The 57671-nt window shown below is 63.5% G+C and carries 52 protein-coding genes (1 of these 52 running past the window's edge); 38 read left to right on the top strand and 14 right to left on the bottom strand.

Features of this window, described 5'->3' with window-relative positions:
- Positions 1–52 carry the end of a VPLPA-CTERM sorting domain-containing protein gene (locus tag R3X27_RS20025; RefSeq protein ID WP_317710665.1) on the top strand. 737 nt of this gene lie to the left of the window's left edge, so only the last 52 of its 789 coding nucleotides appear in the window; its start codon lies beyond the left edge, outside the window; its stop codon occupies positions 50–52.
- A 594-nt stretch (positions 53–646) separates the two neighbouring features.
- Here R3X27_RS20025 and R3X27_RS20020 read toward each other — a convergent pair.
- The 3 genes from R3X27_RS20020 to R3X27_RS20010 form a co-directional block, all read right to left on the bottom strand.
- Complete coding sequence (locus R3X27_RS20020; RefSeq protein WP_317710664.1) at positions 647–3016, bottom strand: methyl-accepting chemotaxis protein; 2370 nt, start codon at positions 3014–3016, stop codon at positions 647–649.
- A gap of 112 nt (positions 3017–3128) precedes the next feature.
- Positions 3129–5117, bottom strand: a complete 1989-nt coding sequence (locus R3X27_RS20015; protein WP_317710663.1) for a tetratricopeptide repeat protein — start codon at positions 5115–5117, stop codon at positions 3129–3131.
- A gap of 112 nt (positions 5118–5229) precedes the next feature.
- On the bottom strand, positions 5230–5940 hold the full coding sequence (locus R3X27_RS20010; protein WP_317710662.1) for a Crp/Fnr family transcriptional regulator: 711 nt from the start codon (positions 5938–5940) through the stop codon (positions 5230–5232).
- A gap of 204 nt (positions 5941–6144) precedes the next feature.
- Between R3X27_RS20010 and R3X27_RS20005 the strand changes: the two genes are divergently transcribed.
- The 10 genes from R3X27_RS20005 (at position 6145) to R3X27_RS19960 (ending at position 20294) form a co-directional block, all read left to right on the top strand.
- Entirely contained in the window at positions 6145–7737 is a 1593-nt protein-coding gene (locus R3X27_RS20005; RefSeq protein ID WP_317710661.1) for an arylsulfatase, read from the top strand.
- Between the two features lie 120 nt (positions 7738–7857).
- Positions 7858–8823 (top strand): HAD family hydrolase, encoded by a 966-nt coding sequence (locus tag R3X27_RS20000; RefSeq protein ID WP_317710683.1) that lies wholly within the window; start codon positions 7858–7860, stop codon positions 8821–8823.
- Positions 8824–8950: 127 nt separating this feature from the next.
- A complete protein-coding gene (locus tag R3X27_RS19995) occupies positions 8951–9928 on the top strand; it encodes a MoxR family ATPase (RefSeq protein ID WP_317710660.1) in 978 nt (325 codons plus the stop codon).
- 7 nt (positions 9929–9935) lie between these two features.
- The gene (locus R3X27_RS19990) at positions 9936–10880 is read left to right on the top strand and encodes a DUF58 domain-containing protein (protein WP_317710659.1); all 945 of its coding nucleotides are present in this window, start codon (positions 9936–9938) and stop codon (positions 10878–10880) included.
- Complete coding sequence (locus R3X27_RS19985; RefSeq protein ID WP_317710658.1) at positions 10877–11359, top strand: DUF4381 domain-containing protein; 483 nt, start codon at positions 10877–10879, stop codon at positions 11357–11359. Before R3X27_RS19990 ends, R3X27_RS19985 begins: the two co-directional genes overlap by 4 nt.
- On the top strand, positions 11356–12351 hold the full coding sequence (locus tag R3X27_RS19980; RefSeq protein ID WP_317710657.1) for a VWA domain-containing protein: 996 nt from the start codon (positions 11356–11358) through the stop codon (positions 12349–12351). Before R3X27_RS19985 ends, R3X27_RS19980 begins: the two co-directional genes overlap by 4 nt.
- Complete coding sequence (locus tag R3X27_RS19975) at positions 12351–13883, top strand: VWA domain-containing protein (protein ID WP_317710656.1); 1533 nt, start codon at positions 12351–12353, stop codon at positions 13881–13883. Before R3X27_RS19980 ends, R3X27_RS19975 begins: the two co-directional genes overlap by 1 nt.
- Positions 13880–15142, top strand: coding sequence for a hypothetical protein (locus R3X27_RS19970; protein WP_317710655.1), 1263 nt, complete (start codon positions 13880–13882; stop codon positions 15140–15142). Before R3X27_RS19975 ends, R3X27_RS19970 begins: the two co-directional genes overlap by 4 nt.
- An 80-nt stretch (positions 15143–15222) precedes the next feature.
- Entirely contained in the window at positions 15223–15720 is a 498-nt protein-coding gene (gene tsaA, locus R3X27_RS19965; protein WP_317710654.1) for a tRNA (N6-threonylcarbamoyladenosine(37)-N6)-methyltransferase TrmO, read from the top strand.
- Between the two features lie 860 nt (positions 15721–16580).
- Entirely contained in the window at positions 16581–20294 is a 3714-nt protein-coding gene (locus R3X27_RS19960) for a Hint domain-containing protein (protein ID WP_317710653.1), read from the top strand.
- A 1008-nt stretch (positions 20295–21302) separates the two neighbouring features.
- Here R3X27_RS19960 and R3X27_RS19955 read toward each other — a convergent pair.
- Complete coding sequence (locus R3X27_RS19955; RefSeq protein WP_317710652.1) at positions 21303–23723, bottom strand: FAD-dependent oxidoreductase; 2421 nt, start codon at positions 23721–23723, stop codon at positions 21303–21305.
- 153 nt (positions 23724–23876) lie between these two features.
- Positions 23877–25388 (bottom strand): class I adenylate-forming enzyme family protein, encoded by a 1512-nt coding sequence (locus R3X27_RS19950; RefSeq protein ID WP_317710651.1) that lies wholly within the window; start codon positions 25386–25388, stop codon positions 23877–23879.
- A 171-nt stretch (positions 25389–25559) separates the two neighbouring features.
- On the opposite strand from R3X27_RS19950, the gene R3X27_RS19945 reads away from it, so the two are divergent.
- Positions 25560–26198, top strand: a complete 639-nt coding sequence (locus tag R3X27_RS19945) for an XRE family transcriptional regulator (protein ID WP_317710650.1) — start codon at positions 25560–25562, stop codon at positions 26196–26198.
- 23 nt (positions 26199–26221) lie between these two features.
- On the opposite strand, the gene R3X27_RS19940 is transcribed toward R3X27_RS19945, so the two are convergent.
- Positions 26222–26455, bottom strand: a complete 234-nt coding sequence (locus R3X27_RS19940) for a hypothetical protein (RefSeq protein ID WP_317710649.1) — start codon at positions 26453–26455, stop codon at positions 26222–26224.
- A gap of 586 nt (positions 26456–27041) precedes the next feature.
- Positions 27042–27338, bottom strand: coding sequence for a DUF6477 family protein (locus tag R3X27_RS19935; protein WP_317710648.1), 297 nt, complete (start codon positions 27336–27338; stop codon positions 27042–27044).
- Between the two features lie 245 nt (positions 27339–27583).
- Between R3X27_RS19935 and R3X27_RS19930 the strand changes: the two genes are divergently transcribed.
- The 4 genes from R3X27_RS19930 to R3X27_RS19915 all read left to right on the top strand — a co-directional run bounded on the left by R3X27_RS19930 (position 27584) and on the right by R3X27_RS19915 (position 31344).
- Positions 27584–28693 carry a DUF6456 domain-containing protein gene (locus tag R3X27_RS19930; protein WP_317710647.1) on the top strand — a complete coding sequence of 370 codons (1110 nt, stop codon included), beginning with the start codon at positions 27584–27586 and terminating at the stop codon, positions 28691–28693.
- Between the two features lie 196 nt (positions 28694–28889).
- On the top strand, positions 28890–29522 hold the full coding sequence (locus R3X27_RS19925; RefSeq protein ID WP_317710646.1) for an MliC family protein: 633 nt from the start codon (positions 28890–28892) through the stop codon (positions 29520–29522).
- A 244-nt stretch (positions 29523–29766) separates the two neighbouring features.
- Positions 29767–30717: a lipoyl synthase gene (gene lipA / locus R3X27_RS19920; protein WP_317710645.1), complete on the top strand. Its 951-nt coding sequence runs from the start codon at positions 29767–29769 to the stop codon at positions 30715–30717.
- A 75-nt stretch (positions 30718–30792) separates the two neighbouring features.
- Positions 30793–31344: a hypothetical protein gene (locus R3X27_RS19915; protein ID WP_317710644.1), complete on the top strand. Its 552-nt coding sequence runs from the start codon at positions 30793–30795 to the stop codon at positions 31342–31344.
- A gap of 12 nt (positions 31345–31356) precedes the next feature.
- Here the strand turns inward: R3X27_RS19915 and R3X27_RS19910 are convergent, their stop codons facing one another.
- The 3 genes from R3X27_RS19910 to hpt all read right to left on the bottom strand — a co-directional run bounded on the left by R3X27_RS19910 (position 31357) and on the right by hpt (position 33136).
- Positions 31357–32244 (bottom strand): cytochrome c, encoded by an 888-nt coding sequence (locus tag R3X27_RS19910; protein WP_317710643.1) that lies wholly within the window; start codon positions 32242–32244, stop codon positions 31357–31359.
- Between the two features lie 127 nt (positions 32245–32371).
- A complete protein-coding gene (locus R3X27_RS19905) occupies positions 32372–32563 on the bottom strand; it encodes a hypothetical protein (protein ID WP_317710642.1) in 192 nt (63 codons plus the stop codon).
- A gap of 12 nt (positions 32564–32575) precedes the next feature.
- The gene (gene hpt / locus R3X27_RS19900; RefSeq protein WP_317710641.1) at positions 32576–33136 is read right to left on the bottom strand and encodes a hypoxanthine phosphoribosyltransferase; all 561 of its coding nucleotides are present in this window, start codon (positions 33134–33136) and stop codon (positions 32576–32578) included.
- An 82-nt stretch (positions 33137–33218) separates the two neighbouring features.
- Here hpt and R3X27_RS19895 point away from each other — a divergent pair, with 82 nt between their 5' ends.
- On the top strand, positions 33219–33662 hold the full coding sequence (locus tag R3X27_RS19895; RefSeq protein ID WP_317710640.1) for a type II toxin-antitoxin system RatA family toxin: 444 nt from the start codon (positions 33219–33221) through the stop codon (positions 33660–33662).
- A 258-nt stretch (positions 33663–33920) separates the two neighbouring features.
- On the opposite strand, the gene tkt is transcribed toward R3X27_RS19895, so the two are convergent.
- Positions 33921–35936: a transketolase gene (gene tkt, locus R3X27_RS19890; RefSeq protein WP_317710639.1), complete on the bottom strand. Its 2016-nt coding sequence runs from the start codon at positions 35934–35936 to the stop codon at positions 33921–33923.
- A 336-nt stretch (positions 35937–36272) separates the two neighbouring features.
- Here tkt and R3X27_RS19885 point away from each other — a divergent pair, with 336 nt between their 5' ends.
- Positions 36273–36686 (top strand): hypothetical protein, encoded by a 414-nt coding sequence (locus tag R3X27_RS19885; protein ID WP_317710638.1) that lies wholly within the window; start codon positions 36273–36275, stop codon positions 36684–36686.
- Entirely contained in the window at positions 36679–37074 is a 396-nt protein-coding gene (locus R3X27_RS19880; protein ID WP_317710637.1) for a cell division protein ZapA, read from the top strand. Before R3X27_RS19885 ends, R3X27_RS19880 begins: the two co-directional genes overlap by 8 nt.
- 190 nt (positions 37075–37264) lie before the next feature.
- Here R3X27_RS19880 and R3X27_RS19875 read toward each other — a convergent pair whose 3' ends face one another.
- From R3X27_RS19875 to R3X27_RS19865, 3 genes are all read right to left on the bottom strand, one after another.
- Entirely contained in the window at positions 37265–37630 is a 366-nt protein-coding gene (locus R3X27_RS19875) for a VOC family protein (RefSeq protein ID WP_317710636.1), read from the bottom strand.
- 199 nt (positions 37631–37829) lie between these two features.
- A complete protein-coding gene (gene grxD, locus R3X27_RS19870; RefSeq protein WP_317710635.1) occupies positions 37830–38192 on the bottom strand; it encodes a Grx4 family monothiol glutaredoxin in 363 nt (120 codons plus the stop codon).
- A gap of 218 nt (positions 38193–38410) precedes the next feature.
- Positions 38411–38653 carry a BolA family transcriptional regulator gene (locus R3X27_RS19865; RefSeq protein WP_317710634.1) on the bottom strand — a complete coding sequence of 81 codons (243 nt, stop codon included), beginning with the start codon at positions 38651–38653 and terminating at the stop codon, positions 38411–38413.
- Between the two features lie 247 nt (positions 38654–38900).
- Between R3X27_RS19865 and R3X27_RS19860 the strand changes: the two genes are divergently transcribed.
- The 19 genes from R3X27_RS19860 to rpsI all read left to right on the top strand — a co-directional run bounded on the left by R3X27_RS19860 (position 38901) and on the right by rpsI (position 57374).
- Complete coding sequence (locus R3X27_RS19860; RefSeq protein ID WP_317710633.1) at positions 38901–39233, top strand: TraR/DksA family transcriptional regulator; 333 nt, start codon at positions 38901–38903, stop codon at positions 39231–39233.
- Positions 39234–39428: 195 nt separating this feature from the next.
- Positions 39429–39755 (top strand): arsenate reductase family protein, encoded by a 327-nt coding sequence (locus R3X27_RS19855; RefSeq protein ID WP_317710632.1) that lies wholly within the window; start codon positions 39429–39431, stop codon positions 39753–39755.
- 133 nt (positions 39756–39888) lie between these two features.
- Positions 39889–40215 (top strand): preprotein translocase subunit YajC, encoded by a 327-nt coding sequence (gene yajC / locus R3X27_RS19850; protein ID WP_317710631.1) that lies wholly within the window; start codon positions 39889–39891, stop codon positions 40213–40215.
- Between the two features lie 34 nt (positions 40216–40249).
- Positions 40250–41911, top strand: coding sequence for a protein translocase subunit SecD (gene secD, locus R3X27_RS19845; RefSeq protein ID WP_317710630.1), 1662 nt, complete (start codon positions 40250–40252; stop codon positions 41909–41911).
- A gap of 1 nt (position 41912) precedes the next feature.
- Entirely contained in the window at positions 41913–42881 is a 969-nt protein-coding gene (gene secF / locus R3X27_RS19840) for a protein translocase subunit SecF (RefSeq protein WP_317710629.1), read from the top strand.
- Positions 42868–43626 (top strand): sulfite exporter TauE/SafE family protein, encoded by a 759-nt coding sequence (locus R3X27_RS19835; RefSeq protein WP_317710628.1) that lies wholly within the window; start codon positions 42868–42870, stop codon positions 43624–43626. The genes secF and R3X27_RS19835 overlap by 14 nt, the downstream gene beginning before the upstream one ends.
- An 8-nt stretch (positions 43627–43634) precedes the next feature.
- Positions 43635–43988 carry an Mth938-like domain-containing protein gene (locus R3X27_RS19830; protein ID WP_317710627.1) on the top strand — a complete coding sequence of 118 codons (354 nt, stop codon included), beginning with the start codon at positions 43635–43637 and terminating at the stop codon, positions 43986–43988.
- Positions 43989–44112: 124 nt separating this feature from the next.
- Positions 44113–44733 (top strand): heme ABC exporter ATP-binding protein CcmA, encoded by a 621-nt coding sequence (gene ccmA / locus R3X27_RS19825; protein WP_317710626.1) that lies wholly within the window; start codon positions 44113–44115, stop codon positions 44731–44733.
- Positions 44730–45386, top strand: coding sequence for a heme exporter protein CcmB (ccmB, locus tag R3X27_RS19820; RefSeq protein ID WP_317710625.1), 657 nt, complete (start codon positions 44730–44732; stop codon positions 45384–45386). The genes ccmA and ccmB overlap by 4 nt, the downstream gene beginning before the upstream one ends.
- Positions 45387–45442: 56 nt before the next feature.
- A complete protein-coding gene (gene ccmC / locus R3X27_RS19815) occupies positions 45443–46216 on the top strand; it encodes a heme ABC transporter permease CcmC (protein WP_317710624.1) in 774 nt (257 codons plus the stop codon).
- Positions 46213–46395 (top strand): heme exporter protein CcmD, encoded by a 183-nt coding sequence (gene ccmD, locus R3X27_RS19810; RefSeq protein WP_317710623.1) that lies wholly within the window; start codon positions 46213–46215, stop codon positions 46393–46395. Before ccmC ends, ccmD begins: the two co-directional genes overlap by 4 nt.
- Positions 46388–46942 carry a DsbE family thiol:disulfide interchange protein gene (locus tag R3X27_RS19805; RefSeq protein ID WP_317710622.1) on the top strand — a complete coding sequence of 185 codons (555 nt, stop codon included), beginning with the start codon at positions 46388–46390 and terminating at the stop codon, positions 46940–46942. The genes ccmD and R3X27_RS19805 overlap by 8 nt, the downstream gene beginning before the upstream one ends.
- 194 nt (positions 46943–47136) lie before the next feature.
- Positions 47137–48894, top strand: a complete 1758-nt coding sequence (locus R3X27_RS19800) for an ATP-binding protein (protein WP_317710621.1) — start codon at positions 47137–47139, stop codon at positions 48892–48894.
- 31 nt (positions 48895–48925) lie between these two features.
- Positions 48926–50257, top strand: coding sequence for a sigma-54 dependent transcriptional regulator (locus R3X27_RS19795; protein ID WP_317710620.1), 1332 nt, complete (start codon positions 48926–48928; stop codon positions 50255–50257).
- The gene (locus R3X27_RS19790; protein ID WP_317710619.1) at positions 50229–50927 is read left to right on the top strand and encodes an HAD family phosphatase; all 699 of its coding nucleotides are present in this window, start codon (positions 50229–50231) and stop codon (positions 50925–50927) included. The genes R3X27_RS19795 and R3X27_RS19790 overlap by 29 nt, the downstream gene beginning before the upstream one ends.
- A 597-nt stretch (positions 50928–51524) precedes the next feature.
- Positions 51525–54974, top strand: coding sequence for an Rne/Rng family ribonuclease (locus tag R3X27_RS19785; protein ID WP_317710618.1), 3450 nt, complete (start codon positions 51525–51527; stop codon positions 54972–54974).
- A 77-nt stretch (positions 54975–55051) separates the two neighbouring features.
- The gene (locus R3X27_RS19780) at positions 55052–56272 is read left to right on the top strand and encodes a hypothetical protein (RefSeq protein WP_317710617.1); all 1221 of its coding nucleotides are present in this window, start codon (positions 55052–55054) and stop codon (positions 56270–56272) included.
- A 149-nt stretch (positions 56273–56421) separates the two neighbouring features.
- Entirely contained in the window at positions 56422–56880 is a 459-nt protein-coding gene (gene rplM, locus R3X27_RS19775) for a 50S ribosomal protein L13 (RefSeq protein WP_317710616.1), read from the top strand.
- Positions 56881–56885: 5 nt separating this feature from the next.
- Positions 56886–57374: a 30S ribosomal protein S9 gene (gene rpsI, locus R3X27_RS19770; RefSeq protein ID WP_317710615.1), complete on the top strand. Its 489-nt coding sequence runs from the start codon at positions 56886–56888 to the stop codon at positions 57372–57374.
- The last annotated feature ends 297 nt before the right edge of the window (positions 57375–57671 follow it).

The following is a 57671-nucleotide window of genomic DNA, read 5'->3' as shown; positions in this document are numbered from 1 at the left end:
TCTGGGTGGGCTCGGCACGCTTGCAAGCCGCCGTCGTCGGCGTCACGCCTGATCTAATCTCGGAATCTGGAGCGTGGGGGGAGCCGAGGTCCCCCTGCCTCTGGATGTAGCGATCAGGGGCGTGAGGTTTTTGCGCCCTCCACTGTCGCAGTCTCGTCAGAATCGTTGAAGAACTCTGGTGTCGATATCGTTCATGTGTCGTTCGGGGGCGGTTGCCCTGAAACGTTCGGCGAAAACCTTGTACACCGCCTCTCAGCTTTTGCACGATCTTCCAGCTTTGACATGATGTCGAATGTGAAAGCCGGTCCGTTCCTTTCTGAGAGGTCCGCTAATCGCGCAGACTGTGTTTTCGAGTGCTGGCAGACCTGTTCTCTTTCCGCACCCCATCGTTCTTGCGAACCGAGATACAGATTTCGGCGTCTCTGCCAGTGGTGGGCAGCATAGACCTGCGGGTGTCCCAGGCAACAATCATATTCCGTGAGGGCCGGTCAGGGGAAACGAGGAGAGTTGCTACCAAACCGATCAAAGCTTCACTGCGTTCGTCTTTCTTGCCTTGGACAGCAGTCTCATTCGCTGAGGGTCGATTAGCCTTAATCCAGCACACCCGGGATCCTACCGGCGTCAGCCGGTAGGTCCCAACCGTGACTTAGGCTGCGAACTCCGCATCGCTTACAGGGAGCGTGGGGCGGTCTTCCAGCGCAGTGGTGTTGTCGGTTCTGAACGTGCTCAGAGAGGCGCTCAGGTTGCGCGCGTCGGCCTGCAGAACGCTGCTTGCGGCGGTCACTTCCTCGGAAACAGAGGCATTGGCTTGTGTGCTGGAATCCAGGGTCGTGACCGCTGTGTTGATTTCGGCAATGCCGGTCGATTGCTGGTCCATCGATTCCGTGACGCTTCCCATCTGATCGCTGACCCGGTTTACCGCTGTGACGATCTTGTCCAGCGTGGACTGGGTCTTGCCAACACTTGTGGACCCGATTTCGACTTTTTCGCGGGCGATCGAGATCACTTGCGTGATCTCCGCGACGGCTTCCGTTGACCTCTGCGCGAGAGACCGGACCTCCGAGGCGACGACGGCAAAGCCGCGTCCTGCTTCGCCTGCCCGAGCAGATTCGACCCCGGCATTCAGCGCCAGAAGATTGATCTGGAAAGCGATGTCTTCGATTATACCGGCGATGGAATCCATGCGTTTGGATGCATCGGTGATTTCCGAGAGCGCGTTGACTGCATCCCGGCTGATTTCGGCGCCCTGACGGGCGGCGGCAGCGGCGGAATCGGCTTCGTTATTCGCTTGAGCAATGGTGTCAGCGACCTGCTTGACGCCAGCAGACATCTGTTCGAGGGCCGCAGAGGTTTCTTCAAGCGATGCGGCGTTCTGTTCCGTTCGGCGCGACATGTCCTGTGCCGCCGCCTGCAACTCCGCTGATTTGCTGTCGACGCTGGCCCCGCGCTCGGCCAACTCGCCGATAAGGTCGCTCATCGTCTCGATTGTACGGTTCACATCTGATTGCAACTGCGCGAAGGCACCACGGAACGTGCCCGACATCCGACCGGTCAGGTCGCCGGTGGACATGTGTTGAAGGATGCGCGCCGTTTCGGAAACGCCTGCCTCGACATTTTCGAGCATGATATTGATCGATTGTGCCATCTGACGGAACCCCTCATTCGAGGTCGTCAGGGCGATGCGGGGGGAAAAATCTCCCTCGGCTGCCTTTTCGATGACGGCATCGACAGTTTCGCGGAACCGTTCGAGTTCCTCGAACTGGCGCCGTTCTTCCTCGGCGCGTTGCTTGGCCTCCTCGGCCGCCTTGCGGTCGCGTTCCGCCTGTTCAGCCTGAAGGTGGCGCTCGCGCTTGTCCGCCTCTTCCTTTTCCTGTTCGAGTTGCCGTGCTTCGTATGCGTTGTCCCGGAAGACAACAAGAGCGCGCGCCATCTCTCCGAGTTCGTTCTGTTTGTCCTGTCCGGTCACCTCGATCTCAAGGTTGCCCTGGGCCAGTTCGCTCATGGTTTGAACGGAATCGTTGATCTTGCGCGACAAGGCCCGCCCGATACGCCAGGACAGAAAGATTGCGATCAGAACGGAAATGATTCCAAGGATTTCGACGGCAAGGGAGGCTGTATTGATAACAGTGCCTCCTTCCGGACCCAGTGTATTCTGGCGACCGATCACGTCCTGCTGGAAGCCGGAAAGCAGCCCCTCGATATGCGGACCAAGAGTGTCCATCTCCACATAGGCGATGTTGCGCTGTTCGATCGCCAGTCTGACCCGATCCGCCGCGGCGCGATATCGGAAGATCTCCATCAAGGCCTCACCCGCGAGCGTTTTTGTGTCCGGATCGCTCAGGGTCTCCAGCATCTCGTCTTTTGCGGCCATTGCGGCGTCGATATGACCGAGGGCTTCCTCGAAGGCCGCGATGTCATTTCTCAGCAGGAACCGTTCGAGATAGAACTGCCCGAGTAGAAAGCTTTGCTGGACCAAGGATGCCGCATACACGGTTGCCCCGCTGTCGGACCTGCTTGACGCGGCCAGCACGTCCGAGAGCTTCTTGCGCGCCGAGGGACCGATTTCGGAAATGTCCTTGACCAGAGCGTTGCGGCGATCCTGCAGAAAAGCGGCGGTTTCGAAATTCGACCGGTAGTTCTCAAGATCCTCAGCGATCTTGCCGAACAACTCCACCAACACAGGTTGTTCCGCGTAGCTCACCTGGTTTTCTTCGCTGTGTTCGAGCAACTCCGCCGTAATCTCGAAGATTTGCGCCTCGATCTCCTTGGATCCGGTATCGCGATACTGGAAAACCAGGCGTCGTACATGTGCGAGGTCGTTGCCAATATCGGTTGCGGACAGGCTTTGGTGCGCAGCCGCGCGGTATTCGGTGAAGATTCCACCAATCTGGTTCGTCAGAACCACCGCGATCACGGCAATGGCCAGCAAGAGAAGACCGACGCTTCCCATGGCCATGTTGATCTGCTTGCGGATGCTCCAGTGGCTCCAGTCGAGACGATGTTTGGACGACGGCATTGGCGTTTCCGTTCCTTCAGGGTCTTGTTGATTGCGTCATACAGACCATCAAAACCCTAACGTTCCGGTAATCCGGGGCCGATCCTTGGCGAAAGTTCTGCTGACCTTTTGGTCAGGGGAGCTGATCGAGCAGGTCCTGGAGTTCGCCCGCTTCCGGATTCGCTCCGATGGCAGCCTGCAGCACTTCGCGTGCGGCCTCGGGGCGGCCGGCGGCGGCTTCGAGGCGTGCGAGCATCGACCAGGCCTGGGTCATCTGCGGATCGATCCGAACGGCCTCGCGGAAGGAGGCAAGGGCTCCGTCCAGGTTGCGCGTGGTCAGGGCGATGCCGCCGAGGACGAGCTGTGTTTCGGGGAAATCCGTCGTTACAGCAAGGGTTTGCTGCCATTCGACCATGGCGGAAGAGAGCGCGTTGCGATGCGGCTCGGACAAGCTCTCGACGGGCGCGGCGAGCATTTCCCGCGCGGCGGCATTGCGCACGACCCGGCGGCTGTCGGTCAATAGCGGCAGCAGTCGCTGGACCATGGTTGAGGGTTCTGTCTGGCGCTGCAGCGGGGCGGCATTCGCGCGTACCAGCGGATCGGGGTCGGCGAGGAGCGGTGCCAACCGGTCAGCGTGCGCGGGCTCTGCCAGCGGCGCGAGCATCTCCAAAGCGGTGGCACGGATAATGCCGGGTTGGTTGGAGAGCGCAATCTCGACCAGTTCGTCGCGCGCGGCGGGGTCGCCTGTGCCGATGGCCGCGAAGGCGGTGGCGAAATGCGCGCCGCGATAGGCGGACTCAGGGAATCGTTTCTCCAGCTCCGCCTGGGCCCAGAACGGGCCCTCGGCGGCGTGGCAATCGGTGCAGGCATTGGGCGCGCCGGTGGCCACTGTGAGGTCGGGGCGGGGGACGCGGAAGGAGTGGTCGTGCCGGCCATCCACGCCCATATAGACGCGCTCGATCATGTGGCAGGAGACGCATTGGGCGCCCTCGCTGCCGTCTTCGTGGAAATGGTGCTCGGGGCTGTCATACTCGGCAAGGCGGAGCGTCGGGAAATCCGGATTGCCGGCAGGGGAATGGCAACTCAGGCAGATGCCGTTGCCTTCGTTGTAATGGGTGGCGCTGTGGACATCGTGGCAATCCGAGCAGGTCACGCCCTTTTCATACATTTTCGATTGCAGGAAGGAGCCGTAGACATAAACCTCGTCGAGGATCTGGCCGTCGGGGTGGTAGAGCGCCGGGCGCAGGGTCGAGAGGCGATAGGCGTCGTGGAACGCGGTGCCGGGCAGGGGGGAGCCGCCCTCCAGCGGGCCGCGCCGGGCGTGGCAGGCGGCGCATTGCTGGATCTCGGTCTCCACATCGCCGTCGGCGAAATCGATGGTCAGTCCGGTTTCGCTCAATCCTTGCGGCGGCCAATCCGCGCCGGCTCTCTCTTCCTCGGCCCAGTCGATATGGGTCGAGCCGGGGCCGTGGCAGGCCTCGCAGCCGACACCGATCTCGGAATAGGTCGAGTTGTAGCGTTGTTCGGCGGGATCAAAATTGCGCTGATAGTCGGTGGCGTGGCACTCGGCGCAGCGATTGTTCCAGGTCTTGTAAGGGCCGGACCAGTGGAAGGCGTCGGAGGCCGGCAGGTGCTGCTCGGCATACATGTGGAACCACTCGTCCTGCTCGGTATCCCACGGGATGTCGAATGTCTGGAAGCGGCCGGGCTCGGTCTCGACGAAATACTGCTGTAGCGGCTCGATGCCGATCACGCCGGCAACTGGCCAGCGTGTCATGGCGCCGTCCGGCCCGTCGCTCTCGATAAAGAGCGTCTCACCTTCGCGGGTGAAGCGCGAGGTGATCCCGCGATGGCTGAAAGCGGTGTCGTCGAAATCCGCCAGCACGCCTTCGCTGGTCTCGGTCCAGGCGAGGTCGTGATGCGAGCCGGTCCAGTCCTCCCACTCCCCCTCGTGACACTCCACGCAAGCCTCGCTGCCAACATAGTCGGGCCGGTCAGGCGCGTCTTCGGCCCGGCCCGGCGCGCCGGCCAGCAGCGTCGCGAGCAAGGCGCTCGCCGGAAGGGCAAAGCCGAGGCGGCCTGTGGCCGTGAGGGCGAGGCGCGCCATTGCGAAACCGGCCATGGAGAATCTCCTGTTGCTTGCGGTCAAGCTAGCCTTGCCGACGCGGAAGTTGCCAGCGCGGAATGCGGAGGAGCGGCAGTTTCGTCCGGGCAGGCCGATCCGGTGTCGGGGATCAGCCGCTGGCAATCTCGAAGAGGCGTGCGCGGTCCAGCAGCCGCAACCGGCCATACCCGACCTCGATCGCCCCGCTCTCCGAGAGGTGCCGCAGGCAGCGCTGCACCGTGGGCAACGAGACGGCCGTGTGCTCGGCCAACTCCTCCTGCGCCAGCTCAATCCAGCCGTCCGTGTGGCTGGCGCCCTCGGCAATGTGCAGCAATCTCAGAGCGATACGGCAATTCGAACGGGTAACTGACAGATTCGCCAGCAGGCGTAGGGCGGTCTGCATGTTCTGGTGGGTCAGCGCGTAGAAATCGCGCATGATCTCCGGCCGGGACAGCACCAGCTTGCGAAGATGTGCGCGCGGCAGGAAGAGCGCGGTCACAGGGCCTCGGGCCACAACGCCGACCAGCCGGACCTGTTCGGAGAACAGTGCGAGATCCCCGATCCAGAAACCGGATTCGGCGCGATGCGTGGCGATCACCTCGCCATTCTCGCCCGGGATCAGGATCTGGACCACGCCGGAGACAAGCCCGTACAGGCCATTGGGCGGATCTCCCAGCCCGTAAAGCGTCTCGCCCGCGGCGAACTCGAGCAGCCGGCCACCGTCGATCAGGGCGGCCCGAAGATCGGCGCGTCTTTCGGCCAGCCAGCCCCGGGCTTCGAGGACAGCGCGCGCGTGGTCCAAAGCGTTACGTGAAGGGAGATGGTTCAGAGAAGCTGTCATTTGATGGGATGGTCCAATGCGGGTCGTACTAGAAATGTCGAGCGATCGAACCATAGTATCGCAATACGGACGTGTCGATGTTGCAAGCTCGGCAGGTTCGCTTCATGGTTGTGTTGTTCGGGCGGTTTCCTAAGGGGCGCCCGTGCGCGGTTCATAAAAAGTTCGAGGTGGATCACCTGAATCCATCCTTACAGGGAGATAAAAATGCGTTTTGAGATATCGATGCGGGCCCTTGCCGGCGCATCCCTTCTGGGATTGGCGCTGAGTGGGGTCGGGGCCTGGGCGCAGGACGCCGAGAAGCCCAATATCCTGATCATCTGGGGTGACGATGTCGGTCGGTCCAACATTTCCGCCTACACGATGGGAATGATGGGCTACCGCACGCCGAATATCGACCGGATCGCCGATGAAGGCATGATCTTCACCGATTATTATGGCGAGCAGAGCTGCACGGCAGGCCGCTCCTCCTATATCATGGGCCAGTCGGTGTTCCGCACCGGCCTCAGCAAGGTCGGCCTTCCGGGCGCTGAGCTGGGCATGCGGGAAGAAGACCCGACCATTGCCGGCCTGCTCAAGGCCGAAGGCTACATGACCGGCCAGTTCGGCAAGAACCACCTTGGCGACAAGGACGAGCACCTGCCGACCAATCACGGCTTCGACGAGTTCTTCGGCAATCTCTATCACCTCAATGCCGAGGAAGAGCCGGAGAACGAGGATTATCCGGGCGACATGGTGATGGCCGATGGCTCCACCTTCCGCGACAAGTTCGGTCCGCGCGGCGTGATCAAGTCCTCCGCTGATGGCGCGATCGAGGATACCGGCCCGCTGACGAAGAAGCGCATGGAGACGGTCGACGAGGAGAGCCTCGCCGGTGCGATCGACTTCATGAAGCGCGCGAACGAGCAGGGCAAGCCCTTCTATGTCTGGTGGAACGGCACTCGTATGCACTTCCGGACCCATGTGAAGGACGACATGCGCGCGCAGGCAAACGAGATCGCCGGTGGCCCGGTGGACGAGTACACCGCCGGCATGATCGAGCATGACCTGCATGTGGGCGAGCTGCTCGCCGTGCTGGACGAGCTCGGCATCGCCGACAACACCATCGTGCATTACTCGACCGATAACGGCCCGCATTACAACACCTGGCCGGACGCCGCCTCGACCCCGTTCTTCGGAGAAAAGAACACCAATTACGAAGGTGGCTGGCGCGTTCCGTCGATGGTCCGTTGGCCCGGCAAGATCGCTGAAGGCTCTGTCTCGAACGAGATCATGCACCACATGGACTGGCTGCCGACGCTTCTGGCCGCGGCTGGCAATCCTGACATCAAGGAAGAACTCAAGGCGGGCGGCGTTCAGGCCATCGGTCGCGAGTACAAGGTGCATCTGGACGGCTACAACTTCCTGCCGGTTCTGACTGGGGAGACCGAAGATGGCCCGCGTCACGAGATCTTCTACTTCTCGGATGATGGTGACCTGACGGCGCTGCGCTATGATGACTGGAAGTTCATCTTCATGGAGCAGAAGGAATACAAGACCCTTCGCGCCTGGATCGAGCCTTTCACGCCGCTGCGTCTTCCGCTGATCTTCAACCTGCGCCGCGATCCCTATGAGCGTGCCTATCAGACCTCCAACACCTACTATGACTGGCTGCTGGACCGCGCCTATTTCCTGGTGCCTGCCCAGAGCTATGTTGCGAGCTTCCTCGCCACCTTCGAGGAATTCCCGCCGCGCCAGAAGGCTGCGTCCTTCTCGCTTGATCAGGTGATGGAGAAGATGAGCGCGCCGGTCGGCGACTGATACGTCCTTACAAGGAACCGGAGGGGGCGCCCGTCGAGGGTGCCCCTTCATTCCCGCCCGCTCCGAGCATTTCGCGTGCTCCGCGCGGGCAATCCGATTTCCCAAGACAGAGAATAGATGATGAAACCCCTTTTCGCCGCTCTCACCGTCGCGCTTGCCGGCTCGTCCGTCTGGGCCGACCCGCTGCCGTCCTGGAACGCGGGAGAGACCAAATCTGCCATCATCGCCTTCGTCGACAGCGTGACCGACTCCGCTTCCGAAGCCTACGTCACCCCGGCGGACCGGATCGCCGTCTTCGACAATGACGGCACGCTCTGGGCCGAACAGCCGGCCTATTTCCAACTCTACTTCGCCATCGACATGGTCAGGAAGATGGACCCGGCCGCGCTGACCTCTGATGCGTTGAAAGCTGCGGCCGCCGGCGATGTCGAAGCGCTTCTGGCCACCGGCAAGGAAGGCCTGCTCGAAGTGCTCGCCGCGGCGCATAGCGGCATGAGTGTGTCCGACTTCCAGGCCTCCGTTTCGGACTGGATGGAGGAGGCGCGTCATCCCACGACCGGCAAGCCGTATGATGCGATGATCTATCAGCCGATGCTGGAGCTGCTGGTCTACCTGCGCGACGAAGGCTTCGACACCTATATCGTGTCCGGCGGCGGGATCGACTTCATCCGCGTGCTTGCCCCCGATGCGTATGGGATCGACGAAGCGCAGGTCGTGGGCTCCTCGCTGGTGACAGACTATGTCGTGGGCGAGGCGGGGCCGGTGCTGATGAAGCAGCCGGACCTTTTCTTCAACGATGACAAGGCTGGCAAGCCGGTTGCCATCAACCACCATATCGGCAAGCGCCCGATCTTTGCGGGGGGCAACTCGGACGGCGATTTCGAGATGCTGGAATGGACCACCTCCGGCGAGACGCCGGGCTTTGGCCTCTATGTCCATCACACGGACGGGGAGCGCGAATGGGCCTATGACCGCGAGGGGCATATCGGCGTTCTGAATCGCGGGTTGGACGAGGGTTCCGAAAGAGGGTGGCATTTTGCGGACATGGCACAGGATTGGGCGGTGATCTTTCCGTCGACGGAGTAAATGATAGCGTCACGGTTGAAACAGCGCCCATGGAACGGAATCAAGCTGACGACGCCGTGCCAATGCCGACCCGCGCCCCGTATCGGCGATGGCACGGCTTTCGGAGCGCTGTTTGGAGAGGAATGCAATGACCGCACTTGAACAGATCATCGCGCTTCAGGAGCGCATGGGCGAAAGTATCATCGGCCAGCGCGAGGTGATCGAACGGTTGGTGATCGGCCTGCTGGCCAATGGCAACCTGCTGATTGAGGGGCTGCCGGGGCTGGCCAAGACCCGCGCCGTCAAGGCGATGTCGAAGAATCTGGAGGCGGATTTCTCCCGCATCCAGTTCACCCCGGACCTGCTGCCCTCCGATGTCACCGGCACCGAGGTCTATCACCAGGGCGCCGAGGGGGCCCAGTTCCGCTTCGAAGCAGGCCCGATCTTCGCCAATATCGTGCTTGCCGACGAGATCAATCGCGCCCCGGCCAAGGTGCAGGCCGCGCTTCTGGAAGCGATGGAGGAGCGGCAGGTCACGGTCGCTGGCACCACGCACAAGATGCCGCCGCTCTTCATCGTCATGGCGACGCAGAACCCGATCGAGCAGGAGGGCACCTATCCGCTGCCCGAGGCGCAGATGGACCGCTTCCTGATGCATGTGCAGGTGCTCTACCCGCCGGTCGAGGACGAGGTCGATGTGATCCGGCTGGTGCGCGGCGAGGAGCAGGGGGCGCAATCCGGCGGCACATCCGACAAGCCCCCGGTTATTCCGCAACAGGCCGTCTTTGACGCCCGGGCCGAGATATCTGCGATCCATGTCGCCGAGGCGATGGACCGCTACATGGCCGATCTGGTGCAAGCCACCCGCACGCCGGACGCTTTCTCCGAGGATCTGGCGCGCTGGATCGAGATCGGCGCCTCCCCGCGCGGCAGCCTCGCGCTGGACAAGTGCTCGCGCGCCCATGCCTGGCTCAAGGGGCGCGATTATGTTGATCCGGCGGATGTCCGCGCCATAGCGCATGATGCCTTCCGCCACCGCATCTCGCTCTCTTTCGAGGCGCAGGGCGAGGGAATCTCGACGGACCGGGTGATCGACGAAGTTATTTCCCTCGTGGCTCTGCCCTGAGGCCGTCATGGCAGAGCAGTCTCCCCCACGCGACCCACGCATCTATACCGACCTGGCGCATCTGCGTCGGCTCGCCGGGCCGGCACGCGCGCTCTCCTTCCTGCCGCGCCAGCCCGCGCGCTCGGCGCTGAACGGGCGGCACGCCTCGCGGCTGCGGGGCCGGGGGCTGAATTTCGAAGAACTGCGCAATTACCAGATCGGGGATGACCCGCGCACCATCGACTGGAAGGTGACTGCGCGGACCGGCGAGCCTTACGTGCGCGTCTACACCGAAGAGCGGGACCGGCCCGCACTGCTGCTGGTCGATCAGCGGATGAGCATGTTCTACGGCTCAGTGCTCAACATGAAATCGGTCACCGCCGCCGAGGCCGCCGCGCTGGCCGCCTTTCGCATCCGCGCGCAGGGCGACCGCGTGGGCGGCATTGTCTTCACCGATGACAGCGTCGCCGAGCTGCGCCCCAAGGCGTCCGATCTTGCGCTCAACCGCATGCTCACGGCGCTGGCCGAGGCCAATTGCGCGCTCCATGCCGAGCGCGAGACCAAAGCGGCGCTGCCGCTCAACCGCCCGCTGGAAGCCGCCGTCCGGATTGCCCGCACCGGCAGCCTGATCCTCGTCTTCTCCGATTTCGCCGAGGTGGATGACCGCACCGAGAAGCTCATACGCCAGCTGGCCGCGCATAATGACGTCATCCTCTTCCCGATCTCGGACCCGTCGGGCCTCGCCCTGCCGGAGAAGTTCCGCATCACCGCCTCCGACGGTGCGCTGCAGGTCGAGCTGGACGCAACCCATGGCGAGACGATGCGCAAGGTCGAGGAGGTCGTGAGCGGCCGCATCGCCCGTGTGCTCGAATGGACGCGAAAATACGGCGTCCCGGTCCTGCCGCTCTCGGCCGGGCAGGAGACGTTGCCGCAGCTGGCCGCGCTGATGGGGCTGGGGAGGGCAGGGCGATGACCGACCTGCCCGAGACAGAGGGCAAGAACCTCATCGAACTGCTCGACATGCTCAAACCGATCCCGGAGCCCGAGCCGATCTCGATGTTTCCGGCCACGAGCGGCTGGATCTGGCTCGGGCTGGCGCTGGCCGCCCTCCTGCTCTGGGCGGCGTTGCTGGCGCGCCGGCATTGGCGCGCCAATGCCTATCGCCGCGCCGCGTTGGCCGAGCTGGACGGCGTCGGGGAAGACCCGGTCGCCATTGCCGAGATCCTGCGCCGCACAGCACTTGTTGCCTTTCCGCGCGCGCAGGTCGCCGGGCTGAGCGGCGACGACTGGCTCGCCTTTCTCGATGACAGCCATGGCGGCAGCGGTTTTGCCTCGGATCTCGGCGAGATCCTCCTGACCGCACCCTATCGCCAATTGGACGCGCCGGAGACGGCCGGGCTGCACCGGCTTGCCCGCAGCTGGATCCGCACGCATCGGAGACCGACGGCATGACGCTGTCCTTCGCCTTCCCCTGGGCATTCCTGCTGCTGCCGTTGCCGCTGCTCGTCTGGCGCTTTGCCCCGCCGTATCGCGACCGCACCCGCGCGCTGCGCATCCCGTTCTTCCGCGAGATCACGGAAGCCGCCGGGCTGGAGCCGCGTGCCGGCTCCGCCATCCTGCGCCGCCGCCGTCTCCAGATGATCGCCGCCACCCTGTGCTGGGTGCTGCTTGTGCTCGGCCTCGCGCGCCCCGAGCTTCTCGGCCAGCAGGTCACGGTCGAGAAGGCCGCGCGCGATATGGTCCTCGCCGTCGATATCTCGGGTTCGATGGATGCGCGCGACATGGAAGACGCCTCGGGCGCACGCCAACAGCGGCTCCAGGTGGTCAAGGATGTCGTGGGCCAGTTTATCGACGCGCGGGAGGGGGACCGCATCGCGCTGATCGTCTTCGGCACCCGCGCCTTCGTGCAGACGCCCTTCACCGAGGATCTGGTCTCCGTGCGCTCCTTGCTGGAGGCAACGCAGGTCGGCATGGCGGGCCCGGACACCGCCATTGGCGACGCCATCGGCTTGGCCATTCGCAGCTTCGAGACCTCCGAGGTCGACCAGCGCCTGCTGGTTCTCCTGTCCGATGGGGCCGATACGTCGAGCCGCATGTCGCCGGTCAATGCCGCCGAGATTGCGGCGCAGCAGGGGGTGAGCATTTTCACCATCGGCGTGGGCGACCCGAATGGTTCGGGCGATGACAAGGTGGATCTCAAGGCGCTGGAAGACATCGCCGCGCGGGCGAATGGCGCCTTTTACTACGCCACCGACAGTGCGGGCTTGCAGGAGATCTATGCCGAGATCGACCGGCAGAACCCGCGCATTACGGAGACTGTGAGCTTTCAGCCGAAACAGCCGATGGGATGGATCGCCTTCGCCCTTGCGGCGGCGATCGCGCTGTCGGCAAGCGGTTGGTTGCATGTCCAGAGTCTGGGCCAAAGTCGGGGGAAACGCGCGTGATGTCCGGATTTCTCGACGCGCTTGGCGCTCTCCATCTGTTGCGGCCGGTCTGGCTTCTGGCGCTGGTGCCGCTGGCGCTGCTGTGGTGGCAGATCCGCCGGGTTCGGGACGAGGACAGTCAGGACAGCGTCGGCGTCGCGCCGCATCTCGCGGAGGCGCTCAGCGTCGGGGCCGAGGGCGCGCGGCGGCTGCAACCGATCGACGGCGTCATGCTGGCTTGCGCGCTCTGTATCCTCGCTGCCGCCGGTCCGAGCTGGAGCCGCGTTCCCAACCCGCTCCTGAGCCAGACTGCGCCGCTTGTCGTTGCGCTTGAAGTGTCGGAGTCGATGTCCGCCCCTGATCTCGCGCCCAACCGGCTCGACCGGGCCAAGTTCAAGATCCTCGACCTGATCGAGGCCCGCGCCGGTGCGCGCACGGCACTCATCGCCTATGCCGGCAGCGCGCATGGCGTGACCCCGTTGACCGAAGACCCGAACATCCTGCGCGCCATGCTCGACGCGCTTGTCCCCGAGATCATGCCCAGACCCGGCGACAATGCCACCGCCGCACTGGCGCTGGCGCAGGCCGAACTGGCAAAGTCCGAGACGCCGGGCGCGATCCTCTTCGTGCTCGACGAGTTGAGTGAAGCCGACACGCCGGGATTCGCGGCACTGGACGAGTCAACGCCGGTGATCTTCCTGCAGGCCGCCCCCGAGGGCAGCCCGCGCGGGGCGCTGGACCGGCTGGAGGGCGCGACGGTGATCGGGCTGACCGCCGATGACAGCGACATTCGCCAGGTCGAGCGGGCCGCGGCCTCGGCTTATCGCGCCGCGCTGTTGGGCGATGAGCGGTTGGAGTGGGAAGATCGCGGCTGGATGCTGGGCTGGCTGGCCATGCCGCTGGTGCTGCTGTGGTTCCGGCGCGGCTGGACGATGCGGTGGGCGGCGCTGCTGGGGATCGCGCTGAGCGCAAGCGCGCCGGGACCCGCGCGCGCCGACCCTGTCGACTGGTTCTTCACGCCCGATCAGCAGGGCATGATGGCCTATCGCGACAAATCTTTCGCCGAGGCCGCCGAGCTTTTTGAGGACCCGATGTGGCGCGGCCTGGCGTTGTTCCGGTCCGGGCAATACCCGGAGGCCGCCGATCTCTATTCCCGCCTCGATACCGCCGCGGCGGCGTTTGGCGAGGGGCTGGCCCGCACCCGCAACCGGGAGTATCGCCCCGCTATCGCCGCCTATGAAAAGGCGTTGAAGCTGCAACCGGACTTCCCCGAAGCCGACTGGAACCTCGCCGTGACCCGCGCGATCCTCGACTATGTCGAAGACGCGCGGGAGGCCGGAGATACCGGAGAGGAAAGCGGCATTGGTGCGGATGACGTGGTCTTCGACAACGAGGCCGAGCGCGGCGCGGAGACGCAGACGGATTATTCGCAGGAGGAGGCCGGCAAGGAGTTCCAGTCTTCCGAGCAATGGATGCGCTCGGTCGACACGGAGATGGGAGATTTCCTGCGGACACGCTTCCTCTTCGAGGCCAATTCGGAGGGGACGGAATGAGGTTGCTGCTGATCCTGATCCTCTGGCTGGCGCCGCTCTCTCTTGCCGCGCAGGAAGAGCCCGCACCGTCCGCCGAGCCCTTGGTCGAAGTCTCGCTGGAGCCGGAGGAGGCAGTCGTCGGCCAGCCGGTGGTACTGCGGATCTCGGTTCTCGTGCCGACCTGGATGCCGCAACCGCCGCAATTCCCCTCGATGGACGTGCCGAACGTGATCACCCGCTTGCCGGAAGGTGCCTCTGGGCCGATCAGCGAGAGGGTAGAGGGCGAGACATGGTCCGGTGTGGGCCGCGCCTATCGGCTTTACCCGATGGTGCCGGGCCCTGTGTCCTTGCCGGCACAGACAATCACGTTGACCTATGCCGATCCGGAGACGACCCAGCCTGTCAGCTACGAGGCGACGCTCGACCCGATCTCCTTCAACGCTGTCGTGCCTCCGGGCGCCGAGGGGCTCGACCCGTTGCTGCTCGCCGAGAGCTTCACGCTGGAACAGGTCATCGAGGGGGCGGATGCCCCGCTTGGGCAGGGCGAGTCCGCCCGCCGGGTTGTGACGGCGAAGATCGGCGGCAGTTCGGCGCTTTTCATCCCGCCGCTCGTGCCACCGATCGAGAGCGAGGCCGTGCGTGCCTATCCGAAGGACGCGGAGGTCTCCGAGAGCGCGGATCGTGGCAAGCTTTCGGGCAGCCGCATCGAGGAGGTGACCTATCTGGCGCAATATGGCGGGGAGGTGAACCTGCCGGCAATTTCGTTCGACTGGTTCAACACCGGGAGCGGCAAGGTGGAGACCGCCAGCCTCGAGGCCGCGACACTCACGGTGGATGCGCCGCCGCCGCCGGTCGCCGCGCGCTTCAGCAAACAGCAGGTGGCGTTGATTGTCGGCGGGCTGCTGGTGTTGGGCCTGCTCGGCTGGGGGCTGACGCGCTATGCGCTGCCGCCCCTGCGCCGGACGATCGAGGCGCGCCGGGCGGCATGGCTGGCCAGTGAAGGTTACGCGGCGCGGCAGGTCGAAGCGGCGATCGCGGCGCAGGACCTGTCGGCGCTGGTCACGACGTTGTCGCTTTGGGACACGCGTTGCCCGGGGCGGGGCGACGCCCTGGACCCGGCGCTCGCCGGTCTGGGCGCGGTGCGGTATGGCCGCGCAGCTACACCGGCGCGGGACAGTTCAGGCTGGCAGGAGATGCGCCGCGCCTTCCGGGCAGAGCGGGCGCGGCGGCGGGCGAAAGGGACGGGGGCGGGCAAGCTGCCGCCCCTTAACCCGGCCTGAGGCTGCGACGGAGGCTCACATGGCGGCGGCCGCCGGAACCCGTCATCTGCGAGGACAGGGTTAAGCGAAGGACAGGGCCGATGAGTGACAGACCGGAGATCCGCGACGGCGAGGAAGTGCTGGGGTTCGACCCCGAAGCCAGCGCCACGGCCAAGGTTGCCTTCATCGGCCGCATTCGCAGCCCCTGGACCGACCGGCAGAGCTGTCCGCGCAACATCTCGGCCGCGCGCGAGAGCGGGCAGGGGGCGCGGATCGAGCTGGAGCCGGGCTACGCGGCGGGGCTGGCCGGTCTGGAACCGGGGCGGCATCTGATGGCGATCTACTGGATGGACCGCGCGCGCCGCGACCTCATCGTGCAGAATCCGCGCCACACGGACGCGCCGCGTGGCACCTTTGCCCTGCGATCGCCAAACCGGCCCAACCCGCTGGCGATGTCCGCCGTCACAATTCGCGCGTTGGATCTCCAGAGCGGCGTGATCGAGATCGATGCCATCGATTGCCTGGACGGTACACCGCTGGTCGATCTCAAGCCCTGGCTGCCGGGGATCGACATGCCCGACGGCCAGTCGCCGGTCTGATCGGCGCGTTGCTTCGGGCTTTGATTCGGGCTTCAAACGGCAGGCTGGCCCGCTTTTTCATCACAGTCTCGCGCTATCCGCGTGATTGGTGACGATGCGACAACCAGTGGTTAACCCTGTTGGAGATTTTTTCTGATTTGTGGCGAGATCGTGGCGCAGGTGTGGCGAAATTTTATTTCGTAACCCAAGTGGAAACGACTGGACGGACGGAACCTGTCCATTCTGGCAGGTTTGAAAAAACGATCACCTCCAACCGGTGAAAAACACGCCGAAACCGTTGGAAAACTGGTGTCTCTGAGCCCCCTTGTGGAAACAATCCGGGTCCATGACGGACCCGTCGTTAACTATTAAATCCAGTGTTTTCGACACTTTGGCAGAGGGCCGCTGCCACTTTCCTGACAATTTTCGCTTCCTTGGAGGCAACTCCACGCGGTATCACCAATCAACCCAACTGGGGGGCGATATTTGCAGGCTGCGGGGGCGGCCGCGCACAGCGTTATGGCTGCCGCCATTTAACGGAAAGTGTGGACGTATGAGGTGTGACGGCATCCGGGAAGACCGGGTGTCACGACGGCTGACGGCTGTCGTCAACATCCCATGGGCCTCCGATCGCTTTTCCGTTTCTTCACGGCTCGGTCTGACAGTGCGGCGGTCGCCTTTCTGCGAATGTCGCCTGAAACACGGATGCGAATGATGGAGGAAACCGGCATGGCGACCGAAAGGAGCCGACAGCCTTACCCGGTCGGCCCGGAGTTGGCTGCCGGCGACACGAACCTCCGCGATTTGAGTATGTATGAAAATTTTAATTCTCCCGGGGCCATACTGCCGCTGCGCCGTGGCGGATTTGACAGGAGCCGGCAATGAGCAACATCATTCTGGATTTCAACGATCTGGCCACCGGGGCTGTCGTCAGTGATCAATACGCGGACAAAGGCGTCACGATCTCGACTTCGAACGTCTGCAATCCAGCGATGATCTTCGACACGGCCAACCCGACAGGAGGGGATACAGATCTCGCTTCGGACACGGCGGGGAATGTTCTGATCATTTCCGAGGATGGCGATTCAAGCGATCCCGACGATAACGCGTCGGGTGGCACGATCACCTTTGAGTTCGACAGCGCGGCCCATGTCCAGTCGTTGAACCTGCTCGATTTCGAGCAAGGCGGCACGATCACCTGCTATGACGAGAATGGCGACGTTCTCAAGATGATCGACCTTCCGAGCACGGCGAATGGCGGTTCCTGCCTCGTCGATATCGATTGCGAAGGCGTCTACGTGATGGAGGTCACGAACCCTATCTCCGGCGCGATTGACGACCTCGCCTTTTCCATCGACCGTCCCGGCGATCCTGACGGCATTGTCGAGGGCACGGAGAACGACGACTTCATCAGCCTCGGCTATACCGGCGATCCCGAAGGCGACACGATCGACGGTGGCGACGCCATCCTGCCCGGAGAGGCCGCGGATGACGACATCGTTTGGGCTGGTGCGGGCGATGACGAGGTCTATGGCGGCGCGGACGATGACGAGATCTGGGGCGACCGCGCCCAGGTCGAGAAGGACACGGTGACGATCACGCTGGGCGAGGGGACGACGGTGTCCTACGCCAACAAGCTCTTCGTCTACACGATCGACCCGGACACGGGTGAGATCACCAACCTGGAAATGCTCAGCTCGAACACCCTGCATGAGAGCGGGAACACCTACGAGTACGAGGTCTCACCGGGCGATATCGTCGGCATCGGCATTATCAGCCCCGAGGGGACGTTCCTGTCCTCCGGTTATGGCGACAATGTCGACCTCAACTCGGACGGCAGGGAACATACCGAGCTTGTCGGCATCGACCCGACCTCCGGCGCCGTGACCATTGCCTTCGAGGATCAGTCGGGATGCGGCGGGGATTTCAACGATGTGGTCGTGAGCGTGGATCTCGGGGCTTCAGGCGCCAGTTTCGACAATGCGCATGTCGACTACAGCTCTGATGCCGTGGGATATGATGACAGCGCCGAGGGAGACGACATCCTCGACGGTGGCGCGGGAGATGACGAGATCTACGGCGGTGGCGGCAATGACACCATCACTGGCGGAGACGGCTCCGATACGGTCGATGGTGGCGATGGCAACGATGTGATCGACACTTCTTCGACCGGCGATGCGTTTCCTGACCTCGGTTTCGAATATCCCCGCACCCCGGTGATTCCGGCCGACCGCGACACGACGGATGACATGGACACGGTCCTTGGCGGCGCCGGCAATGACACGATCACCACCGGCGACGATGCAGACTACATTGATGGCGGCGACGGCGACGACATGATTGATGGCGGGCTCGACGCCGACACGATCCTGGGCGGCGAGGGGGCCGACACGATCATTGGCGGCGAGGGCTCCGACGATATCGACGGCGGCGCGGGCGATGACGTGATCTATGGCGGCCTCGGCTTCGGTTACGAGTTCGATCCGCTGAACATCAAGGATGACGGCACCGATACATACGGCGCGGATCCGGTCCAGGATAACGGCATGGACGTGATCCGTGGCGGCGACGGCAATGACACGATTTATGGTCAGGACGACGACGACACGATCTTCGGCGATGCCGGCAATGACTTTATCGATGGTGGTATCGATGAGGACATCATCTCTGGCGGCACCGGCGAGGATGTCATCCTTGGTGGCCAGGGCGACGATCATATAGAGGGCGGCGCAGATACCGACCTGATTCTTGGCGGCGAAGGCGATGACAGGATCCTCGGCGACGCGGGGCGCGACCTTATCGGCGGCGGTGACGGCAATGACGTGATCGATGGCGGCGATGATGGCGATATCCTCTTCGGCGACAAAGGCGACGACGTGATCTCCGGCGGTGAGGGATCGGATGTGATCGTCGGCGGCGAGGGCGCGGATACCCAGTCGGGCGATGCGGGCGACGATCTCTTCGTCGGTGTCGCGGAAGGTGACCATATCGATGGCGGAGATGGCGAGGACACGATGGTGCTCTCCGGCCCGGCGATCATCGAATATGACGACCCGACGGACCCGACCTCCGGCACGATCAGCTTTCTCGATTTCGGCTCGGAAACCCCGGTTTCGACAGCGACCTTCGAAAATACCGAGAACATCAGCTATGTGATCCCCGAGCCAGAGCCCGTTGCGGCCACCGGCGCGGAGACCGCGACCCGTGAAGTCACCGACCTGCCGGATATCACTTCGGATCTTATCGTCGACGGCACCTCCGGCGACGACATCATGGACAGCAGCTATGTCGATGCCGAGGGCGACCAGATCGATGACGGCGTCTCGCTCCCCGGGCTTGGCGGCTATGACGATGTGGTCCGCGGCTACGCGGGGCAGGACGTCATCGAATCCGGGCTGGGCAATGACTATGTTCTGGCCGGTTCCGGGGATGATGATGTCGATGGCGGTGCGGGCAATGACATCATTCGCGGCGAGGAAGGCAATGACGCGTTGGCCGGCGGCGACGGTGATGACCAGCTGCGCGGCGACGAGGGCGTAGACCTGCTCGAGGGCGGGGAGGGCAATGACGTTCTCGTCGGTGGTTCCGGACAGGACGAGTTGATCGGCGGTGCCGGCAATGACGTGCTGGTGGGTGGCGATGCCGATGCGGTCGACAGCACCACCAACGACAATTCGGCCGACACGCTGGTCGCGGGCGAGGGCAAGGATGTCCTCTATGGCGATGGCGGTGCGGACAGTCTGTCGCTTGGCGACGATACTGATGTCGATGTCGCTTTCGGTGGCGCCGATGCGGATACCTTCTTCCAGGTTGGACCGGGCGATGTCGTCTTCGGCGGTGAAGCCGGCGACGACAATGACACGATCGACCTGACCGGCTATGCCAACCCACTGACGGTGAACTGGACCAATGGCGATCCGACCACCGAGTCCGGCACCGTCACCTTCTACGAGGCCGATGGAACGACGGTCGCCGGAATCGCGACCTTCTCCGAGATCGAGAATGTCATCCCTTGCTTCACACCGGGGACCCGCGTCGCAACGCCGTCGGGAGAAAAGCTGGTTGAGGAAATCTGCGTCGGAGACGAGATCATCACCCGCGACAATGGTGTGCAGGAGGTTCGCTGGTCCGGTCGGAAGGCGCTGGATTATGGCAAGCTCTCGAAGGTGCCGCATCTGCAACCGATCCTGATCCCGGCCGGTTCGCTTGGCGACGATTTGCCCGAGCGCGACATGCTTGTTTCGCCGAACCACCGTATGCTGGTTGCCGACGATCGTACCTCGCTCTACTTCGCCGAACACGAGGTCCTGGTCGCGGCCAAACACCTGGTCGGACGACACGGCATCAGGCGGCTGCCGCAGTTGCAGACGACCTATATCCACTTCATGTTCGATTGCCATGAGGTGGTTCTTGCGGACGGCGCCTGGACCGAGAGTTTCCAACCGGGTGACTACACGCTGAACGGGATCGACAGCGCTCAGCGGGACGAGATCCTGGAGCTTTTCCCGGACCTCGGCAGACAAAATGGTCGCGACGACTATGTCGCCGCGCGCCGGACGCTGAAGAGGCACGAGGCGGTGCTGCTACAGCAATAGTCGGCTCTGGGTGGGGGCACAGGGCCTGGGGGAAGCGGTTTCGCTTCCCCTTTGTGCATTTGGCTCTCAGGATTAGATCCATGTCGTCTCGGAGCAGCGTGAGGACTTCTGAGCAGACCGGTGATGAGCACGGAACCAAGCCGACGGCGTCGTCCAGTCCGGCATTCTGATGCATGCCCTCTCTATGCGATTGCTTGCAATGGCCGGAACGCAGCGCTGTTTCGTTCCGGCGAGCTGACGCTTTGTCGCCTACACGCAGCGGAGAGGTCTTCTTCGGACTTGGTAGAGAAAACGTGCTGAGTACGATTGCTTTCGCGCCAGCGTACGGGCAGGTGCTGGCACGACTGTTCTCCCGGACCGGTCCAACCGCGGCGAACGGCTTCACCGCACGCCGATCCGGCACGGGCCCTTCCAGGGTCGCCCCCGCCTCTGGTCAGGTGTCCCCCAAAAGACTCACCTTTCCAGCGAGTTCCGCGCCGTTTCATTTCCCGCTGCCCAAGCGAATCACGCGGATGTTAACTTCAGCCCATAACGGACGGCTCACTAAGAAACGCCGCCGAAGAGGCAGATATGGCAGAACAAAAGCTGGCAGCGATGCCGTCGGCCGACGGTGTGTCCGCACGACAAGTGCTGCGCGTCCATCGGCCGGGGGACAGGGTGGAGACACCTTCCGGACCAAGACCTGTCGCCGGGCTCCGTCCCGGTGACAGGGTGTTGGTCGAAAGTGGTGTACTTTCGGTCCTGTGGATGGCGATGAGCCGAAGCGGGCCCGACAAACGGGCGACGATACGGGTGATGTTGGGCAAGGAGGGGAGCCGGCGCGACGCGCCTCAGGCACTGCCCCTGGCCGGCAGGATCTCTTCCCAGACAGGAAAACTGGAGTTTGAACGCGGATTCGCGCCGCAGGACGGGGCGGCAGCACGGCTGCATTGATCCCCCAAGGACGGCGTTTCTCTGGGGGTGGGCGCGCTGCTCGCCGTCCATCCCCGTTTTTTTCCGTCCCGAATTTCAGCCGCGCATGCGGACGCCGTCGGCGTCGAAGAGCGGCGTTGTGCAGAGCGTTGCCGCGCACATCTCACCTAATATCTCGATCTCGACGTCGAGCCCCTCGGCGATCCGGTCCACCGGCAGGAAACCGATGGCAACGGATTTCCCGGCATAATGTGAATAGCCACCCGAGGTGCAGAACCCGACCACCGCGCCCTCGAGCCAGATCGGTTCATAGCCAACGACATCCGCCTCCCCCGCCGCGACGATAAAGCTGCAGAGCTTGCGCGCCGGCCCCGATTTACGTTCGGCTTCCGCCGCTGCGCGTCCGATGAAATCGGTCTCCTTCTTCCATGCAATGAACCGGTCCAGCCCGGTTTCGGCTGGTGTGTAATCGGGGGAGTATTCGCTTAGCCAGGACCCGAAGCCCTTGTCGAGCCGGAGTGACATCATCGCCCGCATTCCGAAAGGCCGCAGGCCGAGATCGGAGCCGGCCGCGCTGAGAACATGCCACAGGTGGCGCTGGCTTTCGGGCGAAACGAAGATCTCGTAGCCGAGGTCGCCGGTATAGGAGACCCGTTGGACAATGGCCTCCGCCATGCCGACAGTCATTCGTTTCACATCGAGGAAACGGAAGCTCTCGTTGGAGACGTCCGCGCGGGTGACGCGCGACAGCAGATCCCGCGCTTTCGGGCCCGCGATCTGGAACCCCGTGCGTCGGTCGGAAACATTGCGCAGCCGCACGCCGCTGCCGCTGTCGAGATGCTGCTCGAACCAGCGCAGGTGGTAATCCTGCGCGCCATAGGAGGCGGTGAGCTGGAAATCGCCTTCCGCGAGGCAGGAAATCGTGAAATCGCCGATCAGGCGGCCGGCCGGGTCCAGCATCGGTGTCAGCGCGATGCGACCTGGTTTGGGGATCCGCCCTGCCATGATCCGATCGAGCCAGGCGAGGGCATTTGGGCCGGTCACGCGGAACTTGCCGAAATTCTGCACCTCGTTGATGCCGACGCCTTCGCGAACCGCCAAGACCTCCTGTCGTACCGCCTCCCAGGCATTGGACCGGCGGAAGCTCGGGGTCTCGTAGGGCTCATCGCCCGGCAGTGCGAAGTAGTTGACCACTTCGAGCCCGTATTGCTGGCCGAAGACGGCGTTCATCCCCTTGAAGAGGTCGTACATCTGCGTCGTCCGGAAGGGACGGGCGGCGGGCAATTCTTCATTGGGGAAGCTGACGGAGAACCGGTTCTGGTAATTCTCGATCACCTTGGGGATCGTGTAGCCCGGCGTCGTCCATTTTCCGTACCGTGCCACGTCCAACGCGAAGCTGTTTTGCTCTGGCTGGCCGTTGACGATCCATTGCGCCAAGGTCAGGCCGACCCCGCCGCCCTGGCTGAACCCGGCCATGACCGCGGCTGCGGCCCAGTAGTTGCGCAAGCCGGGAACCGGCCCGACCAACGGATTGCCGTCGGGGGCGAAGGTGAAGGGGCCGTGAATGACGGATTTTACGCCTGCGGTTTCCAGAACGGGCACGCGGCGATAGGCAAAGGCAATGGACTCCTCGATCTTCTCGAACTGGTCATTGAGCAGTTCATGGCCGAAATCCCAGGGTGTGCCGTCCACCGACCAGGCCTCGCAGGGCTTCTCATAAAACCCGATGCAGAGCCCGCGCCCCTCCTGGCGCATGTAGCTTTCGCCTCCCGGATCCATGATATGCGGGAACTCGGTCTCGCGGGCGACGATTTCCGGGATGTCATCGGTGACGATGTATTGATGCGCCATCGGCAGAAGCGGCAGGTAGTTACCCGCCATTGCCGCGATCTCGCGCGCCCAGAGACCGCCGGCATTGACGACATGCTCGGCATGGATTGTGCCCTTGTCGGTGACGACATCCCATGTGCCGTCGGGCCGGGGATTGGTCTCGCGCACCATGCAATGGGTCTCGATCTCCGCCCCGGCCATGCGCGCGGCCTTGGCATAGGCATGGGTTGTGCCGGAGGGGTCGAGATGGCCGTCAAGCGGATCGTAGAGTCCGCCGACGATCCCGTCCACATTCACAAGCTCTGCCATCTGTTTGATTTCGCTTGGGGACAGGATTTCTGTCTCGAGCCCCATATAGCGGTGCTTGGCGCGCTCGGCCTTGAGCATGTCGAAGCGCTCCTGGCTGTCCGCGAGGGTGATGCCGCCGACATGGTGCAGGCCGCAGGACATGCCGGTGATCTGTTCCAGCTCCTTGTAGAGCCGGATCGTGTAACCTTGCAGGGCGGCCATGTTGGTGTCGCCGTTGAGCGTGTGAAAGCCACCAGCGGCATGCCAGGTCGAGCCGCTGGTCAGTTCCGAACGTTCGATGAGCAGGACATCGCTCCAGCCGAGCTTGGTCAGGTGATAGAGCACCGAAACGCCCACGACGCCTCCGCCGATGACACAAACCTGGGATGTGGTTTTCATGGAGCCCTCCGCCAATATGTGCAGACAGGGTCGCGGGGCATCGGGGCGCTGGCATGGTCAAAGGCGACGGCCAATGTCGCAAACGGGCCGTGGGTTCATTCGACATGTGACGCAGTGACGTGCGTTCCTGGATCGAAACGCGAGAGATACCTGTCAGTGGCGGGCCGACAAGGCTCGGCGGTTGATCTTGTTGTTCCCCGTTCGGGGAAGGCTTTCGACATGGCGATAGAGGCGGGGGCATTTGTAACCGGCCAGTCGTTCGGCGGCAAAGCTGGCGAGCAGGGCCTCCGGCAGGTCCTCCGGGCCGGTATAAAATGCGCCGATCACGCGCACATCCGCCTTCACCTCGACCTCGGCACAGGCGATTTCCGTGATCCCCGGATGCGCGGCCAGAGCGGCCTCGATCTCCAGCGGCGAGACCCGGAAACCGCCCGCATTCATCATGTCGTCATCCCGCCCGAGATATCGAACCGCGCCATCCGGCTCCATCCGTGCAACATCTCCGGTCAGGAACCATGGGCCACGAAACCGTGCTTCGGTCTCCTCGGGCGCGTCGAGATAGCCCAGCATCAGGCCCGGATCGCTGCGGTGGATCGCCAGGACGCCCGGAACGCCGCGTGCAACCGGGCTGCCCGCCGGGTCGAGCACGGCAAGCCGCCGTCCGTCCTGGGGATAGCCGGAGCTTCCCGGCGGGGCCGGGCGCGCGGGGCTGCCGGAGAGGAAGGTCGAGCATTCGGACATGCCGAGCGCCTCGTGGACTGGCGTCCCCGATGCAGCTTCCCAGCCCGTGCGGAGCGTGTCCGGCAGTTTCTCTCCGGCCGAGAGACCGTGGCGCAGGCGCGGCAGGTCCAAGGTCGGGTGTTGCTTCAGGATCTGCCGGTAAATGCCTGGTGCAGCTGCAAAAAGCGTTGCGTCGTGGCGCTTCAGAAGCAAGGGGAGCTGAGCTGGCTTCGTGCCCGCTGCCGGGATCAACGCCGTCGCGCCAATAGCCCAGGGGTCGAGCAGGCCCGTGCCCAGCGTGAAGGTCCAGTTGAAGGCCCCGGCATGCAGCATCCGGTCGTTGTCACGCAGCCCGTACCAATCGTCCCACATCATTCGCCGCGCCCAGACCGCGCGATGGGCATGCATCACGCCGCGCGGCCGGCCCGAGGTGCCGGAGGTGTAGACGATATAGGCCAGGCGGTTCGGGTCGCCCAATTGGGGCGGCTCCGGTGGCAATGCCTCCATCTCGCGCAGGCGTTCCGCGGACAGGATCGGGCAGGCGCAACGTTCGGGCAGGGAGGCGCCGGCCGCGGCCACGATCGCGGCCGGCTTCGTTTCGGCCGCGATCCGCGTGATCTCCGGCACAGTCAGCGCCGAGGAGGCCGGGATCGGCACGATGCCGGCCCGGATCGCACCGAGAAAGGCCAGCGGAAATTCGACCTCATTGCCCAACCGCATCAGCAACCGGTCGCCCGGTTCCAGCCCTGTCGCGCGCAGGCCGGCCGCGATCCCGGCCACGGCCTGTGCGAGTGCGCCGTAGCGCCAGCGCGCGGCACCTGTGGGTGACAGGATCGACAGAGCAAGCTTGTCTGGCTGCGCCTCGGCGCGGGCGAGGACATAGGCCGCCATGTTGAACTCGGCCGGTGGTGGCGGCGGGGGTGTATCGTGGTGGAGCGAAACCATGTCCGAGCCCTACGAAAGCGTGCGGGCGCGGGCAAGCCCCGCATTTGGCGTGCCGGGCATGGTTGCGCGGCCCTGCTACACGCCCTGAGGGATCTCGGCTCTCTGTCCACTCCTGCCGGATGACGGGGCTCCACCATTGCGCCACGGGCGCGGGATGCCTAGAAACACGCCATGTCCGATCTTGATAAGCTGCACACCGACCCGAAATCCCTTATCCGTATCGCCCGCGAGAGCGGCGAAACGCTCGATGGCGAGCCGCTGGATCTGGGCGAGCGTGTGCGCGAGCTGCGCAAGGCGCGTGGCTGGACGCTGGAACAGGCGGCAGGGCAGGCGGGGCTGGCGCGGTCGACCCTGTCGAAGATCGAGAACGGACAGATGTCGCCGACATATGAGGCGCTCAAGAAACTCGCAGAGGGGTTGAGTATTTCTGTGCCGCAGCTTTTCACGCCGCCGGCGCAGGTCGAGGCGAACGGGCGAATGGTGGTGACGGTTGCGGGCGAGGGCGCTGCCCACGCGACCACGACCTATGAGCACGAGCTTCTGGCCGAGCGGCTGACGAGCAAGAAGATGTTGCCCTATCGCGCCCGCATTCGTGCCCGGTCGATGGAGGAATTCGATGGCTGGGTACGCCATGATGGCGAGGAATTTCTTCTGGTGCTGACTGGCGTGGTCCGGCTTTACACGGAATTCTATGCGCCGGTGGAAATGCGCCGGGGTGACAGTGCTTATTATGACGCCACGATGGGTCACAACGTTGTCTCGGTCAGTCAGGAAGACGCGACCATCCTGTGGGTCACCTCGCTGGGCTGACTGACGATCCAGTTGTCGGGAAATTACTCCGCCGCGACCAACTGCTGCGCGACGCTCCGGGCGCTCGGCAAGAGGCGGAGTTCAACCGCTTCGGTGCCTTCTTCCAGGGTCAGTTCATGGGTGTCGGCGATGTATTGCGCCAATAGACCGCGGTTGCCTCGAAAACGGGCCAAGGCCGACGGGTCGGCATGTGGAAACAGGTTTGAAAGGGTGTCGATCTGGCCATGCCAGTCCCGAAAAAGATCCCCCCAAGTCATCGCGTTCCTCCTCCTGTTCGTTTCTGAAAATCATTCGCTGGCAGCCTCGGAGCAGTTTATCCGATTCATGCTGCGCTGCGGAATAATCTTTCGTCCATCTGGGTCTGTGTGAAACAAGCTATTGTTGAAACAGGATTGTTTCACATTCGTAAACGAAAGGTTAACGGCCATTTGTCAGGGGGTTAGCCTTCCAAGGTTAGGGATTCGGAGCGAATCAGACGGTGAACGACTCATGATTCGCGGAAGGCCAGAGGTTTTGCTTGGCGGGGATCGGTGTGGTCGAAACTGTCTGGTTTTCGCCGCTTGGAACAGGTTTCTTGGCTGGGGCTCCAGGACGAAGGCCGTCATTATAGGCGATCGACACACCCTCAAAACGTGCGAAAACCGTACATCCTCTTCGACATTGATCCGGTGCTCAGCATCGACGGAGCTTTTGCGTCCCGCTTTCAGATATTTTCGTGGACCTCCAACATCATCGCGCGCTCTGGGAAGATACGAAAAAGACGCGGCGCTCCATTTGGAGGCCGCGCAAGTCGAGGGATACACGAAAGAAATCTGTTGCGGTTGGCAGGCCGCAACGCTGGTGTCAGACGGCCACCGGGCCGCGACTGAAGAGCGCCCGGGCTTCCGCCATCAATGCGATGAGGGTTTCGACATGGCGCGTCGGCGAATAGGCGGCGTCACGAGTGCGGCGGCTGTATTCGAGCTCCGCCTCCAGGTCCATCAACCGCCGGACGGCCCGCTCTGGTGCAGGGACTTCGTCGCCCCGGGTGATGCGTTTGAGGTCGCGTTTGCGGTCATATCCTTGTTGCCCGTGGCGGGCCGCACGGATCAGAAGACCAGGGCGGCGCAGATTGGCGAGAGCTTGAGAAAAATCAGTCATGTCAGGTCTCCGTGAATGTGGCCAAACCGTGGCACAACTCTGGCGCGTGTTGCGATTCTGTGGATAAGACCGCACGGGTTCGTTAGAATTGTTTGCGATTTTTAAACAATTTTGGATGGAGGTTCTGAAATTAACCTGTGAGTAACCAATCCGGCACTAGATGTTGGATGCCCAACGCAAAAAAGGAAAAAGGACGTCAAGGGGGCTTTATGTCGGGATATAAAAAAAATGAACGGACGGGCGAGATGCCCGGATGGGTCCCGCAGGCCGCCATGCATTACCTTCGGCATACCGAGCAGGGGCAGTCGATCCGAGAGGTCGCCCGTGCCGAAGGCTGTCATGCTTCGACGATCCTACGCCGCATCCGGCGCTTCGAACAACGGCGGGACGATCCGCTGGTGGACGAGGCGCTGGCGCATCTGGGCCGAGCTCATTTCAGGACCTATGACTGCAATCAAGGACCTGAGGAGACCGCCCCGATGACCGCTCATTTCTCTCCGGTAGACATGCCCAGCCGCAAGATCTGTGACGAGGCGACCGTGAACCGCGAGGCCCGCCGCGTGCTGCGTCGGCTGGCCGAAAGCGGAGCCGTGCTCGCCGTCGCCACCGATATGGAAAAAGCCGCCGTCCTGCGCGAAATGCCGGATGGAAACACGAACAGAACCGCTGTGGTCGACCGCAATGTCGCTCATGCCTTCGCGCTCAAGGAGTGGATCACCTGCAAATCTGCGGGAAGGGTGGCCAGCTACATGATCACCTCGGCCGGCCGCAGCGCGCTGAAGCGGATGCTGAGCGAGGATCGCAGTGAGGCAGGCGGTTTCGCAGAAGCCCCCATGCCATTTGGGGACCAGCATCGCGAATGGGGCCACAAGGTCGTTCTGGACGACGAGGAGCCGTCCAAGCCGCGCCGTGTGCGGTACAACATGGCGGAGAGCCCGGTTGTGGCGCTTTCGCGACGGCGCGAGAAAGACGGTTCGCCCTTTCTGGAACCGGAGATGGTTGTCGCGGCCGAGCGTCTTCGCGAGGATTTCGAGCTGGCCCAGATGGGGCCGCGTGTGGCGCAGAACTGGGAGCGTTTCCTGACGGCCGGCGCGCGTGGCGGGTTTGGCGCCAGCGATCCGGTCTCCGGGACCGAGGGTGCGCGTGATCGCGTGGCAAAGGCGCTGGAAGAATTGGGGCCGGGCCTTGGTGACATGGTTCTGCGCTGTTGCTGCTATCTCGAAGGTCTGGAGGCGACCGAGAAGCGGCTTGGTTGGTCAGCCCGTTCGGGCAAGATCGTGCTCCGCATCGCGCTACAGCGTCTCGCGCGCCATTATGAAGAAGTTTACGGGCCAGGTCGCGGTATGATTGGCTGAGTTCCATCAAAAACAAGGCAGAAACGAGCAGTCGGGCGTCCTTCCAGGGGCGCCCGTTTTTTGTTCGTGTGACGTGTGTCGGGGGCGCCAGAGTAACGCCAAGGTTGAAGTTTTCTGGCGCCTGCGCGACGCTGGAGCCGAACTGGACTGATCCTGCGGCGAAGATGTGGTGGGCGATCATCGGGAGGGAACGGGAATGCTGCAAAAGGTTTCGATGGCTCTTGGAGCAATTGCCTGTGCCGTCAGTGCGAACGCTGAGTCAGCTGAAACTCCGAGTTTCGACTGTGCAAAGGTCGAAAGCGAGGCGGAGATGACGGTCTGTTCCTCACCCGCGCTCGCTGAGCTGGACCGGGAACTGGCGCGGGTCTATGGGCTCGCGCAAGAGGGTGGAGCGGATGCGGAGTCTCGGCAATGGTTGAAGGAGACGCAGCGCGGCTGGATCAAGGGACGCGACGATTGCTGGAAGTCGGATCTCGGCCTGGAGCCTTGCGTGGCCAGTGAATATGCATTTCGGATTGATGAGATTCGTCGGGAGTTTGCGGATGCCCGCGGCGGCGAAGGCGCGTCGACCGGGCCCTACGCCTATGCTTGCGACGGGCTCGGCGCGCTGATCAGCGCGAGTTTCATGGCGACATCCGCTCCATCGGTCGTGTTGCGGTGGCGCGACAGGGCGGTGGTGCTGCCGCGTGTACCCTCGGCGTCCGGAAGTCGCTACGAGTCAGCGAACTGGGGAAGCGCACCGATTGTCTTCTGGTTGAAGGGGGATGAAGCGATGCTCAGCACCGTGGCCGGGGAAACACTGCCGTGCCAGGAAGACCCGACGGGATAAACCGGCTGTTTCAAGGTCTGATCCGGCCTTGGCGAAAAGCTTGGAACACTATTCCTATGCATTGCGTAGATCGCTGCCCATATGAGGGAAAGGGTAGATACCCTGTCTTGCCGTCAGCGTGGGCGCAAGAAAGACGGTGAAATGCGGCATGGGCAGCGCGGCCATGCGTTGCGCATTGTGCCGAAATTTGGTGTTACTGCAGGATGCAGCGGCCGATCCGGGCCGGGCAGAGCGAGGAATGAAAATGCGCGATCTGAAGATCCCCGGCGAACGGCATCCCGAGAAGGCCCATCGCCCGGACAATGCCCAGCCGAAGAAGCCGTCCTGGATCCGGGTCCGCGCGCCCGGCGGCGAGGGCTACAACGCGACGCACAAGATCATGCGCGAGCACGGGCTGCCGACGGTTTGCGAAGAAGCGGGCTGTCCGAATGTCGGCGAATGCTGGACGCGCGGTCATGCCACGATGATGATCATGGGCGAGATCTGTACGCGGGGCTGCACCTTCTGCAATGTCGCCACCGGTCGTCCGGATGCGCTTGACGCGTTCGAGCCCGGCCGCGTCGCCCATGCGGTGCAGAAGCTGGGGCTGAAACATGTCGTCATCACCTCGGTGGACCGCGACGATCTCGAAGATGGCGGGGCGGAGCATTTCGCGCAAACGATCCGGGCCATCCGCCACCGTTCGCCCGAGAGTACGATCGAGATACTGACCCCGGATTTCCTCAAGTGCGCCCCGGAAGTCCTTGAAGTTGTTGTAGAAGCGAGGCCGGACGTCTTCAACCACAATCTCGAAACCGTGCCTGGGCTCTACCCGACGGTGCGTCCCGGCGCGCGCTACTTCCACTCGCTGCGGCTCCTGCAACGTGTCAAGGAACTGGACCCGTCGATGTTCACCAAATCGGGCATCATGGTCGGTCTGGGCGAGGATCGGCAGGGCGTCTTGCAGGCTATGGATGACATGCGGTCGGCCGATATCGACTTCCTGACCATTGGCCAGTACCTCCAGCCGTCGCCCAAGCACCACGCGGTCGAACGTTTCGTCGAACCCGACGAGTTCAAGTCCTACGAGAAGGCCGCCTATGGCAAGGGATTCCTGATGGTCTCGGCGACACCGCTGACCCGTTCCAGCTTCCATGCCGGCGATGATTTCGAACGACTCAGGGTGGCGCGGGCGGCGAAACTCGCCAAGGTTTGAAATGACCTGAACCATGGCGCCTTACGCCACGGCGATGCTATCGCCCGAAGCATATTTGTTGCTTCGGAGGGCAGTATGGCCGTCGCATTGAATCTTACCACCCGAAATATGATCAAACCGTTCTGGACCGGCTTTCGCGCCTTGGGCAGCGTTGGCAGAACGGTCGGTCTGGATATTGGAGGGATCGGCCTCAATGTCGGCTGGCTCGTGATCCCGATGAAACATGACAGCACCGGCGAAAACTTCTCGATCAGCGGCTACGGCGCAGGCGGCTCGATCGGGGTCAGCCCCTTCCCGGTCACCCTTGAGATCGCCCCGGAGCACTTGCCGTCCTGGGGCATCGGCACGGTCTTCGCGATGCCCGGAACGAAACGCCCATTCACCTCGGCGATGCTTGATGGCTATGTGCTTTTCGGCAGCGCCGCTTACACGCGCGGGACGGGAGCTTCGGTCACGGTCGTCGCCTGGATGCAGGGTACGGGCGTGCTGATCGATCCGAATCCGAGTGAAGGAAAATACAGCAATGTCATCGCGTTCTGCCTGTTGAAGGGCGCGCAATACGGGACGCCTTCGACCGGGGCGACGGGCATGATAATGCGTGCGAAACGAGTCCCGGCGGCGCGATAATCCGCTTGCGTGTCATTGGATCGGCGCAAGCCCCTTGAGATAGGCCGCAATCGCCTCGATATCCTCGCGCGGCAATTGCCCGATCCCGGCCACGACAGATTCCATCTCGTGGCTGGCGGTCTCGTTGCGTGGCGAGTGGCCGCTTTCCAGATACCAGACGATCTGGCCCTTGTCCCAATCCAGCACGGCGGGCGTGATATTCGGAGCCGCGGGCTGGCCCGGCCCCTCCAGGGCGCCCGCCATCCAGCGGTCGCGGTCGAGCCCGCCATAACCGTCGCGCGGCGTATGGCATTCGGCGCAATGGCCGAGCGCTTCGACGAGGTAGCGTCCGCGCTCGATCTGGCGACTCGGGGCGGCACCGACAAAGGCGCTGTCGAAATAGCGCGCCTTCCAGAGGCCGATGCCGCTGCGGATCGACCAGGGCAGGGCGAGATCATGCGACTGTCGCGGGGTCTCCGAGGCGGGCAGGGTGTCGAGATAGGCCTTCAGGTCGGCAATGTCCTGTAACTCCATGCGAACATAGCTCGTATAGGGCATGCCGGGGTAGAGATGCCGCCCGTCCGGGGTCACGCCACGCGTCAACACGGAGGTCAGCCCGGCGAGGTCATACTGGCCGATGCCATGCACCGGATCTGGCGAGATATTGGGGCTGAGAAAGGTCCCGAACGGGCTCTCGATACGGCGACCGCCGGAGAGGATCGGGCGCTCTTGCGCCTCTGCGCCGCGATCGGCATGGCAGGAGGCGCAGCCCGCGGCGAGAAAGACCTGCCGGCCCGCTTCCGCCTCGCCCGTCAGCGCAGGGAGGGCCTCGGGCGACAGCGGTTGCGGCCGCGTCAGCCAGATGGCACCGCCAGCCAGTGCTGCCAGCAGGAGAATGAAAATGCTCAGCAGTCGTTTCATGCCGGTTCGTCCTTCCCGGATGCACTGTCTCGTTCGCGCGACACAGTAGGGAGAAACACGGGCAGGCGCAAAGGCGCCAGGCGCACCAAACCGTGATCCCTGGGCGGGATTTCGCCGCAGGTCACTGTCAGAACCGCGGCAGGCCCGGACGGCGTCCGACCTTTTCGGCCTGCATCCAATCGGGCAAAAATCCTGCCTGTTCAATCCCGTAGAGCGCGAGACAGGCCGCGACGACGGCAAGGACAAGGATCGCACGGCGTGGCGAGGGGGGATGCTGGACCCAGCGTTTCATGCGCAGAAACCAATGCGGACCGAGCATGGCGGCCTCCTGTCAGTCCTGCGCTTCGGCGGGTTCGTCGATGAAACGGACCGTGCCAATATGGGGGAGGTTCCGGTTGCGCTGTGCGAAATCGATGCCATAGCCGACGACAAACTTGTCCGGAATCTCGAAACCGGTCCAGGTGGCCTTGTATTCGACCTCGCGGCGCGCGGGTTTGTCGAGCAGGCAGATGGTGCGCAGCCGCGCCGGGCTGCGTGCGCCGAGAAAGGCGGCGACCCGGTCCATGGTGTGGCCGGTGTCGATGATGTCCTCGACCACGAGCACATCGCGCCCTTCAATCTCGCCCCGCAAGTCTTTGAGAATACGAACTTCCCGGCTGGATTTCATCGCATTTCCATAGGAGGAGGCCTCCAGGAAATCGACCTCGACCGGCAGGTCCAGCTCTCGCACGAGATCCGCGATGAAGATAAAGGAGCCACGCAGCAGGCCGACGACAACGAGCTTGTCGGTGCCGTCGAATTCGGTCTCGATCTCGCGGGCGAGTTCCTCGATACGGGCGGCGATGGACTTGGCGGAGATCAGCTGATCGATGACATACGGTCGCGAGGACATTGGCTTCCCTTGAATTTGCCGGGCAACTCTACGACATGTGACGCCGATCCGACAATTGAACCCGGGGGCCAATCGCCGCACGATGCATACCTTCTCCGACAATCGCGTCATGCCGTATTCGGCAGACCAGATGTTCACTCTGGTTACCGATATCGAGTCCTATCCGAAATTCCTGCCCTGGACGGCGGCGACTCGGATTCGCGGCCGCCATGAGGAAGGCGATGCAGTGATCGAGATCGCTGACATGATGGTCTCCTTCAAGGTGTTCCGCGAGAAATTCGGCACCAAGGTAACGATGCGGCCAGCGGATCGGACCATCGTGTCGGAATACATTGACGGGCCGTTCAAGTTCCTGATCTCGAAATGGGCCTTCAAGGATGTCGAGGGTGGCTGCGAGGTCGATTACAATATCGAGTTCGAGTTCAAGAACCGGATCCTGCAGAAGACGGCGGGCGTGTTCTTCAACGAAGCGCAGCGGCAAATCATGGGTGCCTTCGAGAAGCGCGCGAAGGTTCTGTACGGTTAGGCGAGAGGCCGTCACATCAGGTTGGACGGGCTGGCGCTGGCACGGCGGTTTTCGGCCTTGAGCCCGTGCTCATCGGGGGGCCGCCCCTATGGCCAGCGAGTTCATCTCTTGATGATCGTCCAGGCGAATCCTCTTGCGTCGGGCTCTTGTCTGCAGGGAGGCCAATGCAGATAGCGAACAGGCGCGTTCAATAGAAAACCGGCCGCTCCCATTTGGAAACGGCCGGCTCAATCTTATTGAAAGGTGCCTATGCCCGGATCAGAGCAGGGCACGGACCTTCGCGGCAGTCGCCTCGGCGGTGATGCCGAACTTCTCGAACAACTCTTCCGCCGGCGCGGAGGCACCGAAATCGGACATGCCGACGAAATCGGCCTTCTCTTCCTTGCCGCCCGCGCCGAGCAGCCAGCGATCCCAGCCTTGCCGCACGCCGGCCTCGAGCGCGACCCGAACAGCGCCGCCCGGCAGAACCTTGGAGCGGTACTCCGGATCGGTCTGCGCGAAGAGCTCCATGCAGGGCATGGAGACGACGCGGGTTCCGATGCCTTCAGCTTGCAGAAGTTCGCGCGCGGCCAGCGCAACCTCGACCTCGGAGCCGGTGGCGATCAGGATGGCCTGGCGCTTGCCTTCTGCTTCGGCGAGCACATACGCGCCTTTGGCAGACTGGTTCTCTGCCTTGTGCTTTTCGCGTAGGCAGGGGAGGTTTTGACGCGACAGCGCGAGGACAGACGGCGTCTCTTTCTGCTCAAGCGCCAGCTCCCAGGCCTCTGCGGTCTCGACCACGTCGGCGGGCCGGAAGACCAGCGTGTTGGGCGTCGCGCGCGAGATCGCGAGATGCTCAACGGGCTGGTGGGTCGGGCCGTCTTCGCCCAGACCGATGGAATCATGCGTCATCACATAGACGACCGGCAGCCTCATCAGCGCGGAAAGGCGCATCGACGGGCGGGCATAGTCGGTGAAGCACATGAAGGTGCCGCTATAGGGCCGGACACCGCCATGCAGCGCCATGCCGTTCATCGCCGCGGCCATGCCATGCTCGCGGATGCCGTAATGGATGAAGCGTCCGCGACGGTTGGAGGGGTCGAACACCGTCATATCGGCCGATTTGGTGTTGTTCGAGCCGGTCAGGTCCGCCGAGCCGCCAATGGTCTCGGGCAGCACCTTGTTGATGACGTTGAGCGCCATCTCGGAGGCCTTGCGGGTGGCGACCTTCGGGGCGTCGGCGACGAGGCTCTTGCGGTAGGACTTCATCTGCCGGGTGAGCTTCTCGGGCAGCTCTCCGGACAGCTCGCGGAAGAAGCGCTCGCGGCGGGCGTCGGAGAGACCGGCGAGGCGGGCTTCCCAGGCGACTCGCTCGGACTGGCCGCGCGATCCAATGGCTTCCCAGGCCGATTTGATCTCCTGCGGCACCTCGAACGCGCCGTGGGGCCAGCCATAGGCGGCCTTGGTGTCGGCGACGAGCTGCGGATCGGTCAGCGCGCCATGGCCCTTGGGCGTGTCCTGCGCGGAAGAGCCGAGGGCGATATGGGTCTTGCAGGCGATCATCGACGGCTTGCGCGATGTCTTGGCCTTGACGATGGCGGCGTCGATCGCGGCGGGGTCATGGCCGTCGCATTCGAGCACCTGCCAGCCGGCAGCGCTGAAACGCTTCTTCTGGTCGGTGATGTCGGCGATCTCGACCTTGCCGTCGATGGTGATGCCATTGTCGTCCCAGAACAGGATGAGCCGGCCGAGCTTCTGCTTGCCAGCCAGCGCGATGGCTTCATGGCTGATGCCTTCCATCAGGCAACCATCGCCCGCAAAGCAATAGGTGTGGTGGTCATAGACCGGCTTGCCCCAGACCGCGCGCAGATGTTCCTCGGCAATCGCCATGCCGACCGCGTTGGCGATGCCCTGTCCGAGCGGCCCGGTCGTGGTCTCGACGCCGCGCGTGTGGCCATATTCAGGGTGGCCGGGGGTCAGGGAGTCCATCTGGCGGAAATTGACGATCTGCTCATGGGTCATGTCCGGCGAGCCGGTGAGATAGAGCAGGGAGTAGAGCAGCATCGAGCCATGACCACCGGAGAGCACGAAGCGGTCGCGGTCAGGCCATTCGGGGTTGGAGGCGTCGAACTTGAGGTGTTTCTCGAAGAGCACCGTGGCGATGTCAGCCATGCCCATCGGCATGCCGGAATGGCCGGAATTCGCCGCGGCGACCGCGTCGAGGGTCAGCGCACGGATGGCGCTGGCTTTCTGCCAATGATCGGGATTGGCCTCTCTGAGGGCTGCAATGTCCAAGACTTGGTCCTTTCGATGTTGCGGCTTTGGGCGGCTTTGTGGGCCCTGACCGACGAATTCTGGCGTTGAACGCGGTGTAACAGGGGGGGCGCAGGGGTCAAGCGGCCCAAACGTCACATCGTGATTGTTATATTGTGATTGAGGCTTGCGAAGTTCCGCGGTCAGACATGAAGAAAGACGCGTAAGTGACTGAGCACAATAGGGGGCGCATTTTGTTGGACAGTTGCGTAAACTTGTATCCAACCGTCGGAAGGGTGATTCGGTCATCCGAAGGCCGGGACAGGCTGTCCGGCGGGTTTTGAATAGGGCGTAGAGCAGTCGAACGAGGAGGGCAGGATGAGCGATATTTCCGAGCTTGAGGGCCGGATCGCCGCCGCCATGGTACGCATCGGGCAGGCCGTCGAAACAATTGGAACCGGGACCGGCATTTCCACCGAGGACCTGGCCGAGGCGCAGGGCGTCGCGGACGCGGCTCGAGCCGAGGCGCAGGCGTCGGCCGAACGAGCGGAGGCAGCGGAGGCAGAAGTCCTGCGGCTTCAGCAGGCGCTGGAGACTGAGACCATGGCCGGTGCGCAGTTGCGTGAACGGGTGGGCTCGCTGAAGTCGATGAAGGAGCGCCAGCAGGAGCGGATCGCCGAACTCGAGACCGAACTCGAAGCCGAGGCGGAGCAGCGCGGGGCCGATCGCGCGGAGCTGGATGGTCTGATAGCGGCACTGGAGCCGCTGGTGCAGGAGCAAGCGGATGCCTGAAGTCAATATCGAGATCGGTGGCAAGGAGTTTTCGGTCGCCTGTCAGGAGGGCGAGGAACAATACCTGCGCGATGCGGCGGCAATGCTGGACCGCGAGGCGCGCGGGCTTGTCAGCCAGATTGGCCGGATGCCGGAATCGCGGATGCTGCTGATGGCGGGGCTCATGCTTGCGGACCGGACGGCGGCCTATGAGCAGAAAGCGGCCTCGGCGGAGGAGAAACTCGCCCGGCAGGAGCGTCTGATCGAGGAGATGGAAGCGATGCCGGCTCCCGCGCCCGAGCGGGTCGAGGTGGCGGTGATCCCGCGCGAGGTGAAGGAAACCCTGGCCGAGCTTGCAGCCCAGGCCGAGGCCCTGGCGGCGCAGGCGGAAGAGAAAGCGGCCGGCTGAGCAGTCAGGGACAACCGTCATTCAAAGCGTCTATGCACCCTTCTCATTCGGGGGAAACGCTGCGCGCATGTGTAGATACGGGGATCGAATTGGAGGGCCGTCGGGCCCCTTTCAATCGATGATCTGTTTGATCGTCGGTGCGTCGTGTTCTGATGGAGCGTCACATTTCGAAGGAGGCGATGAGCTCCGGTTATCGTCGAACAAACGCTCTGCTGGACACCTGAACCGAGTTTCCTGAAGGGTCCTTGGCGTTGGAAAACACATAGCCGTCCGCCTGATGAACCTTGCCGAATTTCAACCCGTTCTTGCCGGAGGCTTCGCAAAAGGCGGCGACATCCTCGACATCGAACACGAGCTTCACAAGGGCTTGCCCTTCCTTTTGCCCGGCCGACACGGGATGCAATAGAAGTGCGGCACCAGCGGTTTGCGGCCTCAACTCGAGGATGCGGTCGCCTTCGGCCCGCGCAACTGAAAAGCCGAAATGCCGGGCGTAAAACGCGGCCATTTGCTCGATTTTCTTGGTGTAAATCACTATTCGCCCGAGTGGTGCTGTCATCTCTGCGGCCCTGAACACATTCCCTCCGGAAGGCATAGCAGAGAAAAACAGGACGCGGCAGATCCGTCTGCTGATCCTGTCATGGCGCATCTGGACGCCGGCACGCATAGTCCGCGCGGCAGATCCGCCGAACCTCCGACGAAAAAAGGGCGCAGCCCGGCGACTGCGCCCTCACATCTGGTTTTTCCGCAGGATCCGGTCAGCCGTTGGCTTCGCGGATCTTGTCGGCGGCATCCTTGTCGAAGGTGACGCCGCTTTCGGTGAAGAGCGTGTCCAACTCGCCCGAGAGGGTCATTTCGGTGATGATATCGCAGCCGCCGACGAACTCGCCCTTGACGTAGAGCTGCGGGATGGTCGGCCAGTCCGAATAGTCCTTGATGCCTTGGCGGATCTCTTCATCGGCCAGCACATTCACATCGGCGAAATCCACCTGCATGTAGTTCAGCACACCGGCCACACGCTGGGAAAAGCCACATTGCGGCGCCATCTTCGTGCCCTTCATGTAGAGCACAACGTCATTGGCCTTAACGGTTTCATCGATGCGGGTTTTCGCGTCGCTCATCTTTCGTTTCCTTCTCTGACGCCGGGGCGCCCTGTTCATTTCGGTTCCGCTGCACCTCAAGGCCCAGCTCTCCGGCCGTTCTCCGGCTCTCGGGTTTCATCCGGGCAAGCGGACGGCGGTGATTACGCTTCAGATAGGCTTCGCAGGCTGCGGCGGCAATTACAATTCCCGCCAATGTCCCGAAGAGCCAGGTCAGCCATCCCGGCACGCCCGGGTCTTCAGTCCGGAGCCTTGGTGGTCAGCGCCAGCGCATGCAGATCGGCAGCCGAGCCGTCCATCTTGCCTTTCAGCGCGGCATAGACTGAGCGTTGCTGCTGCACACGGTTCAGGCCCCGGAAGCTTTCGTCGATCACTTCGGCGGCGAAATGGGCGCCATCGCCGGCCATGTCGGTGACGATGATGGTCGCGTCCGGGAAGGCCGCGCGGAGGAGGGTCTCGATTTCCTGGGCCTCGATGGCCATGGGCAAATTCCTGTATGACATATCTCGTCCCCGAAACTAGGGCCGGTCGCGCGCGCCCGCAAGGGCGGTTGGCAGAGGAGGGGGGGGAGGTTGCAGGACGGGACGCGGTTTCGGTCAGGAGCCAGCTGCATCTCGCCGCGCCCCGCTGCACGAGGAGAATGGCACGGGGCGGGGCGGTGTTGCGCGCCGGGGTGTTGCGCCGTGCGCTCGGCTTGATCCGGCGAGGGCGCTCTGTCACCAATGGAGCATGGATGAAGAACGGATCCGCACGGAGCTGCGGCAGCGCCTGGCGGCGCTGGAGGAAGAAGACGTGGCCAGTGCCGGGGCGCGCGCGGTCGTCGAGCTGGACCAGAGCTCGACCGGGCGTCTTTCGCGGATGGATGCGATGCAGCACCAGGCGATGGCGCAGGCGCAGCAGCGGCGGCGGGCAGGGGAACGACTTCGGCTGAAGGCGGCGCTGGCCCGGCTGGAGGAAGGGGAATACGGCTATTGTACCGATTGCGGCGAGGAGATCGCGGCGGGACGGCTGGCGGCGGATCCCGCGATTGCGCGCTGTGCGGATTGTACGCGCGGGGTCTGATCCCGGCAAACCGGCAAACCGGCAAACCGGCAAACCGGCAAACCGGGAACAAGTGCCGTCGGGCACGGCTCTTGCCGGAGCGCCGTATCCCGCGTCGATTGGTTGCCTGGCAAAGGTCCTTCGACGCCCCGGGGCTTGCCGCCCGTCCCCGCTCGTGCCACTCAATTGCCGAACAAGATGCAAACGGAGTCCGCCATGATCCTCTTTGGCATTCCCACCTGTGACACCTGCCGTAAGGCCCGCAAGACACTGGAAGCGGCTGGAAAGATGGTCGAATTCCGGGATGTCCGCGCCGCGCCGCTCACCGGGGCGGAGCGCGCCACCTTCCTTGACAGCTTCGGCGAGGCGCTGATCAACAAGCGCTCGACAAGCTGGCGTCAGCTCTCGGAGGACGCCCGGGCCGCCGCTCCCGACGCGTTGCTGGCCGCGCATCCGACATTGATGAAACGCCCGGTCCTGCAGGATGGCGAGCAGCGCACTTTGGGCTGGGACAAGGCGGCGCAAGCTGTCTGGCTTGGCTAGGCGCGGGCCGGGCGTGGTGTCGATGACGTGCAATCTCACGGTCTTCGCCTTGTCATTGCCCGTCCGCGCACATAGGTTCCGCGCAATTCTCGGGGCCGCACTGGCCCCTGACCGACTCGAGGGGTAATCCGAAATGTTCGCAACGCCAGCCTACGCGCAGGCCGCCGGTGCCGGTGGCAATCCGATCATGCAGTTCGTGCCGCTGATCCTGATCTTCGTCATCATGTACCTGCTGCTGATCCGTCCGCAGCAAAAGAAGATGAAAACGCATCAGAAGATGGTCTCCGAACTGCGTCGGGGCGACCAGATCGTGACCCAGGGCGGAATCATCGCCAAGGTCGCGAAGGTCAAGGACGACAACGAGCTGGAAGTCGAGATCGCCGACGGCACCAAGGTCCGTATCGTTCGCTCGACCGTCGCCCAGGTGATCTCCAAGACCGAGCCTGCTTCCGAGGGCTGAGGCCCGTCTCCACAGATGAAGGGGCGTCGCTGCGATGTTGCAGATACCCACTTGGAAACGCGTCCTTATCTGGGGCGTGACGGTACTGGTTCTTTTCATGGCCGTGCCGAACCTCTTCTACCCGCGCGTCGAAACGCATAACGACGCGGTCAAGCAGATCGAAGCAGCCGGCGCCACGCCGGAGCGCGAGGAGGCCGCCGTAGGCTGGCCGTCCTGGATGCCGTCGGGGCTGGTCAATCTCGGCCTCGATCTGCGCGGCGGCGCCTATCTGCTCGCGGATGTGCAGGTCGCGGATGTCTATGCGGAACGGATGACCGGCTACTGGCCGGAAGTTCGCGACGCGCTGCGCGAGGAGCGCGACACGGTCGGCGCCATCCGCCGCGTCGACGGGCCGGATGGCGAGTTGCATGTCAAGATCGCCAATCCGGACGGAATGGAGACGGCCATCGCCGTCGTCTCCAACCTGTCACGGCCGATTCTGAGTCTGACCGGTGTCGGCTCCAACGATATTGAGGTCTCGGGCTCCGGCGACACGCTGGTCGTCCAGCTTTCCGAGCATGAGAAGATCGCCACCGATGACCGCACGGTCAAGCAGTCGCTTGAGATCGTGCGCCGCCGCGTCGACGAGGCCGGCACGCGCGAACCGTCGATCCAGCGACAGGGCGAAACCCGGATCATCATCCAGGTGCCCGGCGTCGGCTCGGCGCAGGAACTCAAGGACCTGATCGGGCAGACCGCGAAGCTGACCTTCCAGCCGGTCGTCTCCCGCACCTCCGATCCCGACGCCACCGCCGGTGCGCGCAATATCGTCGTGCCATCCATGGACGAGGAGGGCACCTATTACATCCTCGAAGAGGCTGCCGTCGTCTCCGGCGAGGAGCTGACCGACGCCCAGCCCAGCTTCGACCAGAATGGCCGTCCTGCGGTCTCCTTCCGGTTCAACCCGACCGGCGCGCGCAAGTTTGGCGACTATACGCGGGACAATATCGGCTCGCCCTTCGCCATCGTGCTCGACAACGAGGTGATCTCGGCGCCGACCATCCAGGACCATATCCCCGGCGGGTCCGGCATCATCACCGGCAATTTCACCATCGAGGAATCGACCAATCTCGCGGTGCTGCTGCGCGCGGGCGCTCTGCCCGCAGAGATGATTTTCCTGCAGGAACGGACGATCGGACCAGAGCTTGGCGCCGATAGCGTCGAGGCCGGCCGCATCGCCACCATTGTGGCATTTGTTGCGGTTCTGGCGTTCATGGGGCTGAGCTACGGGCTGTTCGGGGTCTTCGCCAACATCGCCCTGATCGTCAATGTCGGGCTGATTTTCGGCCTCCTGTCGATCATCGGCGCGACGCTCACGCTTCCCGGCATCGCCGGCATTGTGCTCACGGTCGGCATGGCGGTGGACGCCAATGTGCTGGTCTTCGAGCGGATCCGCGAGGAGCTCAAGACGGCGCGCGGGCCATCCCGGGCCATCGAGCTTGGCTACGAGAAGGCGCTTTCGGCGATTCTTGACGCCAATGTCACCACCTTCATCACTGCCGCGATCCTCTACGCGCTCGGCTCCGGCCCGGTGCGCGGCTTCGCCATAACGCTTGGTCTTGGCATTCTCACATCGGTCTTCACCGCGATCTTCATCACGCGGTTGCTGATCGTGATGTGGTTCGAACGCCGCCGGCCGAAAACAATCGAGGTCTGAGATGCGTCTGAAACTGGTTCCCCCGGATACCAAGTGGGATTTCTTCAAGCGCTGGCAGCTGACCTTCGGCGCCTCGGCGCTGGCCATGGTGCTTTCGATCGTGATGTTCTTCGCTGTCGGGCTGAATTTCGGCATCGACTTTCTCGGCGGCACGACGATCCGGACCGAGAGCAGTCAGGCGGTGGATGTCGCGGCCTATCGTGGCGCCATCGCGCCGCTCGATCTCGGTGACGTGACGATCACGCAGGTCTTCGATGCGAGCTTCGATGAGGATGAGCATGTCGCGCAGATCCGCATCCAGCAGCAGGAAGGCCATGAGGCGATCACGCCCGAGGTGATCGAACAGATCAAGACGGCCCTGCAAGGGGTTGATTCCGAGATCGAATTTCCGTCGATCGAATCGGTCGGGCCGAAGGTTTCGGGCGAGCTTGTCTGGACCGCGATCGAAGCCGTGATCCTGGCCATCGCGGCAGTGCTCTTCTATATCTGGCTGCGCTTCGAGTGGCAGTTTTCGCTCGGTGCCGTCGCGGCGCTGGTGCATGACGTGACCCTGACCATCGGCATCTTCTGCCTGCTGCAGATCCGTTTCGACCTGACGATCATCGCAGCGCTTCTGACCATTGTCGGCTATTCGCTCAACGATACGGTGGTCGTTTTCGATCGGGTGCGCGAGAACCTGCGCCGCTACAAGAAGCTCGACCTCAAAGAAGTGCTGAACCTCTCGATCAACGAGACGCTGAGCCGGACGGTCATGACCTCGGTAACGACACTGATCGCGCTGGTCTCGCTCTATGTGCTGGGCGGCGACGTGATCCGCGGCTTCGTCTTCGCGATGATCTGGGGCGTGGTGGTCGGCACCTATTCCTCGATCTTCGTTGCCGCGCCGATCCTGCTGCGACTCGGCGTGAAGCGCGACTGGTCCAAGCCCTCGCAGGGCGGCGGAACACAATTCGCCGATGTCGATGCCTGAGGCGTTTGCCGAGGCCCTGGGAACCCCGGGCCTCGGTTGGCTTTGCCTCATCATCTTCGTTGCCGGAACCGTTCGCGGCTTCGCCGGCTTCGGCGGCGCGCTGATCTTCATTCCCCTTGCCTCGATCCATATCCCGCCGATCTGGTGCATTGTCGCCATGATGCCGGGCGAGTTTTTCGGGACGTTGCCGCTTTTGCCCCGCGCCCTGCGCGACGGCGACCGCCGCCATGTGCCCTTGCTTGCGCTTGGCACAGCCATTGGTCTGCCTCTGGGCGTCTATGCGCTGCGCCATTCCGACCCCGCGATCTTCCGATGGGCGGTTGCCGCGTTGTCCCTGACGATGGTGGCCATGCTCGCGTCCGGCTGGCGCCATGCGCGCCGCTTCAGCCGTCCGGAATTGGCGGGGATCGGGGCGGCGAGCGGCTTTTTCGGCGGGTTTTCCGGCATCGCCGGCCCGCCGGTCATCCTGGCCTATGTCTCGGGACCCTACGCACCGGCGCGGGTCCGGGCGAACACGCTACTCTTCTTTTCGCTGTTGGAAGTCCTGCTCTTCATCACCTTTGCGACGCAGGGCGTGCTGGACGCGCAGGCCTTGACGGTGGGGCTGATCCTGATGCTGCCTTACGGGTTGGGCAACCAGCTTGGGGCCTGGATCTTTGACCCGGCGCGCGCGAGGCTGTATCGCTTCGTGGCCTATGGCATCATCACCGGTTCGGCGCTTGTTGCGCTGCCGGTCTACGGGTGAGGGGGATCATGGATTTCAGCGAAGTCAGCTACGAGCGAGGCACGCCCTTTGACAGCTACGGCCCCGGCTTTTTCCGGCTCGATGGCAAGATCTACGAGGGCAATCTGGTCCTGTCGCCCGTGGGGCTGAAACCCTGGGGCGGGCTCGAGGATTCGGAGACCATCCTGTCGATAGGGACCGATATCGACTTTGTTCTTCTGGGGACGGGCGAGGCTATGCTGCCCGTGCCGGCGCGTTTGCGCGCGGCTCTGGAAGGGGCCGGGATCGGCGTGGAGCCGATGGCGACGGCGACGGCGTGCCGGACGTTCAATGTGCTTCTTGGAGAGGGGCGGCGCGTGGGCGCGGCCGTTCTGGCGCTTTGACTCTCCTTGCGCGGGCAAATAGCTCTTGCGGATGGGAGAATGGGGAGTGGAGAGCGGTAAGCTTCAAGCCTCCGGCGGGGATATTCATGAACAGAAGAAAACCTGAAGCAATGCGGGACGGTCGATGGAGCTGATCGTTTCGGATCTGGCCGTCATTCGCGGTGGTATGCGGGTGCTGGAAGGGGTGAACTTTCGGGTCGCGTCCGGCACGGCGCTGGTGTTGCGTGGGCCGAACGGGATCGGCAAGACGACGCTTTTGCGCACACTCGCAGGGTTGCAGCTGGCCGATGAGGGCGAGGTCACGCCCGGGCCGCAGGAGATGGCCTATGCCAGCCATGCCGATGGAAACAAGGGCACGCTGAGTGTCTCCGAAAATCTTGAATTCTGGGCCAACCTGCATGGTGTGACAGATATTTCCCCGGCCTTGCGGGACTTCAACCTTGAGGCGCTCGCGGCGCGGCCGGCGGGCTCGCTCTCTGCCGGGCAGAAGCGGCGGCTGGGGCTGGCGCGGATGGCCGTGACGGGGCGTCGGATCTGGCTTTTCGACGAGCCGACCGTGTCGCTTGATGTCGACTCGGTGGCGCTCTTTGCCGATGCCGTGCGGCGGCATCTGGGGCAGGGGGGGCTTGCGGTGGTCGCGACGCATATCGATCTCGGGCTTGAGGGCGACATGCTGCAGCTCGGGCCCTTCAAGGCGATTCCGCCCGAAGAGACCCAGGACGATTTTCACGAGGCTTTCCTGTGATCGCGCTGTTGAAACGTGACCTTGCGCTGTCGGTGCGCGCGGGTGGGGGCTTCGGGCTGGCGCTCGCTTTCTTCCTGATCGTGGTGACGCTGACGCCGTTTGCCGTCGGGCCGAACTCCGCGACGCTGTCGACCATCGCGGCCGGCATTCTCTGGCTCGGCGCGCTGCTCTCCTGCCTGCTCTCGCTCGACCGGATCCTTGCGCTGGATTACGAGGATGGCGCGCTGGAACTGCTGGCCACCGCGCCGATCCCGATGGAGGGGGTCGCGAGCATCAAGGCGCTGGCGCATTGGTTGACCACGGGCCTGCCGCTGACACTGGCCGCGCCGGCGTTCGGCGTGTTGCTGAACCTGCCGCCGGAAGGGTTCCTCTGGATGACGATCTCGCTGGCCGTCGGGACTCCCGCGCTGTCCGTCGTGGGGACCTTTGGGGCCGCGCTGACAGTCGGGCTGAAGCGGGGCGGGCTGTTGCTCTCGCTGATCGTGCTGCCACTCTATGTGCCGACGTTGATTTTCGGCGCCGAAGTGGCGCGGCGCGGTGCAGAAGGCATGGCCTTCCAGACGCCGCTGGCGCTGCTGGCCGGGATCACTCTGGCGACGGTGGCGCTGCTGCCTTTCGCCTCGGCTGCGGCAATCCGCATCAACCTGCGTTGAAAATGAGCAACCAGCGGCTGTTGAGCCGTTCCCAAGGAAGCAATAGGCTCCGCGCCATGTCTGAACGTTTGCCAAAACCCAAATCGCTTTGGGAATACGCCAATCCCCGCCGCTTCATGGCCTTTTCCGGCTTCCTGCTGCCCTTCGTTGCGGTCGGGACGGTCGCGACACTGGCGATCGGGCTGATCTGGGGATTCTTCTTCACGCCGGACGATTACCGACAGGGGTCGACGGTGAAGATCATCTATATCCACGTGCCCTCGGCGATGATCGCGATCAATGCCTGGCTGATGATGCTGGTCGCTTCGCTGATCTGGCTGATCCGGCGGCACCACGTCTCGGCGCTGGCCGCCAAGGCGGCGGCCCCCGTGGGCGCTGCGATGACGCTGATTGCCCTGGCCACCGGCGCGATCTGGGGGCAACCGATGTGGGGGACATGGTGGGCCTGGGATCCGCGCCTGACCTCCTTCCTCGTGCTGTTCCTGTTCTATCTCGGATACATGGCGCTCTGGACCGCGATCGAGAATGACGACACGGCGGCGGAGCTGACCTCCGTGCTCTGCATCGTGGGCTCCGTATTCGCAGTCCTCAGCCGCTACGCGCTGCATTTCTGGAACCAGGGGCTGCACCAGGGCTCGTCGGTCCTGCGGGCGGGGGCCGTCACCGGCACCGATACCGAGGAGAAGGTCTCCAACGTCTTTTTCTATCCCTTGATGCTGTCGATGATCGGGTTCGCGGGGTTCTTCGTCCTGCTCATCCTGATCCGCACCCGGACCGAAGTGCGGGCGCGGCGGATACGGGCTCTGCAGGCACGGGAGCGGATGGCATGATGCCGGATCTTGGAAAATACGCAGCCGAAGTGCTCTCGGCCTATGCGGTCACGATTGTGTTGATGGTTGTTTTGCTGGTGATTTCGTTGCGGCAATCTGCGAAAACCAAGGCCGCGTTGCGGGTTATCGAAGCGGCCCGGCAGGCGAAAAAGGCCGGAGGGCAAGAGACGAATGGCTGAACAGGCGGGCAAACGCGTTTCCTTCATGATGATTCTGCCGCCGCTGATCTTTCTTGGCGTGGCGGCGTTGTTCTTTTTCGGCATGCAGCGGGAGAACCCGGATGCATTGCCCACCGCGCTCAAGGGGCAGCCGGCGCCGTCGATGCAGCTTGAGAGCTTTGCCAGCAAGGAGATGCTGACAGAAGCGGCGCTGCGAGAGGACGGTGTGAAGCTGGTGAATTTCTGGGCGAGCTGGTGCGCGCCCTGCCGGGCCGAGCATCCGCAGCTCATGGAACTGGCCGCAGAGGGCGTGGCGATCCACGGCATCAACTACAAGGACCAGGAGGCCAAGGGCATGGCCTTTCTCTCCGGGCTCGGCGATCCCTATACGCTGGCCGGGGCTGACCAAAGCGGGCGTACCGGGCTCGACTGGGGCGTCTATGGCGTTCCCGAGACCTTTGTCATCGATGGCAATGGCAAGATCGTGACGCGGTTTGCCGGCCCGATCACCAGCTCGGTGCTGGAGAAAACCATCCGACCGGCGATTGCGGAAGCTGCCGCGAACTAGACACTGGGCTTGGATGCTCCGGGTCGAGGCGCGGTGATGGCTGGTATTGGACCGGAGCGCATGTTGGCACGGCACGGGTCAGAGCCTGCGGGCCGGTGCGACGCCTGCGATCGCGGTAAACTGGGGGCGCCGCGCGCTACGCCTCCAAACCGCTCCCTCTTGGGTTTCCGCCGCGTATCGCATAGATTTGGCGCATGTCCGTGACCCCGTCCCCAGCCCAGCCGGTCGAGGAGCGCCCGCCCTGGCGCTTGCGCGTCGTGGTGGCGCTGATCCTTCTGGCGTCGGCGGTGACGCTCTATGTCACAAATCTCTGGCTCTCGGATCGCTTCACCGAGACCACGCGCAACCGTGCAGAGCTGCGGCTGACGCTGTATTCCGGAAACGTTATCAGCGAGTTGCAGCGCACGTCCGTGGTGCCGCTCCTGCTGGCGCAGGACCCGGCGCTGATCGGGGCGTTGAATGCGGCGGATTTTACCCAGAGCTCTCAGCGCCTGATTTCCTTCAAGGACGAGATCGGCGCGGCCTCCCTGATGCTTCTGGACGCGGATGGGCGGGTCGTGGCGGCCACGGATCGCAGCCTGATCGGCTCGCCACATCGGGCGAGCGCCTATTTCATTGACGCGATCCGGGCCAATGACACGGTCTTTTCTGTCGTCGAACTGGACACGGGGGCCAAGGAATTCACCTATTCGCGCAAGATAACCTCCGAGCGCGAGCCGATCGGGGTCATCGTTGTCGAGGTCGATCTGCGCAAGTTCGAGGATGCCTGGGCGGGGATCGCTGATGCTGTCCTGGTGACCGACAGCGAGGGTGAGATTATCCTGGCGACCGAGCCGCGCTGGCGCGGACGGACGGTCGAGGAGGCGCTGGCGGCGCAATCGGCGCCTTCGGCCATTGCCCGCGCCCTGCACGCCACGACCGATTGGTCACTGACCATGCCCGACGCCTATATCCTCGGCGAGGCGGTGATGCGCTCGGAGGCGCGGATTCCGTTTCAGGGCTGGAGAATTGTCGGTTTCACCACCTATTCCTCGGTGCGCGCAAGCGTGAACGGTGTGCTGGCGATGGAGATCATGGGGTTCGCGCTGCTCCTTGCCGCCGCTTTCTACTTCATGTCGCGCAAGGCGCAGTCGCGCTCGCGCCTTTTCCAGCGAGAATCTCAGGAACTGCGTATCCTCAATCAGAGGTTGCAGCGTGAAATCGCCGAGCGGGAACGGGCGGAAAAGAACCTGGAAGTGGCCGAGCAGACCCTGGCGCAGAGCTCCAAGCTGGCGGCGCTCGGCGAGATGTCGGCCTCGGTGAGTCACGAGTTGAACCAGCCGCTGGCGGCGATGAGGACCTATCTGGCCGGCGCGCGTCTGCTGCTACAGCGACGCCGGAGCGAAGAGGCGCTCAGTTCATTCCAGCGGATCGACGACCTGATCGGGCGGATGGGCGCGATCACGCGGCAGCTCAAATCCTATGCGCGCAAGGGCGAAGAAGCCTTTGAGCCGCTCGATGTGCGCGAAGCCGTCTCGGGGGCGCTGTCGATGATGGAGCCGCAACTCAAGAGCCGGCGCGTGGCCATCTCGCGGACCATGCCGGCCGAGCCGGTGATGGTGCTCGCCGACAGGCTGCGCCTGGAGCAGGTCTTCATCAACCTCTTCCGCAACGCCATCGATGCAACGAAGAAATCGCGGGAGCCACAGATCGAACTGATCCTGTCCTCCGGGCAGACAGCGACGTTGAGCGTGCGGGACAATGGGCATGGAATCGCCGATCTCGACTCGCTTTTCGAGCCTTTCTACACCACAAAGCAGCCGGGCGACGGTGTTGGGCTGGGCCTGGCAATCTCCTCCGGTATCGTGAGCGATTTCGGGGGGCGCCTGACGGCGCGCAATGCACCTGAAGGTGGCGCGGTTTTTGAAGTGCAGCTTCCGATCCTGTCGGAGAACAGGGAGGCGGCGGAATGAGTCAGAGAGCAGGGCTCAAGGAGGGTTCACGATGGCCAAGGCAATGAAGATCGCGATTGTCGATGACGAGCAGGACATGCGGCAGTCGATCAGCCAGTGGCTCGCGTTGTCCGGGTTCGACACGGAAAGCTTTGCCACTGCCGAAGAGGCGCTCAAGCGGATCGGGCCGGATTACCCGGGCGTCGTGGTCTCCGATGTGCGTATGCCGGGCATGGACGGGATGGCGTTCCTCAAGCGGCTGATGAGCCAGGATTCGGCTCTGCCCGTGATCATCATCACTGGCCATGGTGATGTACCGATGGCCGTGGAGGCGATGCGCGTGGGCGCGTTCGATTTCCTGGAGAAGCCCTTCAACCCCGACCAGATGACCGAGCTGGCCAAGAAGGCGACGCAGAAGCGGCGGCTGGCGCTGGATGCCCGCGCGCTGCGGCGCGACCTCTCGGGCGGCACGCAGATCATGGACAAGCTGATCGGCGCGAGCCCGGCAATGGAACGGTTGCGGGAAGACATTCTGGATCTCGGACAGGCTGATGGCCATGTGCTGATCGATGGCGAGACAGGGACCGGCAAGACCCTGGCGGCGCATGCGCTGCACGCGGTGGGCAGCCGGGCTTCGAAACCCTTCGTTCTGGTGCAATGCGGCGCCTATGCCGAGGAGGAAATGGGCAGCAAGCTCTTCGAGGGCGACCCGGATGCCAGCCTTCTGCCGCTGGTCGAGCAGGCCCGCGGGGGAACGCTTTGCCTGGAGGATGTCGAGGCGCTGAGCGCGGCACTTCAGGCGCGGCTGCTGACCTTCATCAATGACCAGGGCGCGCCGGCGGAGACACGGATCGTCGCGGTGTCGAACCTGCAGGAGCAGGGCAAGACGAGCGAAGACGCGTTGCGCCCCGATCTCTTCTATCGGCTGGCGGCGATGCGGATCACGCTGCCGCCGCTGCGACAGCGCGGCGAAGATATCTTGCAGCTTTTCAACCGTTTTGCGGAAGGGTTCTCGGACGAGTATGGCTGCGAAGCGCCCGAAGTCGGCGCTCAGGAGGCTGCGCAGTTGCTGCAGGCGCCCTGGCCGGGCAATGTGCGCCAGCTGATCAACGTGGCCGAGCGCGCGGTGCTGCAATCACGGCGCGGATCGGGAACAATCGCCTCGCTGCTGATGGCGGAGAGCGAGACCGTCGAGCCGGTGATGACGACGGAAGGCAAGCCGTTGAAGGAATATGTCGAAGCGTTCGAGCGGATGCTCATCGACAACACGATGCGGCGCCACAAGGGGTCGATCGTGGCTGTGATGGACGAGCTCTGCCTGCCGCGGCGAACACTCAACGAGAAGATGGCGAAATATGGTCTCCAACGGTCGGACTATCTCTAAAGCGGTCTCCGGGGTGGAGGACGGGCCCGGCGCTCTGCTCTTCGACATGGACGGGCTGCTGCTCGACACCGAAACGGTGGCACGGGACAGCTTCGTCGAGGTGGCCGATGCTTTCGGGCTAGCGGGCGCGGAGCGGTTCTTCCTCGAACTGATCGGGTCGAGCGGGGCACAGACCAGCGCCCGGATTGGTGCGGCACTGGCACCGGACGCGGACCTGTCGCGGTTCAAGGCGGATTGGAGCGCGGGCTTCGAGGCGCGGATCGCGGCGGAGGTGCCGGTCAAACCCGGCGTCCGCGACGTGCTCGAAGCGCTTTCGGCGCGCGGGTATCCAATGGTCGTGGTGACCTCGACCGATGGGCAGAAAGCGCGCAGGCAGCTCGGCCGGGCCGGGCTCTGGCCGCATTTCCGGGACCTTGTCGGTGGCAATGACGTCACCGCCCACAAGCCGGATCCGGCGCCCTATTATCTCGGCGCCGAGCGGGCCGGGGTCGCGGCGACCTCCTGTTTCGCCTTCGAAGATAGCGACAAGGGAGTCACGGCGGCAGTGGCGGCGGGCTGCCGCGTGTGGCAGGTGCCGGATCTGCGCCCCGAGGGGCAGGACTTGCCGGAACTGGGCCAGCATGTCGCTGCGGATCTGGGGACGGCGATGGAGGCGGCCGGGTTGCTTTGAGCGCCGGAGGGCAGGGGCGGTGCTGCCCCTTTTGGGGAGGTATTGGCACGGTCTGCAGGCGGACTTTAACCCACCGATCTGACGTCCGCGCGCATACCATCCTGCAAGACGCCTTTGCGAAAGGCGCGCGCCTGCATACCGATCTCAGGGCCAATCCTCCACAGACTCCCCGCGCTCCTTTTGCCACGGCTGCACTTTCCGATTGTAATATCCCCTGACCTGCCGATATGGTCAGTATTACCGGCCTTTTCGGACGCATGGCGCGTTTTCAGGGGCCGATTGCAAATTTCACTGGACCGGGCAGGGCAGGCCACTTGCCGCCCATGGTCGGGACAGCGTAACCGGTCGGTTTGGACCAAGGCCCGAGGCATTTCCCGGGCAGAACCATATAAATTGGTGCGCCGCGCAGACGCGATGGCCGCATCGGAGAACATGAATCGCGATGGAACGCGCGTTGGATTTTGACAGAGCAGGCAGGGCGCGAGACCGCGCCGCTGCCGCTATTGTGCTGCCCGCCGTTCCCGCCCCAGCATATCATCCCGGACCTCCACCAGCACCTGACCGGACGCTGGCCCCGCCGGGATGCGAAAGACATCAATGGCAAAGAAGATGCTCATCGACGCCACACACGCGGAAGAGACCCGCGTTGTCGTGGTGGACGGCAACAAGGTTGACGAGTTCGATTTCGAGACCGTCAACAAGCGCCAGCTAGCTGGCAATATCTATCTCGCAAAGGTGACGCGTGTGGAGCCCTCGCTCCAGGCGGCCTTTGTCGATTACGGCGGGAACCGGCACGGTTTCCTCGCTTTCTCGGAAATCCATCCGGATTATTATCAGATCCCGGTCGCGGATCGTGAAGCCCTTCTGGCCGAAGAGAAGGAGATGAATCGCGACGAGGAAGAGGACGACGGCGAAGAGTCGAAGAAGTCCCGCTCCCGGTCGCGCCGTTCCCGGTCGCGCTCGCGTAAACGTGATCGCAAGGATGAAGGCTCGGAGACACAGGAGACGGAGGTCGCCGCGGCGCCCGTTGTACCGGCAATCGAGGGCATGGATGTCGTCGATTTTGGCGAAGAAGCTGTTGATCCGGACGCGCTGGCGAGCCCGATCGACGTGATCGAGGATGGCAAGGAGCCTGCTGCTGAGATCACGACGGATGACGCCGGGGCCGAGACATCCGAGGAACCGTCCCAGACCGAGGAACCTGTCGAAGCTGCACCGGCAGAAGACGCTGTCTCAGAGACGGAGAGTGCCGAGGCTGAGGCATCCGAACAGGTTGTCGAGGCTGAGGCCGCCGAAACCGAGGCGGACGCTCCCTCCGAAGAGCCTGTCGCGGTTGAAGAGACGGCCGAAGCGCCCGCAGAGGCCGAGCAGCCTGAAGCCGTAACGGCGGTTGACGCCGAAGAGGTTGCCGACACCGAAACCGATACGTCCGAAGCGGCGCCGGAAGAGGGTGAAACGTCCGAAGAAGAAGCGCCGGTGCGTCCGATCGCGGCCCGGCTTGAGGATGATCCGGCTGACGTTGTCTCCGGCGAAGTTGTCGAGGGCGACGAGGCGGACGAGGCCGCCGCGCGTGACGAGGCCGACACTTCCGTTGAAGACAGTGCTGAGCCGGAGCAGGAGCCGTCTGCTGAAGAACCTGTTGTAGAAGCGACTGAAGCCGACGCCGAGACCGGCTCGGACGAGGCTGTTGAGCAAGAGGCTGCTGCCGATGCCCCGGTTGAAGAAGCTGCATCGCCTGAGGTAGCGGAAGATGCACCTTCCGAAGGCAAGGCTGAGGAAGCCGCGACCGAAGAGGTGGCTGCGGAAGAAACCGCTCCTGAGGCTTCAGGGGATGACACGCCGGCCGACGCCTCCGCGAAACCTGCCGATGAGAGCGAGTCCTCGGAGGAGGAGACCGGCTCCGACGATGATGACGAGGACGAGGATCATCCCGGCCACGACATCGAGTCGGTCGCCGAGGAAGACGTGCAGGAAGAGATCCGCCGTCCGCGCAAGCCGCGGATGCGGCGCTATAAGATCCAGGAGGTCATCAAGGTCCGCCAGATCATGCTGGTCCAGGTGGTCAAGGAAGAGCGCGGCAACAAGGGCGCGGCGCTGACGACCTATCTCAGCCTCGCCGGACGCTATTGCGTGCTGATGCCGAATACGGCCCGGGGCGGTGGGATCTCGCGCAAGATCACCAATGCGTCGGACCGCAAGAAGCTCAAGGAGATCGCCAGCGAGATCGACGTGCCCGAGGGCGCGGGTCTGATCGTGCGCACGGCTGGGGCCAAGCGCACCAAGGCCGAGATCAAGCGCGACTACGAATATCTCAAGCGGCTCTGGGAACAGATCCGCGAGCTGACGCTCAAGAGCATCGCGCCGGCGCCGATCTATGAAGAGGGCAACCTCATCAAGCGTTCGATCCGCGACCTCTACAACCGCGAGATCGACGAGGTGATCGTCGCGGGCGACGAGGGCTATCGCGTGGCCAAGGACTTCATGAAGATGATCATGCCGTCCCACGCCAAGAACGTGAAACCCTATGGCGAGCCGATGCCGCTCTTCGCGCGCTATCAGGTCGAGAGCTATCTCGGGGGCATGTTCAACCCGGTCGTTCAGCTCAAGTCCGGCGGATATATCGTCATTGGCGTGACCGAGGCTCTGGTGGCCATCGACGTCAACTCCGGTCGGGCGACCAAGGAAGGCTCGATCGAGGACACCGCGGTCAAGACGAACCTGGAGGCGGCTGAGGAGGTCGCGCGCCAGCTGCGCCTGCGTGACCTTGCGGGTCTGATCGTGATCGATTTCATCGACATGGAAGAGCGCAAGAACAACAACGCGGTCGAGAAACGCTTCAAGGACAAGCTGAAGACCGACCGCGCGCGGATCCAGGTCGGGCGGATCTCCGGTTTCGGCCTGATGGAGATGAGCCGGCAGCGGCTGCGGCCGGGTATGCTGGAAGCAACCACGCAGCCTTGCCCGTCCTGTCACGGCACCGGCCTTCTGCGCTCCGATGACAGCATTGGCCTGCAAATCCTGCGCCAGCTGGAAGAGGAAGGTGGGCGTCGGCGCTCGAAGGAGGTGTTGGTCAAGGCACCCGTGGGCATCTGCAACTTCCTGATGAATCAGAAGCGCGAGCATATTGCGCTTATCGAGGCGACCTATGGGCTTTCGGTCCGGATCGAGGCCGATCCAAGCCTGGTGCCGCCCGATTTCTCCATCGAGAAATTCAAGACGGCGACCCGCTGGGTGCCGGAGGTGTCTGCGCCGGTGATCTCCATCGACACTTCGGACATGCCTGATCTCGAAGAAGAGCCGGTTGTCGAGGAAGCCGTAACGGCTGAACCGGAGCCAGAGGCCTCGGACGAGGAGGATGGCGCGCCGAAGAAGAAGCGGCGGCGTCGGCGGCGTCGGCGCAACGGTGGCTCCGAGGACGGTCAGGGCGATGAGGCACAGAACGGGGCCGAGTCCGACGAGTCCGCGGAGACGCAGGCCGAAGCGGAGAGCGACGAGAGCGAAGACGCGAACGGCGAGGAGTCTCAGAAGTCGGGGCGGTCCCGTCGTCGTCGCTCCCGGCGGCGGTCCGGGAAATCCGCCGAGGAGACTTCGGAAACAGGCGAGACCGAGAACGAGGCGAACCCCGAGGCAACGGTCAAGGCTGAAGCGGCCGAAACGCTGCCCGAGGCCGACACCGCTGAGCCGGTCGAGGTCTCGACCGAGGCTCCAAGCGCTGATGGCGGCAATGAATCGCCTGCTGCGGAGGAGCCGCCTCAGGAAGCGGTGACCGAGGCGCAGGACCCGGTCGCGGAAGAGAGTGCGCCGGAAACTGCGGCTGCTGCGGAAGAGACCCCGGCAACGGCGGATGACGTCCAGCCGGACGCCGCCCCCGCGGAAGAAGCGGCAGCCGAAGAGACCGTCTCGGAAGAGACTGTCGCCGAGGAAGAGCCGGTAGAGGCCAACGAGGTGGAGGAAGCTGAAGCCGTGATGGCTGAGGTCGAGGTCGCGCCGGAACCCGACCAGCCGGCAAAGCCGAAGCGGCGCGGATGGTGGTCTGTCGGCCGCTGACCGAGCTGTCGGCCAGTTGAGTCATGGATGGCCCGGCCGGTTTGCGGTCGGGCCATTCTCGTTTCGGGAGATCTGGAATGCGAGCGATTGCGGATACGGACCGGCTTGTGGCCGATGGAATCATCGATGCGCACCAGGCGCAGGAAATCGAACGGCGGGCGCGGCGGGAGATGGTCGCACTTGGCGTGAACTGCATTCTTTGTCTTGGAATTCTCGCGGCGACGGGTGGGCTGATCTTCTGGCTTGCCGATCCGCTGGCGGTGGCCATCTGGGGGCTTCTGTCGCTGGCCGGTGGTGCAGCGATCCTGTGGCGGGGGGGAGACCTCTTTGCGATGTTCGGGCATGCGATGGCGCTGATCGGAGCGGGGATGCTCGTTGGCGGGGCCTGTGTCGAGCTGGTGCAGAACCACGCGGCCATCGCGGCGGTTTTCATGCTTCTCGGCGGCGCAACGCTGCTTTTGGCAAGCGGCGTGCTATTGCTGCGACCGTTGGCGCGGGGCCGCTTCGTGCTCGGCGCGATCTTCCTTATGGGGCTCGCGGTGCATCTCTCGGGAACGGCCCTCTGGCTGGAGGAGCATGAGATTGCCGGCGCGTCGCGGGTGGTGTTCTACTTCTATGCCGCGGTGGCGATTGCCGGGGCAGGCTGGCTTGTCGATGTCCGTCTCGTCACGGCGCTGGCAATTGTGCCCTTTGCGCAAATGCTCGACACGGGCACCGGCTACTTCCATGCCGCTTATGTCTTCTTCTCACCAGAGCCGACCCTCTCGATTCTGCAGATGTGTCTTCTCATCGCGATGATGCTGACCGTGGCAAGACAGAGCGACGCGCGGACGGCCCGTCACGCCATGGTTCTCGTGATGCTGGCCTTTGTCGTGGCCAATCTCTGTGCGTTGGTCGGCGCGCTCTGGGGCGATGTCGTCGGAGAGACGGTCCTGGGACCGCACTGGCAGGACTTCGACGGTGAGGGAGGCTACAACGCGACCGCTTATGAGGCCGCGCGGGAAGCTTTCCGCGACCGGGCGGTCACGATCTCGGCGGATCTCTACGCGATCCTTTGGGCGATTGCCCTTGCGGCGACGCTCGTCTGGGCTGCGCTCGGCAGTCGCCGCGGTTTGTTCAACGCGGCGCTGACTTTCGCGGCGATCCATTTCTATACCCAGCTTTTCGAGAGTTTTGGCGACGAGCCGTTGGCTTGGGTCATTGGTGGGTTGGCAGCTGTGCCGCTGGCCTGGGGAATGTGGCGGCTTGATGCCTGGATCGCCCGGAGGGCAGGGGAGATGAAGGATAATGTGGGGTAAAATAGTACCATAATTTTAACCCATTGAATTTACAGGTGTATTATGGACATTTGTCACTTGACTGGCCGGTCAGAGTCTTTAGAACCGGCGCATCCAAAGGTTCAAGGCGTCTCCGGGCGCCCCCGAAAGTTCCGAAAAAGAGCAAGAAGATGAAAACATATACCGCAACTCCGGCGGATATCGAAAAGAAATGGATCATCATCGACGCCGAAGGCGTCGTGCTTGGCCGTCTCGCCTCGATTGTCGCCAACCGCCTGCGCGGCAAGCACAAGCCGACCTTCACCCCGCATATGGACATGGGCGACAATGTTATCGTGATCAATGCCGAGAAGGTGCAGATCTCGGGCAACAAGCGCAACAAGCCCAACTACTGGCACACCGGCTACCCGGGCGGCATCAAGTCCCGCACCACGGGGCAGATTCTCGAGGGCAAGTACCCCGAGCGCGTCGTGACCCAGGCCGTCAAGCGCATGCTGCCGGGCAACCGCCTGAGCCGCCAGCAGATGACCAATCTGCGCGTCTATGCCGGCACCGAGCATCCGCATGAGGCCCAACAGCCCGAAGTGCTCGACGTCAAAGCAATGAACAAGAAAAACACCCGGAGCTGAGGACAATGGTCGAAGAAATCAAATCCCTCGCCGAGCTGAACGAAGTCGCCGAAGGCACTGTTCCGGTCGAAGAAATCGCCATCTCACGTGACCCTGTTCGCGACGAGCTTGGCCGTTCCTATGCCACTGGCAAGCGGAAGGACGCGGTTGCCCGTGTCTGGATCAAGCCGGGCTCCGGCAAGGTCACCGTCAATGGTCGTGACATCACGGTTTATTTCGCGCGTCCCGTGCAGCAGCTGATCCTGAACCAGCCCTTCCAGGTTGCTGGCGTCGAAGGTGAATTCGACGTTGTCGCCACCGTCAAGGGCGGCGGACTTTCCGGTCAGGCCGGCGCGGTCAAGCACGGAATTTCCAAGGCGTTGCAGCTCTATGATCCGGCCCTGCGCGCCCCGCTTAAGGCTGCCGGGTTCCTGACCCGCGACGCGCGTGTGGTTGAACGGAAGAAGTTTGGCCGCCGCAAGGCTCGCCGGAGCTTCCAGTTCTCCAAGCGCTAACGCAGAACAAGCAATAACCTCACCAAAATCGAACGCCCACTTTCCCAAGTGGGCGTTTTTTGTTGGTTGCAGACTGTTAGCAAAGCTTTGAAATTGTCGACGTTTAGGGCTCGCGATTTCAGGATAGTTGCAACAATACCGGCATCTTGTTGATAGCCAGCGGTTGGTATTTTCGAGATCAAACAGGAACACTACAATGGACCCTTGTGCTGTTTCTGCGAAAGGACTTTGATGCTGTAGCCGCCCCCGACGGCGTCTGATGTGCCACGGTGGGTTTGTCACAATCCACCTTGGAGG

The sequence above is a fragment of the Tropicimonas sp. TH_r6 genome (assembly GCF_033101155.1).
Classification (GTDB): Bacteria; Pseudomonadota; Alphaproteobacteria; order Rhodobacterales; family Rhodobacteraceae; genus Tropicimonas.
Note: the sequence above shows the minus strand (reverse complement) of the source record. Positions and strands in the feature narration are given on the sequence as shown.

Bases quoted from the DNA above. Each gene is read 5' to 3' on its own strand.
- R3X27_RS19865 (WP_317710634.1), bottom strand. From the start codon at position 38,653: ATGGCCATCGAGGCCCAGGAAATCGAGACCCTCCTCCGCGCGGCCTTC.
- yajC (WP_317710631.1), top strand. From the start codon at position 39,889: ATGTTCGCAACGCCAGCCTACGCGCAGGCCGCCGGTGCCGGTGGCAAT.
- R3X27_RS20020 (WP_317710664.1), bottom strand. From the start codon at position 3,016: ATGCCGTCGTCCAAACATCGTCTCGACTGGAGCCACTGGAGCATCCGC.
- R3X27_RS19875 (WP_317710636.1), bottom strand. From the start codon at position 37,630: ATGACAGCACCACTCGGGCGAATAGTGATTTACACCAAGAAAATCGAG.
- R3X27_RS20005 (WP_317710661.1), top strand. From the start codon at position 6,145: ATGCGTTTTGAGATATCGATGCGGGCCCTTGCCGGCGCATCCCTTCTG.
- R3X27_RS19835 (WP_317710628.1), top strand. From the start codon at position 42,868: ATGTCGATGCCTGAGGCGTTTGCCGAGGCCCTGGGAACCCCGGGCCTC.
- R3X27_RS19935 (WP_317710648.1), bottom strand. From the start codon at position 27,338: ATGACTGATTTTTCTCAAGCTCTCGCCAATCTGCGCCGCCCTGGTCTT.
- R3X27_RS19805 (WP_317710622.1), top strand. From the start codon at position 46,388: ATGGCTGAACAGGCGGGCAAACGCGTTTCCTTCATGATGATTCTGCCG.
- rplM (WP_317710616.1), top strand. From the start codon at position 56,422: ATGAAAACATATACCGCAACTCCGGCGGATATCGAAAAGAAATGGATC.
- R3X27_RS19905 (WP_317710642.1), bottom strand. From the start codon at position 32,563: ATGCTCGGTCCGCATTGGTTTCTGCGCATGAAACGCTGGGTCCAGCAT.
- R3X27_RS19925 (WP_317710646.1), top strand. From the start codon at position 28,890: ATGCTGCAAAAGGTTTCGATGGCTCTTGGAGCAATTGCCTGTGCCGTC.
- R3X27_RS19780 (WP_317710617.1), top strand. From the start codon at position 55,052: ATGCGAGCGATTGCGGATACGGACCGGCTTGTGGCCGATGGAATCATC.
- R3X27_RS19985 (WP_317710658.1), top strand. From the start codon at position 10,877: ATGACCGACCTGCCCGAGACAGAGGGCAAGAACCTCATCGAACTGCTC.
- R3X27_RS19955 (WP_317710652.1), bottom strand. From the start codon at position 23,723: ATGAAAACCACATCCCAGGTTTGTGTCATCGGCGGAGGCGTCGTGGGC.
- R3X27_RS19975 (WP_317710656.1), top strand. From the start codon at position 12,351: ATGTCCGGATTTCTCGACGCGCTTGGCGCTCTCCATCTGTTGCGGCCG.
- R3X27_RS20015 (WP_317710663.1), bottom strand. From the start codon at position 5,117: ATGGCCGGTTTCGCAATGGCGCGCCTCGCCCTCACGGCCACAGGCCGC.
- ccmC (WP_317710624.1), top strand. From the start codon at position 45,443: ATGTCTGAACGTTTGCCAAAACCCAAATCGCTTTGGGAATACGCCAAT.
- hpt (WP_317710641.1), bottom strand. From the start codon at position 33,136: ATGTCCTCGCGACCGTATGTCATCGATCAGCTGATCTCCGCCAAGTCC.
- R3X27_RS19950 (WP_317710651.1), bottom strand. From the start codon at position 25,388: ATGGTTTCGCTCCACCACGATACACCCCCGCCGCCACCACCGGCCGAG.
- R3X27_RS19785 (WP_317710618.1), top strand. From the start codon at position 51,525: ATGGCAAAGAAGATGCTCATCGACGCCACACACGCGGAAGAGACCCGC.
- R3X27_RS19915 (WP_317710644.1), top strand. From the start codon at position 30,793: ATGGCCGTCGCATTGAATCTTACCACCCGAAATATGATCAAACCGTTC.
- rpsI (WP_317710615.1), top strand. From the start codon at position 56,886: ATGGTCGAAGAAATCAAATCCCTCGCCGAGCTGAACGAAGTCGCCGAA.
- R3X27_RS20010 (WP_317710662.1), bottom strand. From the start codon at position 5,940: ATGACAGCTTCTCTGAACCATCTCCCTTCACGTAACGCTTTGGACCAC.
- R3X27_RS19790 (WP_317710619.1), top strand. From the start codon at position 50,229: ATGGTCTCCAACGGTCGGACTATCTCTAAAGCGGTCTCCGGGGTGGAG.
- lipA (WP_317710645.1), top strand. From the start codon at position 29,767: ATGCGCGATCTGAAGATCCCCGGCGAACGGCATCCCGAGAAGGCCCAT.
- R3X27_RS19855 (WP_317710632.1), top strand. From the start codon at position 39,429: ATGATCCTCTTTGGCATTCCCACCTGTGACACCTGCCGTAAGGCCCGC.
- R3X27_RS19990 (WP_317710659.1), top strand. From the start codon at position 9,936: ATGGCAGAGCAGTCTCCCCCACGCGACCCACGCATCTATACCGACCTG.
- R3X27_RS19940 (WP_317710649.1), bottom strand. From the start codon at position 26,455: ATGACTTGGGGGGATCTTTTTCGGGACTGGCATGGCCAGATCGACACC.
- R3X27_RS19980 (WP_317710657.1), top strand. From the start codon at position 11,356: ATGACGCTGTCCTTCGCCTTCCCCTGGGCATTCCTGCTGCTGCCGTTG.
- R3X27_RS19895 (WP_317710640.1), top strand. From the start codon at position 33,219: ATGCATACCTTCTCCGACAATCGCGTCATGCCGTATTCGGCAGACCAG.
- R3X27_RS19800 (WP_317710621.1), top strand. From the start codon at position 47,137: ATGTCCGTGACCCCGTCCCCAGCCCAGCCGGTCGAGGAGCGCCCGCCC.
- R3X27_RS19885 (WP_317710638.1), top strand. From the start codon at position 36,273: ATGAGCGATATTTCCGAGCTTGAGGGCCGGATCGCCGCCGCCATGGTA.
- R3X27_RS19930 (WP_317710647.1), top strand. From the start codon at position 27,584: ATGCCCGGATGGGTCCCGCAGGCCGCCATGCATTACCTTCGGCATACC.
- R3X27_RS19910 (WP_317710643.1), bottom strand. From the start codon at position 32,244: ATGAAACGACTGCTGAGCATTTTCATTCTCCTGCTGGCAGCACTGGCT.
- R3X27_RS19860 (WP_317710633.1), top strand. From the start codon at position 38,901: ATGGATGAAGAACGGATCCGCACGGAGCTGCGGCAGCGCCTGGCGGCG.
- R3X27_RS20000 (WP_317710683.1), top strand. From the start codon at position 7,858: ATGAAACCCCTTTTCGCCGCTCTCACCGTCGCGCTTGCCGGCTCGTCC.
- ccmD (WP_317710623.1), top strand. From the start codon at position 46,213: ATGATGCCGGATCTTGGAAAATACGCAGCCGAAGTGCTCTCGGCCTAT.
- secD (WP_317710630.1), top strand. From the start codon at position 40,250: ATGTTGCAGATACCCACTTGGAAACGCGTCCTTATCTGGGGCGTGACG.
- R3X27_RS19995 (WP_317710660.1), top strand. From the start codon at position 8,951: ATGACCGCACTTGAACAGATCATCGCGCTTCAGGAGCGCATGGGCGAA.
- tsaA (WP_317710654.1), top strand. From the start codon at position 15,223: ATGAGTGACAGACCGGAGATCCGCGACGGCGAGGAAGTGCTGGGGTTC.
- grxD (WP_317710635.1), bottom strand. From the start codon at position 38,192: ATGAGCGACGCGAAAACCCGCATCGATGAAACCGTTAAGGCCAATGAC.
- R3X27_RS19830 (WP_317710627.1), top strand. From the start codon at position 43,635: ATGGATTTCAGCGAAGTCAGCTACGAGCGAGGCACGCCCTTTGACAGC.
- R3X27_RS19970 (WP_317710655.1), top strand. From the start codon at position 13,880: ATGAGGTTGCTGCTGATCCTGATCCTCTGGCTGGCGCCGCTCTCTCTT.
- secF (WP_317710629.1), top strand. From the start codon at position 41,913: ATGCGTCTGAAACTGGTTCCCCCGGATACCAAGTGGGATTTCTTCAAG.
- ccmA (WP_317710626.1), top strand. From the start codon at position 44,113: ATGGAGCTGATCGTTTCGGATCTGGCCGTCATTCGCGGTGGTATGCGG.
- R3X27_RS19960 (WP_317710653.1), top strand. From the start codon at position 16,581: ATGAGCAACATCATTCTGGATTTCAACGATCTGGCCACCGGGGCTGTC.
- R3X27_RS19795 (WP_317710620.1), top strand. From the start codon at position 48,926: ATGGCCAAGGCAATGAAGATCGCGATTGTCGATGACGAGCAGGACATG.
- R3X27_RS19945 (WP_317710650.1), top strand. From the start codon at position 25,560: ATGTCCGATCTTGATAAGCTGCACACCGACCCGAAATCCCTTATCCGT.
- R3X27_RS19880 (WP_317710637.1), top strand. From the start codon at position 36,679: ATGCCTGAAGTCAATATCGAGATCGGTGGCAAGGAGTTTTCGGTCGCC.